Origin of the sequence: Hanstruepera neustonica (assembly GCF_002895005.1) — a bacterium.
In the GTDB taxonomy this organism is placed as follows: Bacteria; Bacteroidota; Bacteroidia; order Flavobacteriales; family Flavobacteriaceae; genus Hanstruepera; species Hanstruepera neustonica.
The window spans coordinates 115,343-173,013 of sequence record NZ_POWF01000004.1; the positions used below are offsets into that span (position 1 = coordinate 115,343).

Annotated in this window: 60 protein-coding genes (1 of these 60 cut by a window edge); 37 read left to right on the top strand and 23 right to left on the bottom strand. The window is 35.8% G+C overall.

Annotated features, from left to right (window positions below):
- Positions 1-97: 97 nt before the first annotated feature.
- The 5 genes from C1T31_RS08645 (at position 98) to C1T31_RS08665 (ending at position 3,092) form a co-directional block, all read left to right on the top strand.
- A complete protein-coding gene (locus C1T31_RS08645; protein WP_103052091.1) occupies positions 98-601 on the top strand; it encodes a Dps family protein in 504 nt (167 codons plus the stop codon).
- A gap of 22 nt (positions 602-623) precedes the next feature.
- Positions 624-1,526 (top strand): mechanosensitive ion channel family protein, encoded by a 903-nt coding sequence (locus tag C1T31_RS08650; RefSeq protein ID WP_103052092.1) that lies wholly within the window; start codon positions 624-626, stop codon positions 1,524-1,526.
- Positions 1,527-1,577: 51 nt separating this feature from the next.
- Positions 1,578-1,742 carry a DUF1328 domain-containing protein gene (locus C1T31_RS08655; RefSeq protein ID WP_103052093.1) on the top strand — a complete coding sequence of 55 codons (165 nt, stop codon included), beginning with the start codon at positions 1,578-1,580 and terminating at the stop codon, positions 1,740-1,742.
- 43 nt (positions 1,743-1,785) lie between these two features.
- Positions 1,786-2,343: a hypothetical protein gene (locus C1T31_RS08660; protein ID WP_103052094.1), complete on the top strand. Its 558-nt coding sequence runs from the start codon at positions 1,786-1,788 to the stop codon at positions 2,341-2,343.
- A gap of 74 nt (positions 2,344-2,417) precedes the next feature.
- On the top strand, positions 2,418-3,092 hold the full coding sequence (locus C1T31_RS08665; protein ID WP_103052095.1) for a DUF2461 domain-containing protein: 675 nt from the start codon (positions 2,418-2,420) through the stop codon (positions 3,090-3,092).
- On the opposite strand, the gene C1T31_RS08670 is transcribed toward C1T31_RS08665, so the two are convergent.
- Positions 3,085-3,531 carry a transcription elongation factor gene (locus C1T31_RS08670; protein ID WP_103052096.1) on the bottom strand — a complete coding sequence of 149 codons (447 nt, stop codon included), beginning with the start codon at positions 3,529-3,531 and terminating at the stop codon, positions 3,085-3,087. The two genes, C1T31_RS08665 and C1T31_RS08670, sit on opposite strands and share 8 nt — an antisense overlap.
- A complete protein-coding gene (locus C1T31_RS08675; protein ID WP_103052097.1) occupies positions 3,532-3,933 on the bottom strand; it encodes a glyoxalase in 402 nt (133 codons plus the stop codon).
- Positions 3,934-4,106: 173 nt separating this feature from the next.
- Between C1T31_RS08675 and C1T31_RS08680 the strand changes: the two genes are divergently transcribed.
- Positions 4,107-4,994 carry a DUF72 domain-containing protein gene (locus C1T31_RS08680; protein ID WP_103052098.1) on the top strand — a complete coding sequence of 296 codons (888 nt, stop codon included), beginning with the start codon at positions 4,107-4,109 and terminating at the stop codon, positions 4,992-4,994.
- A gap of 3 nt (positions 4,995-4,997) precedes the next feature.
- Positions 4,998-5,387, top strand: coding sequence for an acyl-CoA thioesterase (locus C1T31_RS08685; RefSeq protein ID WP_103052099.1), 390 nt, complete (start codon positions 4,998-5,000; stop codon positions 5,385-5,387).
- A 1-nt stretch (position 5,388) separates the two neighbouring features.
- On the opposite strand, the gene C1T31_RS08690 is transcribed toward C1T31_RS08685, so the two are convergent.
- Together C1T31_RS08690 and C1T31_RS08695 are read right to left on the bottom strand one after the other, a co-directional pair.
- Positions 5,389-6,636: a mechanosensitive ion channel family protein gene (locus C1T31_RS08690; RefSeq protein WP_103052100.1), complete on the bottom strand. Its 1,248-nt coding sequence runs from the start codon at positions 6,634-6,636 to the stop codon at positions 5,389-5,391.
- A 6-nt stretch (positions 6,637-6,642) separates the two neighbouring features.
- The gene (locus tag C1T31_RS08695) at positions 6,643-6,918 is read right to left on the bottom strand and encodes a DUF3817 domain-containing protein (RefSeq protein ID WP_103052101.1); all 276 of its coding nucleotides are present in this window, start codon (positions 6,916-6,918) and stop codon (positions 6,643-6,645) included.
- Positions 6,919-7,115: 197 nt separating this feature from the next.
- On the opposite strand from C1T31_RS08695, the gene C1T31_RS08700 reads away from it, so the two are divergent.
- Positions 7,116-8,462 (top strand): T9SS type A sorting domain-containing protein, encoded by a 1,347-nt coding sequence (locus C1T31_RS08700; RefSeq protein ID WP_103052102.1) that lies wholly within the window; start codon positions 7,116-7,118, stop codon positions 8,460-8,462.
- Here the strand turns inward: C1T31_RS08700 and C1T31_RS08705 are convergent.
- The gene (locus tag C1T31_RS08705) at positions 8,459-10,642 is read right to left on the bottom strand and encodes a T9SS type A sorting domain-containing protein (protein WP_103052103.1); all 2,184 of its coding nucleotides are present in this window, start codon (positions 10,640-10,642) and stop codon (positions 8,459-8,461) included. The genes C1T31_RS08700 and C1T31_RS08705 overlap by 4 nt on opposite strands.
- 120 nt (positions 10,643-10,762) lie before the next feature.
- On the opposite strand from C1T31_RS08705, the gene C1T31_RS08710 reads away from it, so the two are divergent.
- The 4 genes from C1T31_RS08710 (at position 10,763) to C1T31_RS08725 (ending at position 16,537) form a co-directional block, all read left to right on the top strand.
- Positions 10,763-13,603 (top strand): M16 family metallopeptidase, encoded by a 2,841-nt coding sequence (locus C1T31_RS08710; RefSeq protein WP_103052104.1) that lies wholly within the window; start codon positions 10,763-10,765, stop codon positions 13,601-13,603.
- Between the two features lie 67 nt (positions 13,604-13,670).
- Positions 13,671-14,351 (top strand): hypothetical protein, encoded by a 681-nt coding sequence (locus tag C1T31_RS08715; protein ID WP_103052105.1) that lies wholly within the window; start codon positions 13,671-13,673, stop codon positions 14,349-14,351.
- Positions 14,352-14,367: 16 nt separating this feature from the next.
- On the top strand, positions 14,368-15,591 hold the full coding sequence (locus tag C1T31_RS08720; RefSeq protein ID WP_103052106.1) for a class I SAM-dependent rRNA methyltransferase: 1,224 nt from the start codon (positions 14,368-14,370) through the stop codon (positions 15,589-15,591).
- A 10-nt stretch (positions 15,592-15,601) separates the two neighbouring features.
- Complete coding sequence (locus C1T31_RS08725; RefSeq protein ID WP_103052207.1) at positions 15,602-16,537, top strand: EamA family transporter; 936 nt, start codon at positions 15,602-15,604, stop codon at positions 16,535-16,537.
- On the opposite strand, the gene C1T31_RS08730 is transcribed toward C1T31_RS08725, so the two are convergent.
- The 4 genes from C1T31_RS08730 to C1T31_RS08745 are packed head-to-tail and all read right to left on the bottom strand — an operon-like array spanning position 16,509 to position 21,610.
- The gene (locus C1T31_RS08730) at positions 16,509-17,936 is read right to left on the bottom strand and encodes a TolC family protein (protein WP_243398916.1); all 1,428 of its coding nucleotides are present in this window, start codon (positions 17,934-17,936) and stop codon (positions 16,509-16,511) included. The genes C1T31_RS08725 and C1T31_RS08730 overlap by 29 nt on opposite strands.
- A complete protein-coding gene (locus C1T31_RS08735; RefSeq protein ID WP_103052107.1) occupies positions 17,911-19,263 on the bottom strand; it encodes an HlyD family secretion protein in 1,353 nt (450 codons plus the stop codon). The genes C1T31_RS08730 and C1T31_RS08735 overlap by 26 nt, the downstream gene beginning before the upstream one ends.
- Before the next feature lie 2 nt (positions 19,264-19,265).
- Positions 19,266-20,933 (bottom strand): peptidase domain-containing ABC transporter, encoded by a 1,668-nt coding sequence (locus tag C1T31_RS08740; protein WP_103052108.1) that lies wholly within the window; start codon positions 20,931-20,933, stop codon positions 19,266-19,268.
- A gap of 5 nt (positions 20,934-20,938) precedes the next feature.
- A complete protein-coding gene (locus tag C1T31_RS08745; protein WP_103052109.1) occupies positions 20,939-21,610 on the bottom strand; it encodes a TetR/AcrR family transcriptional regulator in 672 nt (223 codons plus the stop codon).
- Positions 21,611-21,745: 135 nt separating this feature from the next.
- Here C1T31_RS08745 and C1T31_RS08750 point away from each other — a divergent pair, with 135 nt between their 5' ends.
- From C1T31_RS08750 to arsB, 4 genes are read left to right on the top strand one after another with little or no spacing between them, the layout of a single operon-like run.
- The gene (locus C1T31_RS08750; protein WP_103052110.1) at positions 21,746-22,081 is read left to right on the top strand and encodes an ArsR/SmtB family transcription factor; all 336 of its coding nucleotides are present in this window, start codon (positions 21,746-21,748) and stop codon (positions 22,079-22,081) included.
- A gap of 49 nt (positions 22,082-22,130) precedes the next feature.
- A complete protein-coding gene (locus C1T31_RS08755) occupies positions 22,131-22,598 on the top strand; it encodes a DUF6428 family protein (protein ID WP_103052111.1) in 468 nt (155 codons plus the stop codon).
- 17 nt (positions 22,599-22,615) lie between these two features.
- Positions 22,616-23,233, top strand: a complete 618-nt coding sequence (locus tag C1T31_RS08760) for an arsenate-mycothiol transferase ArsC (protein ID WP_103052112.1) — start codon at positions 22,616-22,618, stop codon at positions 23,231-23,233.
- Position 23,234: 1 nt separating this feature from the next.
- Positions 23,235-24,260 (top strand): ACR3 family arsenite efflux transporter, encoded by a 1,026-nt coding sequence (gene arsB, locus C1T31_RS08765; RefSeq protein WP_103052113.1) that lies wholly within the window; start codon positions 23,235-23,237, stop codon positions 24,258-24,260.
- A 1-nt stretch (position 24,261) separates the two neighbouring features.
- Here the strand turns inward: arsB and C1T31_RS08770 are convergent, their stop codons facing one another.
- A complete protein-coding gene (locus C1T31_RS08770; protein ID WP_165780092.1) occupies positions 24,262-25,182 on the bottom strand; it encodes a peptidoglycan DD-metalloendopeptidase family protein in 921 nt (306 codons plus the stop codon).
- 273 nt (positions 25,183-25,455) lie between these two features.
- Here C1T31_RS08770 and C1T31_RS08775 point away from each other — a divergent pair, with 273 nt between their 5' ends.
- Complete coding sequence (locus C1T31_RS08775) at positions 25,456-26,073, top strand: dioxygenase family protein (RefSeq protein WP_103052114.1); 618 nt, start codon at positions 25,456-25,458, stop codon at positions 26,071-26,073.
- 3 nt (positions 26,074-26,076) lie between these two features.
- On the opposite strand, the gene C1T31_RS08780 is transcribed toward C1T31_RS08775, so the two are convergent.
- A complete protein-coding gene (locus C1T31_RS08780) occupies positions 26,077-27,540 on the bottom strand; it encodes a serine hydrolase (protein WP_103052115.1) in 1,464 nt (487 codons plus the stop codon).
- Between the two features lie 20 nt (positions 27,541-27,560).
- Positions 27,561-28,151, bottom strand: a complete 591-nt coding sequence (locus tag C1T31_RS08785) for a hypothetical protein (RefSeq protein ID WP_123912647.1) — start codon at positions 28,149-28,151, stop codon at positions 27,561-27,563.
- 123 nt (positions 28,152-28,274) lie between these two features.
- Between C1T31_RS08785 and C1T31_RS08790 the strand changes: the two genes are divergently transcribed.
- From C1T31_RS08790 to C1T31_RS08860, 15 genes are all read left to right on the top strand, one after another.
- Positions 28,275-29,138, top strand: a complete 864-nt coding sequence (locus C1T31_RS08790) for a winged helix-turn-helix domain-containing protein (RefSeq protein WP_103052117.1) — start codon at positions 28,275-28,277, stop codon at positions 29,136-29,138.
- A gap of 29 nt (positions 29,139-29,167) precedes the next feature.
- Positions 29,168-29,803, top strand: coding sequence for a YdeI/OmpD-associated family protein (locus C1T31_RS08795; protein WP_103052118.1), 636 nt, complete (start codon positions 29,168-29,170; stop codon positions 29,801-29,803).
- 51 nt (positions 29,804-29,854) lie between these two features.
- On the top strand, positions 29,855-30,442 hold the full coding sequence (locus C1T31_RS08800; RefSeq protein ID WP_103052119.1) for a DUF6134 family protein: 588 nt from the start codon (positions 29,855-29,857) through the stop codon (positions 30,440-30,442).
- 95 nt (positions 30,443-30,537) lie between these two features.
- Positions 30,538-31,596 (top strand): NAD(P)-dependent alcohol dehydrogenase, encoded by a 1,059-nt coding sequence (locus tag C1T31_RS08805; RefSeq protein WP_103052120.1) that lies wholly within the window; start codon positions 30,538-30,540, stop codon positions 31,594-31,596.
- A 101-nt stretch (positions 31,597-31,697) separates the two neighbouring features.
- Positions 31,698-32,375, top strand: coding sequence for a hypothetical protein (locus C1T31_RS08810; RefSeq protein WP_103052121.1), 678 nt, complete (start codon positions 31,698-31,700; stop codon positions 32,373-32,375).
- A gap of 309 nt (positions 32,376-32,684) precedes the next feature.
- Positions 32,685-33,980: a phosphoribosylamine--glycine ligase gene (locus tag C1T31_RS08815; protein ID WP_243398917.1), complete on the top strand. Its 1,296-nt coding sequence runs from the start codon at positions 32,685-32,687 to the stop codon at positions 33,978-33,980.
- A 6-nt stretch (positions 33,981-33,986) separates the two neighbouring features.
- Complete coding sequence (locus C1T31_RS08820; RefSeq protein WP_103052122.1) at positions 33,987-34,433, top strand: GNAT family N-acetyltransferase; 447 nt, start codon at positions 33,987-33,989, stop codon at positions 34,431-34,433.
- A 205-nt stretch (positions 34,434-34,638) separates the two neighbouring features.
- Positions 34,639-35,067: an organic hydroperoxide resistance protein gene (locus tag C1T31_RS08825; RefSeq protein ID WP_103052123.1), complete on the top strand. Its 429-nt coding sequence runs from the start codon at positions 34,639-34,641 to the stop codon at positions 35,065-35,067.
- A gap of 118 nt (positions 35,068-35,185) precedes the next feature.
- Complete coding sequence (locus tag C1T31_RS08830) at positions 35,186-35,989, top strand: hypothetical protein (protein ID WP_103052124.1); 804 nt, start codon at positions 35,186-35,188, stop codon at positions 35,987-35,989.
- A 155-nt stretch (positions 35,990-36,144) separates the two neighbouring features.
- Positions 36,145-37,695, top strand: a complete 1,551-nt coding sequence (locus C1T31_RS08835; protein ID WP_103052125.1) for a patatin-like phospholipase domain-containing protein — start codon at positions 36,145-36,147, stop codon at positions 37,693-37,695.
- A gap of 22 nt (positions 37,696-37,717) precedes the next feature.
- Positions 37,718-38,365 (top strand): hypothetical protein, encoded by a 648-nt coding sequence (locus tag C1T31_RS08840; protein ID WP_103052126.1) that lies wholly within the window; start codon positions 37,718-37,720, stop codon positions 38,363-38,365.
- Between the two features lie 217 nt (positions 38,366-38,582).
- On the top strand, positions 38,583-41,147 hold the full coding sequence (locus C1T31_RS08845; RefSeq protein ID WP_103052127.1) for an AAA family ATPase: 2,565 nt from the start codon (positions 38,583-38,585) through the stop codon (positions 41,145-41,147).
- A gap of 28 nt (positions 41,148-41,175) precedes the next feature.
- A complete protein-coding gene (locus tag C1T31_RS08850) occupies positions 41,176-42,444 on the top strand; it encodes a DUF2130 domain-containing protein (protein ID WP_103052128.1) in 1,269 nt (422 codons plus the stop codon).
- A gap of 126 nt (positions 42,445-42,570) precedes the next feature.
- Entirely contained in the window at positions 42,571-43,365 is a 795-nt protein-coding gene (locus C1T31_RS08855) for a hypothetical protein (protein ID WP_103052129.1), read from the top strand.
- Between the two features lie 403 nt (positions 43,366-43,768).
- Positions 43,769-44,596, top strand: a complete 828-nt coding sequence (locus C1T31_RS08860) for a DUF1853 family protein (RefSeq protein ID WP_165780093.1) — start codon at positions 43,769-43,771, stop codon at positions 44,594-44,596.
- A 3-nt stretch (positions 44,597-44,599) separates the two neighbouring features.
- Here the strand turns inward: C1T31_RS08860 and C1T31_RS08865 are convergent, their stop codons facing one another.
- A complete protein-coding gene (locus C1T31_RS08865) occupies positions 44,600-44,983 on the bottom strand; it encodes a hypothetical protein (protein ID WP_123912648.1) in 384 nt (127 codons plus the stop codon).
- Between the two features lie 117 nt (positions 44,984-45,100).
- On the opposite strand from C1T31_RS08865, the gene C1T31_RS14065 reads away from it, so the two are divergent.
- Together C1T31_RS14065 and C1T31_RS08870 are read left to right on the top strand one after the other, a co-directional pair.
- Positions 45,101-45,316, top strand: a complete 216-nt coding sequence (locus tag C1T31_RS14065) for a hypothetical protein (protein ID WP_165780094.1) — start codon at positions 45,101-45,103, stop codon at positions 45,314-45,316.
- A 7-nt stretch (positions 45,317-45,323) separates the two neighbouring features.
- Complete coding sequence (locus tag C1T31_RS08870) at positions 45,324-45,593, top strand: hypothetical protein (RefSeq protein WP_123912650.1); 270 nt, start codon at positions 45,324-45,326, stop codon at positions 45,591-45,593.
- A gap of 1 nt (position 45,594) precedes the next feature.
- Here the strand turns inward: C1T31_RS08870 and C1T31_RS08875 are convergent, their stop codons facing one another.
- Together C1T31_RS08875 and C1T31_RS08880 are read right to left on the bottom strand one after the other, a co-directional pair.
- Complete coding sequence (locus tag C1T31_RS08875; RefSeq protein ID WP_123912651.1) at positions 45,595-45,966, bottom strand: hypothetical protein; 372 nt, start codon at positions 45,964-45,966, stop codon at positions 45,595-45,597.
- Between the two features lie 89 nt (positions 45,967-46,055).
- Positions 46,056-46,493 carry an SRPBCC family protein gene (locus C1T31_RS08880; protein ID WP_103052134.1) on the bottom strand — a complete coding sequence of 146 codons (438 nt, stop codon included), beginning with the start codon at positions 46,491-46,493 and terminating at the stop codon, positions 46,056-46,058.
- A 153-nt stretch (positions 46,494-46,646) separates the two neighbouring features.
- Between C1T31_RS08880 and C1T31_RS08885 the strand changes: the two genes are divergently transcribed.
- Positions 46,647-47,483, top strand: coding sequence for an OmpA/MotB family protein (locus C1T31_RS08885; RefSeq protein ID WP_103052135.1), 837 nt, complete (start codon positions 46,647-46,649; stop codon positions 47,481-47,483).
- 94 nt (positions 47,484-47,577) lie between these two features.
- Here the strand turns inward: C1T31_RS08885 and C1T31_RS08890 are convergent, their stop codons facing one another.
- From C1T31_RS08890 to C1T31_RS08900, 3 genes are read right to left on the bottom strand one after another with little or no spacing between them, the layout of a single operon-like run.
- A complete protein-coding gene (locus tag C1T31_RS08890) occupies positions 47,578-48,429 on the bottom strand; it encodes a universal stress protein (RefSeq protein ID WP_103052136.1) in 852 nt (283 codons plus the stop codon).
- A gap of 38 nt (positions 48,430-48,467) precedes the next feature.
- Positions 48,468-49,466 (bottom strand): NADP-dependent oxidoreductase, encoded by a 999-nt coding sequence (locus tag C1T31_RS08895; RefSeq protein ID WP_103052137.1) that lies wholly within the window; start codon positions 49,464-49,466, stop codon positions 48,468-48,470.
- A 31-nt stretch (positions 49,467-49,497) separates the two neighbouring features.
- Positions 49,498-51,054: a DEAD/DEAH box helicase gene (locus tag C1T31_RS08900; protein WP_103052138.1), complete on the bottom strand. Its 1,557-nt coding sequence runs from the start codon at positions 51,052-51,054 to the stop codon at positions 49,498-49,500.
- Positions 51,055-51,186: 132 nt separating this feature from the next.
- On the opposite strand from C1T31_RS08900, the gene C1T31_RS08905 reads away from it, so the two are divergent.
- Positions 51,187-51,777 (top strand): pseudouridine synthase, encoded by a 591-nt coding sequence (locus C1T31_RS08905; protein ID WP_103052139.1) that lies wholly within the window; start codon positions 51,187-51,189, stop codon positions 51,775-51,777.
- Here the strand turns inward: C1T31_RS08905 and C1T31_RS08910 are convergent.
- Together C1T31_RS08910 and C1T31_RS08915 are read right to left on the bottom strand one after the other, a co-directional pair.
- Positions 51,767-52,450: a hypothetical protein gene (locus C1T31_RS08910; RefSeq protein WP_103052140.1), complete on the bottom strand. Its 684-nt coding sequence runs from the start codon at positions 52,448-52,450 to the stop codon at positions 51,767-51,769. The genes C1T31_RS08905 and C1T31_RS08910 overlap by 11 nt on opposite strands.
- A gap of 140 nt (positions 52,451-52,590) precedes the next feature.
- On the bottom strand, positions 52,591-53,070 hold the full coding sequence (locus C1T31_RS08915) for an Hsp20/alpha crystallin family protein (protein WP_103052141.1): 480 nt from the start codon (positions 53,068-53,070) through the stop codon (positions 52,591-52,593).
- Between the two features lie 655 nt (positions 53,071-53,725).
- Here C1T31_RS08915 and C1T31_RS08920 point away from each other — a divergent pair.
- A complete protein-coding gene (locus tag C1T31_RS08920; RefSeq protein ID WP_103052142.1) occupies positions 53,726-54,283 on the top strand; it encodes an ExbD/TolR family protein in 558 nt (185 codons plus the stop codon).
- Here the strand turns inward: C1T31_RS08920 and C1T31_RS08925 are convergent.
- The 3 genes from C1T31_RS08925 to C1T31_RS08935 all read right to left on the bottom strand — a co-directional run.
- The gene (locus tag C1T31_RS08925) at positions 54,280-56,433 is read right to left on the bottom strand and encodes a S9 family peptidase (protein WP_103052143.1); all 2,154 of its coding nucleotides are present in this window, start codon (positions 56,431-56,433) and stop codon (positions 54,280-54,282) included. The genes C1T31_RS08920 and C1T31_RS08925 overlap by 4 nt on opposite strands.
- A 52-nt stretch (positions 56,434-56,485) precedes the next feature.
- Positions 56,486-56,893 (bottom strand): 3D domain-containing protein, encoded by a 408-nt coding sequence (locus tag C1T31_RS08930; protein WP_165780095.1) that lies wholly within the window; start codon positions 56,891-56,893, stop codon positions 56,486-56,488.
- Between the two features lie 73 nt (positions 56,894-56,966).
- On the bottom strand, positions 56,967-57,671 hold the 3' portion of the coding sequence (locus C1T31_RS08935) for an alpha-ketoacid dehydrogenase subunit alpha/beta (RefSeq protein WP_243398918.1). The gene runs 1,272 nt beyond the window's last position; only the last 705 of its 1,977 coding nucleotides appear in the window; its start codon lies beyond the right edge, outside the window — the gene reads right to left on this strand; the stop codon is at positions 56,967-56,969.

Genomic DNA, 57,671 nt, shown 5'->3' on the forward strand with positions numbered 1-57,671 from the left:
AACCTTAAAGAGGTTAAAGCTTGTTAAATCACTTGACTTATCTCATCTAGCCCCTAGTTTATAAGCGTAACTATTTATAAATCAGCAAAAAAAAATTATGAGTTATTTAAACATGAAAGATGAAAAGTTAATACCTGTGGTGGTGGAATTAAATACCTTGTTAGCAGATTATCATATTTACTACCAAAAATTACGAAGCAACCACTGGAACATACTCGGTAAGAATTTTTTTGATCTTCACAACAAATTTGAAGAGATGTACAATGATGCTAAAATCAAAATTGATGAAATAGCAGAGCGTATTTTAACCTTGCGTTTTCATCCCATGAGTACATTTAAGGATTATTTTCAAGTGTCAGCCATTACCGAAAAAGAAGGTTTAAAAACAGATGTTGACATGGTGAAGGAAACCCTTAACGATCATAAAATTCTACTTAAACAAATGAGTAAAGTCATTGAAAAGGCCGAATCAGTTTCTGACGAAGGAACCATAGATTTGATTGGTGCCTATATCAGAGAGCTAGAGAAAACAAGTTGGATGTTAGACGCTTGGGCAAAAGATACCAAGGATACTTTGAACACAACACCTATTGAAGCCTAATAATCGCCATTAAATCTTAATTATGAAAGAGCAATTAGCAGAAGCATTCAATAATTTAATTGACAAATTAAAAGGTTGGTTCAATACAATTATAGAATATCTACCAAACTTTGTGCTTGCCATTTTAGTACTTATCACGGCATATTTTATAGCAAAGTATGTGAATAAAGCAACAAAAAAGATTGTCGATAAGAAAGTTCAAGACGAGTCGGTAAGTGGTATGATATCTAGAATTACAGCTGTAATAGTTGTGTTGGCAGGATTGTTTTTGGCTTTAGGGATCATGAATTTAAATCAAGCACTCACATCACTACTAGCTGGTGCTGGTGTAGCTGGTTTGGCAATTGGTTTGGCCTTACAGGGCACATTGTCAAATACAATTTCTGGTATCATTCTATCCTTCAGAAAAAAAATTCAAATTGGCAATTGGGTAGAGACTAACGGTTTTTCAGGTGAAGTTATGGATATTAACATGAAAGACTTCACGCTTAAAGAAGCGGATAACAACATCGTCGTTATACCAAACAAAAAAATACTTGAAAATCCGCTAAAAAACTATTCGCTAACAACCAAAATGCGTGTTTTTATAGAATGTGGAGTCGGGTATGAATCTGATTTGGAAAAAGTAGAATCGCTCACTAAAGAAGTTATTGCCAAAACTTTTGATCAGGTTGAAAAGCCAGAAGATGTAGAATTCTATTACACAGAGTTTGGCAACAGTTCCATTAACTACTTATGTCGGTTTTGGATAGATGCTGAAAGCATGCTGGAAAAACTCCGTGCAAAAACCAAAGCTATTATTGAAATCAAAAAAGCTTATGATAAAGAAGGAATCAATATACCGTTCCCAATTCGAACATTAAAATTTGACAATGAGTTAGCTTTTAACAACCCTGTTGAATTTGAAAAAATCTCTAAAAACTAGAGTTAGATTACGAGTTTGTAATCTTAACCAATAATTAAAAAATTAAATATTATGTTACGTTGGACAATCACTTTTGTAATAATTGCAATCATCGCTGGAGTTTTAGGTTTTGGTGGTATTGCGGGAGCATCGGCAGGAATTGCTAAAATATGTTTCTACATTTTTTTAGTACTCTTTGTGTTGTCATTATTAAAAGGTGGTTTAAGTAAAAAGTAATACGTTTTATAAAACCGAATTATTAACCATTAAAATTAAAACAATGAAAACTATATTATATATATGTGCATTTATGTTAGTAGCAAATCTTAATGCACAAGAAAAATCAAAAAATATGTCAGAGACTACCGAAGTTAAAACGGTTAAGGTCAATAATGGCAAAGAAGTTGTTGAAAAAAAAGTCAAAGTAACAACAAAAAAAGAAAAAGAAGTAGCACTTGATAAAGCCGATGCTGGTAAAGTAAACCAAGACATGGTTGTTGGTAAAAACCAAAAGGTCACAAAAATTATTGAAATAGATAATGATAACGATCCTTTTTACGATTCTGAAATTGAGATAGTAACCTATGTCAAAGAGGGCGAAGAGTATAGCTTTGTTAAAAACACTGAAGGTTTTTCAGTATCAGCCAAAGGCACAAAGAAACCGTATGGTAATGCTGTTCGTTCAAGTCTAGATGATAGATACTATATTTTTAATAACAAAGATTATTCAGGAGTTGGTTATTTTGACAATAATGGAAATTTTGTTGTAGAATACTATAACAATGAAATCAGTTCATTAATAACTACAAAATATGTGACTATAACATCTTCTAAATAGATTGAAACATTAATTAAAAAAGCCTCATTCACTTGAGGCTTTTTTTTAACTTTAAACACATAAATCATGGCATTATGAAAGATACTTTAAAAGAAGCTTTAGGGTTTTTAAATAGATTGGAAAAAAACAATAATAGAGATTGGTTTAATGACCATAAAAAGGAATTTAAATCTATAGAAAAGAATATTAAAAGCCTTTACAATGATGTCTTTGAGACTTTGAAAAAACATGATGATGTAGATAGCTTTAAAATGTTCAGAATATACAGAGATGTTAGGTTTTCAAAAAACAAACAACCCTATAAAACACATTTTGGTGGTTCATTTCACCGCAGAAAACCAGAATTGCGAGGTGGTTATTATTTGCATATAGCACCAAACAATGGGTCTTTTATAGCAACCGGATTTTGGGAGCCCAATAAAGATGATTTATTGCGTATTAGAAGAGAGTTTGAGGTTGACGCCTCTGAAATGCGAGAACTATTGGCAGAAAAATCATTTAAAGATATTTGGGGAGAATTGGAAGGTGATGAATTGAAATCTGCACCGCGAGATTTTGACAAAGATCACCCAAACATTGATCTGATACGTAAAAAGCAATATATTTTCGTAAGAAAGTATAAAGATGCAGACCTATTACCTCCAAATTTTATAGATGATGTTAACAAGTCCTTCAAAGCTATCAAGCCGTATTTCGATTATATGAGTGATGTGCTCACCACAAATATAAATGGCGAATCCATTATTTAATCGCTACAATGGTATGCTTATTACCATTAAATTCAATGGAATCTCCAACAACTTTATTTTTAAGTAATTGCCCAATAGGAGATAGGAGTGATATGCCAAAATAGGTTGTACCTTCTAATTCTATAGCTCCGATACTGGTTGAAATGAAAAAGTTTGATGCATTGGTTTTTACAATGCTGCCTAAAACGACACTGGTATGGTTAGTCTTTGGATTAATTAATTTTAAAGTATCTAAAGTCTTGAGAGCTTCGGTTAAATGCTGGGCATTTTTTTCTAAATCATTGAAAAGCTTTCCATTACCTGAATCATCATCTTCATCATTACTTTTGTCATTATTTTCAATAGATTCTTTAATAGTCTCAATTTCATCCCTATAACTAGCTATACGCTTACTGGCGTAGTTTTGACAAACAGCTAGTAATTGCTCTTTAACTGTCATTTAAGCAACCAGTTCCTGAAAAACTTGAATATTATCAATTAAACGTTCCTTAACAATATTCATCATGCGCTTATTTAAGGCTGATGAATTCGTAATGTAAAAACGATATTCATCTACTGTAAATTGACCAATGACCATCCCCTTTAGAGAGTTTCTGAATTTCATATCTTTTTGAATGGCATTTTCAATGTAGTCAATCTGCTTTTCAACAGTCAAATGGTAAAATACATTTTTGTGCTTATCAGCATAATTTTTAAAAACTTCAACAAATAAATCATTTTGAAATTTTATAATTGGACGAAGTGTCGCATTCTGAAAACGTTCATCGGGACTCATAGTCTCAAAAAAAACTGCCGATGTGATTTCTGGTCGGCATTGCAATAGGTTTGTAGATCGGCTCATGATTTAAGTTTGATTAAAAATATAAATTACATCATCCATTTGCCCTTCATATGATTTAGAATATTAACAGCGTTATCAACAAATAGGTTTTCATCATCATTGCATTGAGCAATGTTATGCCAACTCTTTTTTACTATAATCTTTATAAACTATCTTTGATAAAAACAAGAGATATGAAGTTTGGAAGTGCAGACAACCCAGAATTAATTGATTTCTCATTACCACCTGACCATATTGACACCGCAAAAGTACTTAACCAGGTTAAAGATGATAATCTACCTGAAGTTTATGTGGGTTGTGCTAAATGGAATAAAGCCGATTTAAAGGGGTTTTATCCACGTGGGACCAAAGATGAATTAGGCTATTATTCCAATCAATTTAATGCTATTGAGTTAAATGCAACGTTTTACAGAATTTTTCCAGCGGAGCAATTTGCAACTTGGTATGATAAAACACCTACGGGTTTTAAGTTTTTTCCAAAACTGAACCAAGAGATTAGCCATTGGAAAAGATTGAATGATGTTCAGGCAGTTGTTGAAAACTACTTATACAATGCCTCTAACCTCAAAGAAAAATTAGGAACCGTATTTCTACAGATGCATAATAATTTTGCTCCAAAGGATTTTGATAGAGTGGTGAATTTTGTTGAAAATTGGCCAAATGAGGTTCCGTTAGCTATAGAATTTAGGCATACCAATTGGTATAATGATGAGGTGGTTTCCAATCAACTATACGATTTATTAGAGTCAAACAACATTTCAAATGTCATTGTAGATACTGCCGGTAGACGCGATTTAATGCACATGCGATTGACCAACCCAACGGCATTTGTGCGTTATGTGGGAGCAAATCATCCATCAGATTATACTCGATTGGATGATTGGGTAAAACGATTGGAGGAATGGCAAGACCAAGGCATCAAAGAAATTGATTTTTTCATCCATCAAAATATAGAAAAGGAATCGCCTCTACTTTCAGCTTATTTCATAAAACGATTAAATAAAGCGTTAGGAACTTCACTGAAAATTCCTAATGAGAATCAGCAACAAAAACCATTATAACCTATGAGATTTCACACTAGAAAATGGGTCAAACCCGAAGATTTGAATCCTAACGAGACCCTTTTTGGAGGTCGATTATTAGCTTGGATCGATGAAGAAGTGGCATTATACACGTTAATACAGCTAGAAAATAAGCGTATTGTAACCAAATTTATGTCTGAAATCAATTTCATGAGCTCGGCAAAGCAAGGTGATATCGTTGAATTGGGTATTGAAGTTGTGCGTTTTGGTAAGTCTTCTTTAACACTAAAATGTGAGGCCAGAAATAAAATGACTCGCGAAACCATATTAACAGTAGATAATATTATTATGGTTAATTTAGACGAGAATGGTAAGCCTGCACCACATGGTAAAACCCAGATAGAATTTGTTAAGGATAGATTGGCCGATTGATTTAATTATTTAGAGAATCAATAATGGTATTCAATTCATAAATTTCCAAGTCAAAATAAGGGACGGCTGCAATGGCATGGTCAAAAATATCTGACATGATGTATTCATAATTTTCCCAACGCTTATCACTACTAAAACAATAAATCTCTAGTGGCAAGCCTTGAGGTGTTGGCGCTAATTGTCTTACCATTATAAACATATCCTTGTTTATGGCAGAATGATTTTCAATATAACTTTGCAGGTATTTCCTAAAGACACCTATGTTAGTCAAATTCCTACCATTTATCAATGTTTTTTTGTCAATATGGTTAGCGTTGTTATAGTTGTCAATATCGTTTTGTCTTGTGTTTAAATAATCAGTGATTAACTGAATGTTCTTGAAGTTTTCAATGTCCTTTTTAGTAAGATATTTTACACTTTTGGCCTTTAGAATTATAGAACGTTTAATACGTCTTCCACCTGATGACTGCATACCACGCCAGTTTTTAAAGGAATCTGTTATCAGAGCAAAGGTAGGAATATGTGTAATGGTCATATCAAAATTCTGCACTTGAACCGTAGAAAGGTTTATTTCAATAACATCACCATCGGCTCCATATTTTTCCATGGTAATCCAGTCACCAATTCTAACACTATCATTAACTGCCACTTGAATGCTGGCAACAAAGCCCAGAATGGTATCCTTAAAAATCAATAGTAAAATGGCAGACGCAGCACCTAAAGTTGTAAAGAATTTTATGAATGATAAATTAATAACCACTGCAAGACAGGATGCAATGGCAATAATCCATACGAATAGCATAACAACTTGTATATAACTATCGATGGGTTTATCCTTTAGTCTTGGCAATGTCTTAAAATAGGATTCAAAGGTTTTGAGGATACTTCGTATAATCCATACCGTCAAAATAATACCATATACTTTCAGAATGGTAACTATATAGCTTTCAAAATGTGGAAAGTCATAAAAAACAAAGGGAAAAAGCTTGATAGTTAGAATTAAAGGCACTATGTGAGCTATGTTTCTTGGGGCTTTATGATTAACTAATAAGTCATCAAAATGAGTTTTAGATTTCTCGGAGAACTTGCTAAATGCATTAATTAACAGTTTTCTAGTTACAAAATCTGTAATAAAAATAATGACAAATAACCCAATTAAAAGAACTAATAAATTCAAATATTTGGCTGTATCGGCATTGACATCTATTGAGATTAGATAGTCATAGAATAAACATTGAATATCTTTCATAAAGCATTAAGGTTTCAAAAATTTTTTATCCACACAAAATGTTCCGAATGGTATTATGGATGCCAATAAAACAGTTCGCATTATTTTGGAACTCCATTTTAAATTACTGCCAATAATGATGGCCAAAACAATATATGCTATAAACAAAAGGCCATGTGGCATCCCCAAGAGCTTGACATATTTGGGCTCGTTCATAAAATATTTAACAGGAGTGGCAATAAATAGCAGCAAAATGTAGGATACGCCTTCAAGCAGCGCTATAATTCTAAATAATGGTAACATATGATGTTTTTGGTTTAGCAAAAATACAATTCATAATACTATTTTTTTACACTTTTCACAAATTACATGTTCTGAAATTCAGATTTACAATTTTATGTTTTAAGTAGCTTAACGATAAAAAGTTACAAATAACGATTTTAATCTTTGAGATAGCTATTTAGTAATACTTTTAATCTGTAAATGATATTTATTATAGTTTGGCCTCAACAAAATCTACAATAAATTTTAGAGTAATCGTTACTTTTTGTGCGATAGTTATTTGGTGTTTAAAAACTTCAGCTCAAACAACTTCCATTCCTGATTCAAGTTTTGAACAAGCGTTAATAGATTATGGTGTAGACACCAATGGTCTAAACGGTAATATTCTGAACAGTGATGCGGAAAGTGTGATAACTTTGAATATTTTCAATAAAAACATTATAGACCTTACTGGTATAGAGGCCTTTATTAATCTAAAGTATTTGTACTGCTATTTCAATAATGTCCAAGAATTGAATTTACAAAGCAACCTACAGTTAGAAGTTTTAGATATTGAAAATAATAGTTTGACAAATTTGGACATTTCTGCCAATACGGAACTCAAGGAACTTTACATTAGTAACAACTTGCTGTCCAATCTAGATGTGTCAAACAATTTAGATTTAGAAGTCCTGTCATGTAATTTGAATAATTTGAGTGATTTGGATGTGGATAATAATATGAATCTATCCGTGCTATGGTGTTATTCTAATAATTTGCAAAATATCAATTTGCAACAAAATATATTGTTGGAGTCATTGTTTTGCGGTGATAATAATTTAAGTAGCCTGAATATTGCAAGTAATCCATTATTGCAAACAATATCTTGTAGTCAAAACAATTTATCAGAGTTAATTTTTGATAATTGCCAAGACCTCTCTTATTTAGATGTCAGTGGCAATAATTTCAGTCAAATTGATGTTAGTTCTAATTCATCTTTAACACGTTTTCTTTGTAACAACAATAATTTCCAATCATTAGATGTCTCTCAAAATCCGGAATTAATGCTCTTTTATGCTAGTTTTAATGGAATCCGAGAAATAGACCTAACTAATAACAATGACTTGAAATATGTGCGGCTGGAAAATAATGAATTGGAAAGCATTGATATAAGAAATGGTCAAAACAGTAGTATTTCAGATTTCAATGCAAATAATAATCCAGCATTAACCTGTGTTTATGTTGATAATACGAATGCTAATTATCTTGCCAACTGGGATATTGACAGTTCAGCAAACTTTGTCCAGGATGAAGCAGAATGTAATGCCTTATCTACACAGGATGTGAAGTTGAATGATATGGTTTTTGAAATGTATCCAAATCCAGTCATTGATTATATGAACATCACTGTAACAGATACCAAAAGTACATTGCGTTTGTATACCCTTAAAGGACAATCAGTATTTCAATCCAAACTTTCTTTAGGAACAAATAGTATTGATTTAAGTAATTACAGCACTGGATTTTATCTCGTTGAAATTACGACTTCAAATCAAAAAGTAATTAAGAAAATAATTAAAAGTTAGTTCTTAATTAGCTTCTCAACGGTTAGCACGTCATTATTTTTATTCAACACCTTCAATAGGTACAAACCACTTTCAAGTCCCTCTATCGTTAATGTCACTTGAGGATTATTGGAACTTTCAGAATGAATTAATTTACCATCTAAACCATACAGTTGAAATCTTAAAGATTGGCTCCTATAGTTACGGATATTTAAATCATTAGAAAATGGATTAGGATAAATACGAATACTATTCTCTGTAACGAATTCTTCAGTGCTTAATGTAGCATTAAAATATTGTTCTGCTAGAGTGTAAGCCTCAACGCCAATTTCTGCTCCAATGATTCTTCCAGGAATATCATCAATGGGAGGGTGGATACCGCCCCAAATTCTGGACAAACTGGTTTGGTCTGAAGCATCACGATATGTGGCCCATTGTAATTGAAATGTTTCACTAGGTCCTTCTTCAAATACTAAAAATTCATTTTGAACCACATCAAAGGTTCCCATGCCTCCAGGGAAAAATGCGTCTCCTGTCAGCAAGGTCAATACTTCTGCTGCTGCTCTAGAAAACGTTGAATGACCCGAAACATATCCTGCAAATGGAGGTGTGACGAATGTTGGACGCTGGTAAGGCCACCAATGCTCGCCTAATACCCAATCGACACCGGCAATATCGACATCTGGATCCGCTATAAAATCTGGTCCTTTCCATGCATAAATTTTCACTCTTCCTACGTTTTCATCAGAATCACCAGCTAAAGGATCTCCCGATTCAATGAGTTCTATACGACCTGGTACTAAAGGAATACCATGTGGATCATAATTAGGCAATGACATATCCGAACTTTGGCCTTTTCCCGCCATATAGCGAATAGCCGAAATAGGTCTAATATAATCGTAATATCCTTTAATTCCCCAAGTAGTGACAGCACAATCATGCATAGCACCACCTAAGGCCAAATAACATTTTACGTCCCATTCCAAATTACTTAAAACGGGCCCTTGACCATTTATTCTTTTTTCAACTAAAGGATGATCACTAACATAATTCATAATGGTAAACCAATGTCCTGGTGGCGTTTCAGAGTCTGGTCCGTCGGCCCAAAATTCGGCTAAAACTCTAGCGTAATCACCTCGTTTAACCATTTGAGGGGTGTAAGGCGCATTGGTGTATGGGTTTAAAGCATGTCCTGAACCTGGATCGCCACCTTCCATATAGTCATAAAACAATCGAAACTCCTCAAATGTTTGGGGTAAATCAACAAAATCAACATTTCCCAATCCATTCGGTGAAATATCGATTAATGTGTTATCATCAGGATCTAAATGGGATGACCAAGAAGCCACTAGTGTAAAATACCATTTATAAGGATCATCAAATCCATCTTCGTTTGAATTTTGAATATATGCTGGATCTCCTGGGTTATGATATAGATACGAATCAAATCCATTGTTCAAAATTTCCAATTCATCAGTTGTCAGACTAAAAGGTGCTACTTCACCCCATTCAGGGCTCACAAAATCTGGCGTGTTTAAAGGATATACATTACCACTTTGATCTATAAAAACATCAAATGCCAAAGGTTGCCAACGATTTGGATCAATACCCGTATTGTCTTCATATAATTCCAATACTAAAGGCTCATTTACGGAATTATAATATAAATTGTTATAGCCACTTTGTTCATGAGAACCATCCTGTAATCCAAAAGCAATTATTTCACTTGCTAGATAGTTTCCTAAAGCTGCATATGATCCTGTGCTGTAATCGGTTGATGTAAAATTTTCATCATATCCCAATGAGGCTAAATAAGAACTAAAGGAAGCGAGTGATTCAGTAGAGCCAGGTGAGTTTTGAAATCTATGGCTCAACAACCTAAACATGGCATAGCTAATGACTTCATGTCTTGCGGCATCAACATCAGTTGGTGTATCGATACCAGAAAATGGACAATCAAAACCTCTAAAAGATTTACCTAAAAATACAGTTTCTGCTTGTTCATCAAAAATGGCCCAAGCATCATACATGAGCATCGATGTGTGAAACAAATTTCTGGCATGAACGGTCGGTCTGGCAAAATCAACACGAATGGCATCCAATAATTGCTCATTCCATTCTCGAGCTATAGAATGCTGGGAATGACTTTGAATTGATAAAAAAGTGAATAGAAAAACGAGGAAATACGTAATTTTTTTCATGAACATTTGGTTTGTATAAATGTATAAAAAAATGTTAATAATTGCCTTTTTTTTGTGATTCTATCTATAAATGCCTGAAATTTATAGATTAAGTTTTAATTCAATCAAAATTATTAAACCATGCGTATTTTAAAATTATGTTTACTGGCTTTTTCAATTGTCGTAATTTCCTGTAAGGACGATAAAGAAAATGCACAAGCCGAAGTTGTTGAAAAGGAGTTTGCAATAGATTATGAAAAATTTACTCTGGGCAATGGACTAGAGGTTATACTCCATCAAGACAAAAGTGACCCAATTGTTGCCGTTGCAACCATCATGCATGTGGGCTCCAATCGCGAAAAACCTGGTAAAACGGGTTTCGCTCACTTTTTTGAACATATGAGTTTTAATGACTCCGAAAATGTTCCCGTAGGCGCCAACAGAAAAATGATACCAGAATGGGGAGGAAGCCGAAACGGTGGAACTTCAAATGACTACACGGTGTATTATGAAGTAGTCCCCAAAGACGCTTTTGAGAAAATCATGTGGATTGATTCAGACAGATTTGGTTACATGATTAATACGGTCACTAAAGCAGCACTAGAACGTGAAAAACAAGTGGTAAAAAATGAAAAACGCCAACGTGTGGATAATGCACCATATGGTTATACAGATGAAATAATCAGATCCAATTTATACCCTGAAGGACATCCATACAATTGGACTGTTATTGGTTCATTGCCTGATTTACAAGCTGCTACCATTGATGATGTTAAGGAGTTTTACAATAAATACTATGGTGCATCAAATGCGACATTGGTTATTGCTGGTGATATTGATTTTGAAGAAACCAAAGCTTTAGTAAAACAATGGTTTGGAGAAATTCCTAGTGGTCCTGAAGTTGAAATTCAGAATCCGAAACCGGTTACTTTGCAGGAAACAAAATCATTGTACTTTGAAGATAACTTTGCAAAATTACCAGAACTACGCATGGTTTACCCGACTGTGGAAGAATATAATAATGATAGTTATGCCTTACAGATCTTGGGTCAATTATTGAGTGGTAGCAAAAAGTCACCATTGTATCAAGTGGTTGTTGAAGAGGAAAAATTAGCACCCAATATTGGTACATACCAATCTAGTAGTGAATTAGCTGGCGAATTTATATTTAGAGTTCGCGCCAATGCAGGTGTCGATTTGGATTCCCTTAAAATGGCTATAAACAAAGGTTTGGAACGATTTGAAACCAATGGAGTGAATGAACGTGATTTAAAACGCATTAAGGCGGAATTGGAAACAAATCTGTATCAAGGTATTAGTACCGTTTTAAATAAAGCTTTTCAGTTGGGTATGGATAATGAATTTGGTGGAGATCCAAGTTATATTACCAAAACAGCTAAGTTAACCAATGCTGTTACCGCTTACGATGTAATGCGTGTCTATAATAAATACATCAAAGGTCAAAATTATGTAATGACCAGCGTCGTTCCTAAAGGGCAATTGGATTTAGCTGTTTCAAATGCCGAAGAAGCCAAAGTATGGATTGAAGAGGTAAAGCAAAATGTTGCCAATGAAGAAGTTAGTCAAGGCGAAGAAGCAGAATATGAAAAAACACCATCTAAATACGATAGAAGCGAGCCTCCTTTTGGAGATTTACCAAAGTTTACCATGCCTGAAATCTGGACTGCTGAATTGGAAAATGGCATGAAACTGTATGGTATTGAAAACAATGAGATTCCTTTAGTACAATTTGATATCACCATTCCTGGCGGGCATTTACTGGATCCTGAAAATAAAGCAGGTGTTGCTAATTTGGTTAGTGATTTAATGATGGAAGGCACTGCCAATAAAACACCAGCTGAATTGGAAGAAGCCATAGGTTTATTGGGTGCTAACATTAATATGTACAGTGCTAATGAAGATTTTCATATTACAGGCTCATGTTTAACCAAAAATTTTGATGAGACTATTGCTTTAGTTAAGGAAATCCTTTTGGAGCCTCGTTGGGATGAAACTGAATTTATTAGATTAAAACAAGCTTTGGAAACAGCCTTAAAAGATCGTGAAGCCAATCCAAATGCTATTGTAGGTTTGGTGTATGATAAAATTCTGTACGGTGATAACCATCCGTTTGCAGTACCTGCGAGTGGAACCTTGAATACAGTTCAGGATATCAGTATAGAAGATTTAAAGGCATATTATACCAATTTAGTTCCGGCGAAAGCATCATTCCATATAGCTGGTAGTATCACTCCAGAACAAACAAAATCTGTTTTAGCAACGCTCAATGATTGGAAAGGAGAAGCAGTTGCTATTCCTGAATATACTATAAATGGTAATACGCAAAAGGATCTATTGTTTTTCATTGACGTTCCTGATTCCAAGCAATCCGTATTAAATATTGGTAAGCTAGCACTTTCTGCAACCAATCCCGACGCCAATAACCTAGACTTTGCCAATGAAATTATAGGAGGTGGTTCCAGTGGTCGTTTATTCCAAACATTGCGGATTGAAAAAGGCTACACTTACGGTGCTTATTCGGGTGTTAGTAACAGTTTAGAAATGGCACCTTACACCGTTCGTTCCAGTGTTCGTGCTAATGCCACATTAAAATCTCTAGAGATTATAGAAGACATGTTGGCTACTTACGCTGAAAGTTTTGGTGAGGATGAAGTCACCTTGACTAGAGAAAAATTATTGAAGGCCAATACACGTGCCTACGAAAGTTTGGGAGCTAAATTGAGCATATTACGTAATATTAGTAAATATGGCTATTCTCAAGATTATATTGAAAAAGATCAGGAAGAATTGATAGCTATGACGGTTGAAGATTATAAAAACATCATCCAAAAATATCTAACAGAAGATGATATGATTTATGTGGTTGTTGGTGACAAAGCAACGCAATGGGATGAAGTTCAAAAATTAGGAAAAACAGTAATAGAACTCGATATTTTTGGAAATCGAGTAGTCTCTCAATAAAAGAAAATGAAATAATTTACAATGCACAGCGATATTCTTGCTGTGCATTTTTTATTTTTACATACTTATGAATAAAATAAATCTAATACTGTTATTTGCCTTTATCTTTAGTAAAGGATTGTCTCAAAACAATGGTTTAATTTATCCTGATTTTATTGGAGAAACATTAGAATCCATTCATAATAACTTACAGTGGAAAGTACTTGTAAAAGCAACAGGTGACTTAAACGATGACCACCTTATCGATTATGCGTTAGTTCTTGAATCAAAGGATAGCATTCTTGAAAAAAGATGCCCCAGTTGTAAGCTATCAAAACAAAAGCCAAGAATAATCTTGGTTCTCATTAATGAAAATAATACTGCAAAAGTGATGGTTCAAAATAATAAGTTCATAGCCAGAGGGGATGAAGGTGGTATGTCTCCATATATCGAACCTGAATTATTGATTGAAAATAATTTGTTAACAATTTTCTATCAATTTACACGCTCTAATCAGTCCTATGTTTTTGAATTCAATAAAAGTGATTTTATAATAAAAAGTGCAAAAAGTGTGGGTGTTCATGCAGCAAGTGGAAACTTTAGTTGTGACCTTTATGATTTTAAAGCAAATATTATAACCTGCACAACAGGCCATATATCTAACGATATGGAGAACACAAAATTGATTGAAATAAAAACCAAGCCTAAAAAACTTTCTGAATTTGGAGAAATGTATGAATGGGAGGTTGTAGAAAACAAGTACTTATAATTCAAAAGCAAAAAAATTGTCCAACTCTTTAAACATTCCCGACTATAACAAACCCATTTCCCGATTGGCTGTTAAGCTCAATAGTAATGGCGAGCGCAGTGTTTTACAAGGGCATCCGTGGGTATTTGAAAACAGTATTGTTAAACAGAACAAAGAAGGACATTCAGGAGATATCTGTATTATTTTTAGAAAGCGCGATGATGCTGTTATAGGTATTGGCTTGTTGGATAAGTCATCACCAATTCGTATCAAGATGTTGCATCATGGTGGTCCTCAAAAAATGGACGATACCTTCTTCACTAATGCCATTCAAGATGCTTATTCCAAAAGACGCCATTTATTAAAAACCAATACCAATAGTTATCGGTTGTTATTCGGTGAAAATGATGGTTTTCCAGGTCTGATAGCAGATGTTTATGCTAATGTATTGGTGGTGAAACTCTATTCTGAAATTTGGTATCCTTATTTAAAAGTTATTATATCCAGCTTGATTACTGTTTCCAAAGCAGAAACGGTTGTTTTACGCTTAAGTAGAAATTTGCAACAAGCTGATTCAGATTTTTTAGATGGACAAGTCATTTATGGTACATTAGATCATGAAGTCGTTCAATTTGTTGAGCATGGTGTACATTTTTCGGCTAACGTCATAAAAGGACATAAAACGGGTTATTTTTTAGACCACAGACATAACCGAAAGCTTGTAGGTGAGTTGAGCAAAGGTAAAACGGTATTGGATGTTTTTGCTTATGCAGGTGGTTTTTCGGTTCACACCTTGGCCAATCAAGCTAAAGAAGTTACCAGTTTGGATATTAGTCAGCAGGCTTTGGCAATTGCTTTGGAAAATGGTAAACGTAATGCCTATTCTGGAAAGCACCATATTATATGTGGTGATGCGTTTGAAGAAATGGAAAAACTCATTCGAGAAGAAAGGACTTATGATGTGGTTGTCATAGATCCACCAAGCTTTGCCAAACAGCAATCTGAAATAACATTGGCTAAAAAGAAATATGCACAATTGGCCAAACTAGGAGAGAAGCTTACAGCTAAAAAAGGAATATTGGTTTTAGCATCTTGTTCATCTCGTGTGAGATCAGATTCGTTTTTTGATATTAATCAGCAAGTATTACAGGCGACTAATCGCCCGTTTAAAGTGATTTTAAAAACCGAACATGATGACGATCATCCCATTGGTTTTCCAGAAGGCGCTTATCTGAAATGTGGGTATTATAGATTGGATTAACTATTTAAGCATGAAACAAATTCCAAGATATAAACTACTCATCATTCTGTCCTTCTTTGCTATTTATGTTATATGGGGTTCTACCTATTTATTGAATAAAATTGCTGTATCTGAAATTGCCCCATTGTTATTGGCAGCATATCGATTCATTAGTGCTGGTTTACTCGTAATTATTATTGCCCTAATTCTGAAACTCAATCTTAAAATCAGCAAAAAACAAATGCTCAATTCAGCGATTGCTGGGTTTTTATTTCTGACTTATGGAAATGGAATTTTTGTTTGGGCTCTCAAGTATGTAGATAGTGGGTTTGCAGCATTAGAAGCAGCTACACAACCCTTGTTCGTTATTTTATTAATGCGCATACTGTATGGGGTTAAAATGGCAGTTAAATCCATTCTAGGCGTCTTTTTAGGAATATTGGGTATGTTTTTACTAGTTCATCAAGACGGATTAGATTTAAATAGTCATAGCATCATTGGCATGTTGATGATTTTATCGGCAGTATTAAGTTGGAGCTATGGTAGTATTTTTGTTTCGAAAGCTGATTTGCCGTCCAATTTTTTTGTCAGTACCGCTTACCAAATGATTTTTGGTGGTTTGATGCTCTTTATCTTAAGTTTTGGGCTCAATGAAACATGGACAACGCCAGAATTTTGGAGTTATAAAGTTCAAACGGCTATGGTTCTTTTGGTTATTTTTGGAAGTATCGTTGCTTTTACGGCTTTTAATTATTTACTAAAAGTGGTTTCTACTGAAAAAGTGTCAACTTCAGCATATGTCAATCCAGTTATTGCGCTGATTCTCGGATGGTACTTTTTGAATGAAACGATTACACTGCAATCCATTGTTGCTGCAATTGTACTGTTACTCGGCGTGTACTTTATTAATTCTAGAAAAGCAACGATTCCTAAAAAGATTAAATTGGTAAAACGGCCAAAATATTAAACAGTTTAGCCTTGGTTTCAAAAAACTTATACTCTAAATCTATAGCTTTTAATTTGGCATCAATAAGTTTGGATTCGCGACTGTTAACCAAAAATATAGAACTCTCACCAATGAAGAACTTGCGCTCTTCAGCAGACAGTAAGGTTTCATAATCACTTACAATACTGGTATTGTATTCATTTTGGACAGTAAACGAACTTAACTCTTGATTAATGGCAGAAATTTTATTCTTAAGCGTGACTTTAGTCGCTTCAATTTCAAATTCCGTATCCAACATTTTAAGTTTGGCTAATTTCAAATCGGCACGTTCTTTCCTTAAAAACAATGGCAAACTCACATTCACCCCACTTTTATAATTACTGGTGTTGAATGAATTTATGACTTCAGGAGTTTGAGATAAAAAATTATACTCCAGATTTATTTTTGGTAATAAATTATTGGCAGCCAAACGTCTATTAATATTCAAGCCTTCATATTTATATTCCAATGACAGCATTTTTGGATGTGTTGCGATGTCAAAACTGGCTAGATCAAATTCTGATGTGCTAAAAACAGCATCAATATTCAATAATGTATTGGTATCTGGAATAATATTATCCTGAAGTTCAATAGGTATATTGTTTTCCAACCATAAATAGTTGGAGAGCTCTAAACTGGCTTTAATATAAGTAATTCGCGATTTTTCATAGTTCAAGCGTCTGTCATTTAAAGCAATTCTGGCCTCTGTGGTGTCAATAGCCGCACGCTCGCCAACTTGATAGCTTTTTTTAACACCTTCAAATCGCAGATTGGCATTCTCAACAAAATCCTGATAAACTTGTTTTTGGTTGTAAGCTCGTAGCCAGTTAAAATAGGTAACCGAAGCTTGATATAAAATGTCGTTTACCAATAATTGTCGGTCCATGGCAGCTTGTTGAGTAAACAACTTGGCCTGTTTTAACATGGACATACGCTCATTCATAATCAAACCTCTAGCAATATCAATAGATACACCAACACTGTATAAACCCTCTTCAGGAATCGTAGCTTCTGGATTGAGGTAAACGCCTTCGTTTTCTTCAAAATTACCTTTAAACTCAACACCATACCATGTGGGTATTTTAAAAGTGGCGTTCAATTTATCGTAATATTCTGTGTTTTTGAATTTTTTTCGATCATAATCCACTTCCAATTTTGGGTCAAAGGCGCCACGTGATTTAAGCAGCTTGAGCTCACCTTCATCTACAATTAAATTGGCCTGCTTAACTATAGGGTGAAAGGATTTTACAAATCCCAAATATTCAGATAATGTCATGATGCTATCTGTTGTCTGCTGTGCATTTAACATACTACAACAGGAAATGAACATGACCAATACAAAATATTTCATGGTTTTATTTGCTTTTATCTTCTGATCCATTTTTTTGTGGTGTATAATATTCAGCTGGAAAACTATTTAATTGTCTCCATATTTCATACCAAATAGGCACATCATTTAATAAGGCAATGGTTCTGGCTCCAGAGCCTACTCGTATACCTTTTGGCCATTTATAATCGGTTTCATCTGGTGCTAATAACACGCGATATTTACCATTGGCACTAATAAAGTTTTCAATAGCCACAATTTTGGCACCATAAGTTCCATAAGAGGCATTGGGCCAACCACTAAAGACAATGGCAGGCCAACCATCAAATTGAACCCTTACTTTTTCCCCAATATGGAGTAGCGGTAAATCAATGGGTCTAACATAGGTTTCAACCGCCAGTTCAAATTCAGCAGGCATAATACCAACCAATTCTTCACCTTCTTTAAACGTCACACCAATTCCACCTCTCAAGGCCTTATTGATAAAACCATTTTGTGGGGCCGTTACATAAAGCAAATCATTTCGCTTTTTATAATTAGTGTAGTTATTTTCCAATTTGGTGACTTGTGCTTTAGCATCAAACTGATTGGATTGCGCCGTAAACTTATCACTTTCAGCCTTCGATATTTTATCGGAATATTCAGCATTGGTGCGCGTTATTTCCATTTCTGCATTAAAAACGTCATTGATGCTTGCCAATAATTTATTTTCCTGCGAAATCAATTTAGCCTGATTTTCTTGCAGTTTCAAGCGTTTTTCTTCAACATCCTTTACGGCCTTTAAACCTTCTTCCTGTAAAGTAAGTGTACGATTATATTGCCTTTCAGCAATTTCTAAATTGGTATTAGCAGCCTTAAAATCTATGCTATCACTTTTAACCTTAAGCTTGGCTTGTAACAATTTGTTTTCGGCTTGTTTTAGTTTTAACTGGCGTTCTTGTTGTAAGGCTACTATCTGTCTGTTTAAGGCTTCAACTTTGCCTTCATATGCAGTAACCGATGAAGCTTTGGCGCTAATTTGATCACCCGTACGCTCCACCAAACGCTCATCAAAGTATTCACTTTTGACTTCAGAAATTCTTAATATAGTATCACCTTTTTTGACATAGTCACCTTCTTGTACAAACCATTCTTCAATTCGGCCAGGAATTTGCGATTGGATGGTTTGTGGTCTGTGATTAGGTTTTAAGGTCGTCACTAGTCCTTGACCGGTAATATTTTGAGTCCATGGTAAGAACAATATGACGATTAGAATGATTGAAAAGACGATTAAAAACCGATTTAAAATTTTAAAATAGTTTTTATCCAATACCATTTTACCTGATTGAAAATCAGTTAATGGTATTTTTTTATTTAATTCGTTCTTGGATATATTTAACATGACTACTTGGTGTTACTTTTAATATTTCCGTTTTCTAACTCAATAATCTGATTACAGCATTTTTTCCACTCGTCATTTCTACTAACAACAATCAATGACCAAGGATTTTCTGCAGCTGTCAAAAAATTAATGATCTTGGTCGTTTCGGTTTGACTGAATTGATCTAATGGATCTTCTAGGATGAGCACTTTGGGTTTGTTGACAATGGCTCTGGCTAAAATGATTTTTTTTGAGGTTGTATAAGACATTTGTCTGCCTTCAGGATGTAAAATGGTTTGTAAACCGTGATCCTGCTCCTTTATAAAGTTCGATAACCCGACTTGGTCCAATGCCCAATAAATAGTTTTATCAGAAATGTTTGGATTGCCAAAAGTGATGTTTTCACGTATGGTTCCAATAAAAGGGGTTTCCTCTGAAAGTGACATCCCTAAATGCGACCGATAATGATTTAGATTAATACTTTTTAAAGATTGGTTATTAACAATAACTTTTCCAGTCGTTGGTTTGATAATACCTGATATTAAGCGAAGTAGGGTCGATTTGCCTGAACTACTTTCACCGCGAACCAAAATTCTGCTCTTGGGCTTAATAGTGATATTAATATCATTTAAAATGGGTTGTTCTCTGTTTTTAACACTATAGCTAACCTGATCAATTTCAATAGTTAAATCATCTTCCAACAGAGGCTTTTCACCTTCTTGGGATTCCAATGTTTTATCTACCACTTGCCCTAATTTTTCCAAAGAGGTCAAGGCGTCATAAAAAGATTCCAATCCTAAAATAAGTTTTTCAACCGAAGCAATAACCAAGAGAATAATGATTTCCGCAGCCACAAACTGTCCGATATTCATTTCTTGGTTAAGCACCAGGGCACCACCTATAGTTAAAAGCCCTGCAGTAACAATAACTTTAAAACTAACCATTTGAATGAATTGGGTAACTAAAACCCTAAAGTGACTTTCCCTGGCTTTTAGGTAATCGGATACATAGGTGTCGTTTTTGGTAACTGCCAAGCTCGTGTTTCCAGAAAGTTTAAAACTCACCACAGCTCTGGCGACTTCTTGAATCCAGTGGGCAACCATATACTTGTGTTTAGACTCCTCCAAACTGGTTTCCAAGCCCTTTTTGGCGGTAAACTTAAATACGATATAGACTAATAGTAACAGAAAGAGTCCGAATACAATAAAAAACGGATGATAGAATGACAGCAATATTAAGGCAAATAAAATTTGCAATAAAGCGGCTGGCACATCAATTAGAATCTTAGACAAACTTTTTTGAATAGTAAGCGTGTCAAAAAACCTATTGGCTAATTCTGGCGGATAATAATCACGTAATTCGGTCATTCTAATTTTAGGAAACCGATAACTAAACTCAAAGGAAGCTCTAGTAAATATGCGCTGTTGAATGGTCTCAATAATGCGTAGTTGCATCAATTGTAAAGCTCCAGAAAACACAACGCCTAGAGTCACCAAAATAACCAAAACAATCCAGGATGTGGAGACTTGGGCACCTTGAATTAAATTAATGATAGCCTGAATACCCAATGGCAATGACAGTCCTACAATACCAGAAAAGATAGCATAGTAAAATATTTGAAAAATATCTTTCCGGTCTAATTGCAGAAGTCCCAAAAAACGGTTCCAAGGGGTTAAGTTTTTATTTTTCATAGTATTTATTTTATGGCATTAAGGGTTAATTCAATAAAGAATTTAGAAGGTGAACTCGTTTTACTAATATTGGTCAATGATGAAAAATGATCCTTTAAAAAATGTTGATAAAGAGCACCTTCCGTGATATTACTGGCTAGACTTAACGGGTATTTATAATGCGGGTTGATAGCCAATATAATATCATTTAATCTAGATATGATGCGCTTGTAAGCTACAAAATAACCTTCTTTATTTTCTTGATCCACTTGTTTGGTCAAAAATGACTTTGAGTTTTCATTAATGATTATGCGGTGCAGCACAATCTCATTAATATGGGTATATGTGGTGTCTTCTGTTACGCTGCGCGTCAGTACTTCTATGGCTTTTTGAAGTTTTTCTTTTGGATCAGAAATACTATGGGTTTCAAAAACCAATTGATATTCCAACCACGCCCAATACCATGATGATAAATAGAGTAGGAGTTTATGCTTACTCTCAAAGTATCGGTATATAGAACTTTCATTAGATTTAATTTGACTGCCTAATTTTTTAAAGGTGAAATCATCAAATCCAATCTCATCAATCAATAGAATACTATGCTTAATGATCCGTTTACCCAATTCAGAGGTTTCCGGGTCTTTCAGATATATTTTTTCTGGAACTACAATTTTAATATTTGAAAACAGCCTATCCATATATTTTAATTTTAATTGCAAATATAATAGTATTACTATTAAAAAAGAAATATTAACTTTTATTTAATAAAAAATAATACAAATCATTAGTTAGGAAACTATATTAATCGTAATATTGCAATATATAAATACAGCATGGGTATTACGAAATCTGAAATATTCACAGAAACTCAAAATGAAATTGCTTTACTGGCCAAAGCATTTGGGCATCCAGCTCGAGTGGCTATAATCCAGTACTTATTTAAAATCAATGCCTGTGTGTGTGGCGATTTGGTCAATGAAATTGGTTTGGCGCAACCAACTATCTCGCAACATTTAAAAGAGTTAAAGCAATTGGGTATCATTAAAGGAACAGTTGAGGGAACCAGCGTGTGTTATTGTATAGATCAAACTAAATGGCAAACTATCAAAGAGGTATTGGGGAGTTTTTTGGATATGGACAACTGTAATGCCAACACATCTTGTTGCTAAAAAAATTTAAATGTATTCATCGTTATATTACAATTAAACTATTGAAATTATGAAACTATCAGAAATAAAAAAGCATTTGGGACAATTAGAAACCATTTCGTTTAAACTACCCAATGGGTCTTTGGTGCCCAGTCACTTTCATGTAACAGAAATAGGTAAAATCAATAAGCATTTTATAGACTGTGGTGGCACCGTTAGGGAAGAGGAGGTCATTAACTTCCAACTCTGGAATGCCAATGATTATAACCATCGTTTGCACCCTGAAAAGCTTGTACACATTATTAATTTATCAGAAAAAACCTTAGGGCTAAATGATTCTGACATTGAAGTGGAGTACCAAGGTGAGACTATTCAAAAATTTGCTCTAGAATTTGATGGCATCAATTTCCTTTTGACTTCAAAACACACGGATTGTTTAGCAAAGGATAATTGTGGAATACCAAAAAGTAAACCAAAAGTAAGATTGTCTGAACTGCAAAATGAGCCTTGCTGCTCGCCTGATGGGAATTGCTGTTAAATCCATATAAAATTATCATGTACACAACATTGTTAGATACCATAGGGCATTTAGATACTAAATCTATTTCAAAAGAACGTCAGTTGGTTTTAAAACCTTTAATTGATTTTATTCAATCAAAAGTAAATGCAAATCAAGAGATACGCCTAAACTTTATTTGTACGCATAATTCCAGAAGAAGCCATTTGTCACAAGTTTGGGCGCAAACTATGGCAAATTACTTCAATATTAAAAACGTGTTTTGTTATTCAGGAGGAACAGAGGAAACAGCTCTTTTTCCAATGGTTGCAGAAACATTGATAAATTCAGGGTTTCAAATAAAGACCATTTCAAAAGACGATAATCCTGTTTACAGCATCAAATACTCTGACAACGAACATCCAATTATTGGATTTTCTAAAAAATTAGATGATGCTTTTAATCCAAAATCTGAATTTGCAGCCATTATGACTTGCGATTCAGCCAATGAGGCCTGTCCGTTTGTACCAGGAGCAGAAAAACGTATCCCTATAACTTTTGAAGATCCTAAAGTATTTGACAATACACCACAACAAGCTTCAAAATATAAGGAACGGAGTCTGCAAATAGCAACGGAACTCAAATATATGTTCTCACAAATTAAACAGGTATCGTAATATGAAGAAATTAAGTTTTTTAAATCGAAACCTGACCCTTTGGATTTTCTTGGCTATGATACTAGGTGTAGGTTTAGGTTATTTCATTCCAGCATTACCAAACATTATAAATACGATGGCTTCAGGGTCTACCAATATTCCTATTGCTATCGGGTTGATTGTTATGATGTATCCACCATTGGCAAAAGTTGATTACAGTCTGTTGCCCAAAGTATTTAAAAATGTAAAAATATTATCCATTTCTTTAATACTCAATTGGATCATTGGACCAATTCTCATGTTTGTATTAGCCCTCATTTTTTTAAGTGATTACCCCGAATATATGGTGGGCTTAATCTTAATAGGCTTGGCAAGATGCATCGCTATGGTTTTGGTATGGAATGATCTGGCGGAGGGAAGCAGTGAATATGGTGCAGGATTAGTAGCGCTCAATAGTATTTTTCAAGTATTTGCCTATAGCTTTTACGCATGGCTATTCATTACCAAATTACCACCACTTTTCGGTTATGAAGGTGCCATTGTCGATATTTCTATTGAAACTATTGCTGAAAGTGTGGCTATTTACCTAGGCATTCCTTTTTTATTGGGAATTATGAGTCGTATTATATTGTTAAGTTTAAAAGGTGAACATTGGTATAATAATACGTTTATACCTACCATTTCACCATTAACATTAGTAGCTTTGTTATTTACCATTGTCATTATGTTCTCCTTAAAAGGTGAACTTATTGTAAATATCCCTATGGACGTGTTATTAATTGCCATACCGTTGTTGATTTACTTTACGGTCATGTTCATTATAGGTTTCTTTTTTACGAAAGCACTAGGAGGGGAATATGACAAGACCACAGCTGTCGCTTTTACAGCAGCAGGCAACAATTTTGAATTGGCTATTGCGGTTGCCATTGCTGTGTTCGGACTGAACTCTGGCCAGGCGTTCACTGGAGTTATTGGCCCTTTGGTTGAAGTGCCTGCTCTAATACTTCTGGTTAGAGTAGCTTTTTGGTTTCGAAAAAAATATTATTAATCTATAACGTTTTTTCAATGACAAGTTTTTGCCCGATGCGAAGCGTCGAGTTTTTACGAATATGATTGGTTTGGCACAAGGCCGTAATACTCACATTATTTCGAGCAGAAATCCTGGACAGTGTATCACCTTTGCGCACAACGTATACCTCTGTTGGTCTTTCCAGATAAGCTTCCAATTCCTCTTCAGTCGTTAGCAAATCCAATTTACTTCTTCGCTTGCTGCTATGTAATTCTGGTCGGGTCCATTTTTTAGTGACCCACAATTCGGAAGCATTAACGTCATTATTTTCATCGAACTTCAAAAGATATTCGGGATTGATATGAACACCTTGATAGGTCATTTCTAAATGCAAATGGCTACCACGCGCGTTCCCTGAACGACCTCCTTTTCCTAAAAAATCACCCGCTTTAACGGTATCATTGGCTTTAACACCATAACTGGATAAATGGGCATAAAGAGTTTCTAGACCATTATAATGTCTCACAACCACGGTACGACCGTGTCCTGAAGAATAATTTGCAAAACGTACAATACCATCAAACATGGCATATAAACTATCTCCCGTAATTAAATCAATGTCAATGCCTCTGTGAGCACGACCCCAACGCCAACCAAAACGAGAAGTAATGACTTTGTCTCTTCCTATTGGTGAAAAGTAAACCGAATCTTGAAATGTCAGTTGAAGTGGAAAGTCAACGGGGCTATCATAGTCAATCTTAACATGTTCTGTATCCCAGTTTTCTGCTGTAATATCATAGGTAGCAGCATGCTGATTATAATCAACTTTTACATCCATGGGCTCATAATCCATATCTTCAAACAGGTCCAATATTTTATGAGCTTGCTTCAGTTCTGGGCTACTTTGGGCAAATCCAGATAGCACAAAACCTGCGAACAGTAGGCTAAATAATGATTTCATTTGCTATTAATCCTTTTAATTTAATTGATTGATGATTCTTGGTTGCTTTAATTTTTAGTCGACGAAAATAATAAAAAATTCGATAAAGTGTGTTAAAATACTGTTAGAGTTTATGGTTTTTTAAAATTTTAACAATCTTTTGTCAACACGCATTTTATCGATGATTTTAACTTCTATTTTCTATTTAACGAAAATATTTAGTGTTCATAAGGTTTTTTATCACATAACAAGTTGGATGACATAGTTTTACATGAATTAAAAACCTACTGTACCATGAAAAATCTTATTCGCCTCCTAGTATGCATGCTTGTTTCTCTAGCTTTTCATACGCTTAATGCCCAAGATTCTGCCAATGTTTTAGAAGAAGTTCCATTTGATTACCTAACAAGAAACCCAATCTATGACTACGATGCTGAAATGTTAAGTAATACGGATACGATTCCAGATTTCGAAAGTCAAGAATCCAAATTAAAAATTACGGGTACTGTTTACCAAAGTGATGGTGTCACACCAGCCAAAGATGTCATTCTGTATATCTGGCACCAAGATGCCAATGGTTACTACGATATGAAAACGGATAATCATAAGCGTTATGTCAATCACAGAGGTTGGATAAAAACGGATGCTGATGGTCAATATACTTTTTATACATTTTTCCCTGGCTCATATCCTCATAGTAAAGAAAAGCGCCATATTCATGTAGAAGTTAAAGAAGCTGGTAAAGTGGATTATGCTTTAAATGGATTCCTGTTTGAAGACGATCCATTTTTATCGAAAATCTGCCGTAAACGTCTTGCAAAAAAGGGAATCAATAACATCCTGTCAACACCTAAAAAAGGTGATTTGCACGTGGCTAACCATGACATCATCTTGAAAGCTGATAACCAATAATTTTTATAGTTTCTCCAGTTTTTTAAGCATTTCAACAGCGTTGCGATTATTCGGATTAAGTTCCAAAGACTTTTTATAGTTTTCTATGGCCTCTTGATTTCTTCCTAACGCCATAAGCGCTTCGGCATAGCTGTCATAAGGATTATCCTTATCAGGAAAAGCGTCAATACTCAATTCAAATACGTTGGCTGCAATACGGGCTTGACCTTCTTCTAAATACCGATAGCCTGCAACAATCAGTTCTTGTTCACTCAAATAATAATCGGTATTATCTCGATTCATTTTAAAAAATGAAATGCCCGCTTCAATTCCATTTTGGTCGATGGTTTCCGTTAGAAACTTGGCTAAAGGCATTTTAGGAAAGTCATAAGGCTCATCATACAAGATGCCTGCAATGGCTGTTGTCATACTGTTCAAAAAAGCACGCCGTGTATTGTTCAAAAAAATAATGGTTGTATCACTTGAGGGAATATACGTATATAACGAGCAAAATCCATCAATAGCACCACTATGTCCAACGGTTTCTATTAGTTTTCCCATATTGCCTATAGGTTTTTCCAAAAGCTCCCAACCATATCCATAATAACCGCCATATCCCGAGTCTGGTATCTGCTTGTCAAACATAACCTTTAATTGTTCTTCGGACAGTAAAGTTCCATCATGCAACGACTGATTAAATAGAAATAAATCTTCCACTGTGGCATATAAACCACCAGAGGCATAGGCTGTTGATTTGTTGGAAAGCTCAATATTAAAATAATCTCCAAAGCCTTTATAGTAACCTGAAGCCATATTTTTAATAATAGGTCTATTCCTAAAGTAACCCGAGCTTTCCATTCCAGCTGGATCAAATATCCGTTCTTGTAAGGCTTCCTCATAGGTTAATCCCGTTACAGTTTCGACTAGGTAACCCAAAATATCGTAGCCAGCATTGCTGTATTCAAACTTGTCGCCAGGTTGGAAGTCCATGGGCATAGCAGCAATATCACGAATGATATCTTTCGGTCGGTTACTTTGGCTAGTATTATTAAAATCACGTGATAAACCAGCAGAATGGGTTAGAAGGTGATGTGTGGTAATAAATTCTGCATATTGATTGTCAAAATCTGGTAAATAAGTAGAAATGGGTTCATGTAAATCCAGTTTACTTTCAGCCACCAATTGCATGATCAAAGTAGCCGTAAACGGCTTGGATAGAGAAGCAATTTGAAATTTGGTTTCTGGTGTATTCGGAATTTCCCAAGAACGGTTGGCCAAACCATAACCCTTTTTAAAAACAACCGTTCCTTCATGGGCTACCAATACCGAGCCATTAAAGCCATCATAATCAGCATATAAACCAACTAACGAATCAATCTTATGGGCTTTTGTATCGGATACTGAAATTGAAGATGGTTCCTGACCGCATGATAAGCTCATAGCAATCAAACCAATCGCTATGAGCATCATGAATTGTTTTTTAATCATAAGTAAGTAATTATTTCAGCTTAACAACCAAAGAATTCAAATTTGAGAACACCATCATTCTGCTTGATTATAAAAGGAATCTTTTCGAGGGTACAGGCTGGTTCAATAGTGAATTGAATATAACCATGAACTTCAAATGAGTTTTCGGTATTCAATTGAATTTGTTGCGTGTAGGTGGTATTCTCACGAACCCAGTTTACAGGACCATTAATAAAAGGATGCAAATCTAGTTCTTCTTTGGTTAAGGGATTTTCAATGAGTTTGCCAATAACTTCAAAGGCATCCGTATCATCTATTACCATGGTAAATTTACCAGAGAAATAACCGGTAGCATTGGGTGATACAAAATGCCCACCATCTTTCAAACGCATATCCACAATTAAATTGTAAAGGGAATGACTTTGTGCTTCGGCACGAAACGCTACAGCAAAAAGTTCCCGGTTTAAATCGGGTTGATCAAACAAAGAGTATTCAAGAGGTCCTTTTTTGCAGGTAAGTACTGTTTCACTCTTGGTTTCAGTCATAGCTAAAGCCAAATCCTGTGAAGTCATCGGCTGGTTTTGGCAACTCAACATGGTGAGTAGGCAAAAGGTTAAAATAAATCTAGTCATAATGTTCGTTTTTTTAATTCATCATAAAACTAGGTCTATCAAGTGTTTAAAGTGTCAAAAAAATGTAAAAGAAGTGCAAACAGTTTCAAAAAGTCCTAAAAATGTGTGTAATTTACACCTGTTATGAATAAAAAAGTTATTTATAGTACTGTTGGATTGCTTTTGGCTATCATTTCAGTGATTAATTTACTGCGTCCCGAATCTCATACCGATAATTTTCCTGAAAAGGTTAAAATAGCGTTGCGTGATGCTGGCAATCAATTGCTGTTGGCCAATCAAGATTCTACCTCGCGAATTCTTCCAATAAAGGAATTGGAACCTTTAAAATATGAATTGTCTTTTGAAAGACCCCTTAAAATAGAGCCCGACAGCCTCGTTAGCATATTGGATAACAGTTTAAAAAAAACGGAACTCCCCAATGAGTATCTTACCGAGGTGTTGCAATGTATCGATAATGAAGTGGCTTATAGCTTTGATATGAAGAAAAGCGTTGATACTGATGTGATTCCTTGTCGTGGTCGCGACTTACCCAGCAATTGCTATACCATTACAGTGCTTTTTACAGCTGCACAAATGGCTGAAAGTAACAGCTATTTATGGTACTTATTGTTGGTATTGGGTTTTATATTGATAGCATTCGGCTTCTTCAATAACAAAACAACCACTATAAAAGGGCAGTCCACAGGTGAACACTTGGAACTTGGAAGCTTTTATTTTTATCCAGAGCAGAACAAACTGGTCAAGCAAGCCACTGAAATCAACCTATCCAAAAAGGAATGTGAAATATTAGCATTGTTTGTTGAGCGTCCCAATCAAATCATTAAACGCGATGAGCTCACCAAAACGGTTTGGGAAGATAATGGTGTGTTTGTGGGACGCAGTTTAGATACCTATATTTCCAAACTCCGTAAGAAACTTAAGAGCGATAAGTCTATTAAGTTAACCAATGTACATGGTGTAGGCTATAAGCTGGAAGTCAACCAGTAATTTGTTTATATTTACCTAAAAACCACCTAATGGATCCACGCGTTGACGATTACATAAATCAACAAGAGCATTGGCAAGACGAGCTCCGTTTGTTGCGCCAAATAGCATTAGACTGCGAACTTTCTGAAACTATTAAATGGAAACAACCTTGCTATATGCATAATGGCAAAAACGTGCTATTGTTGGGTGCATTCAAAGCCCATGCTTTTATGAGCTTTCTCAAAGGGGCATTGATTGATGATGTTCATAATATCTTAACCAAACCGGGTGAAAATACCCGTAGCGGTCGCATAGCCGCATTTACTAAAGTTACAGATATCAAGAAACAAACTCCTGCGCTTAAAGACTATATTTTTCAGGCAATAGAATTGGAAAACAAGGGAATGAGCATTCCTGCGGCATCAGAATCTGTGGAAATCCCAGACGAGCTGGAAGCTGTTTTTGATTCAGATTCAGATTTTAAAGAAGCCTTCTTGGCCTTAACACCGGGTCGACAAAGAGGCTATGTACTTAACTTTACAGCGCCCAAACAATCCAAAACCCGTACAACACGAATTAATAAGTATCGCGACCGTATTTTAAAGGGCAAAGGCATTCATGATTGTGTTTGCGGGCATTCCAAGAAAATGCCTAATTGCGATGGTTCCCATAAGTTTTTGAATTGAGTCCACCTATTTACAGGACTTTCTTATATTTATGATTCGAAACAAAAACAGATGAAAACCTTACTGTGCTTGCTGCTAGTTTCAAGCGTATGGATTGCGAACAGCCAGACCACAACCCGTAATTTTGAGGTGTTGCACGACAGTCGCCATTTGGGCACACTGCATGCCACCAAAACGGTTACGGGAGATCAGGTGGTGTATACCAGTCACACAGAAATTGCCTATCAGCTCATGGTTAATATTGAAGTAACCTATGACTATGACGTCACCTTTGTAAAAGGTGAACTCCAAGAAGCCAAAGCCCATATCACAGTGCGTGGAAACGATAAAACCAAAGTCAATACTGTAAAAAAGGGTAGTGGTTATGAATTTTATTCCGAAGGTGAGTTAGTCAAAACCATTAAAGGCTCTATTACCCATAGCATCATCCAGTTGTTGTTTGATGAGCCTATAGGTGTCACCCGTATTTATGCTGAAGAACACGGCGAATACCATGAATTACGGGAACTAGCCGATCACACCTATCTTAAAACAGCACCCAGCGGCAAAAAGAATACCTATTTCTATAGAAATGGGGAACTTTATAAATCGGATGTCAATGCGGGTATCATTAAGTTTTCCATAGTCAAAAAAGACTAACAGTTTCATAACATAAATCATCATTTTTTTCTGTACCTTTAGGATTCTAGGTTTCAAAATGGAACCAGCTGTGCAACCAAAAACGATTAATCCTAATGAATACTAAAAGTGTCAAGGCTTACGGAACGGAGTCTCCCGAAGCCGATTTAAAACAATTACACATAGACCGTCGTACGGTTTTACCAAAAGACGTTGAAATTGATATCCTATACTGTGGTGTATGTCACTCCGATTTACACTTCGCCCGAAACGATTGGGGCATGACCGAATATCCAGTAGTACCTGGCCACGAAATCGTGGGTCGTGTGACCCAAGTAGGTGGTGAGGTATCCAAATACAAAGTAGGCGACTTGGTAGCTGTGGGCTGTCTGGTAGATTCCTGTCGTACCTGTAGTAACTGCGAAGCCGATTTAGAACAATACTGTACTGGTGGCTGGGTAGGCACCTACGGTGGTTACGACAAACATTTGGACACTAACACCCATGGAGGCTATTCCGAAACCATTGTGGTTGATGAGGAATTTGTCCTTCGCGTCCCTGAAAATTTAGATAAAGCGGGTATTGCACCCGTACTCTGTGCTGGTATCACCACATGGTCACCCTTGCGTTACAGGAATGTGGGTAAGGACAGCAAAGTGGCTGTAGTGGGTCTTGGTGGTTTGGGCCACATGGCTATCAAATTGGCATCAGCTTTAGGTGCTCATGTAACCTTGTTTTCACGTTCTACCAATAAAATAGATGACGCCAAACAACTAGGTGCTAATGAGGTGATTATCTCAACAGATGAATCTGCCATGGAAGCTGCCGCAGGACGCTTTGATGTCATTTTAGATACGGTGCCCTATGCACATGATTTTAATCCATACATTGCAACCTTGAATACCAATGGAACCTTGGTAGTATTAGGCTATTTAGGACCTTTAGAGCCACCTGTGGTTACCGTACCCATGATTATGGGCCGTAAATCTGTAGCAGGTTCTCTCATTGGTGGTATTGCTGAAACCCAAGAATTGTTAGACTTCTGTGGTAAGCATAATATTGTGTCTGATATTGAGGTTATCAATATGCAGGATATCAACAACGCCTATGAGCGCATGCTTAAAAGTGATGTCAAGTACAGGTTTGTAATTGATATGAAGTCGCTAAAGGGTTAGCGCATAGTCATTTGGAAAAAAAAGCATAAAAAAGTTAAAAACTTTTCAGGAGTTTTTAGGTATTGGTTGTTATATAACTATACAACCAATAAATAGACAACATGAAAAAGTTACTTTTAATGCTTGGGGCAGTAGCATTGTTCAACTGCTCATCCGATGACAACATCATTCAAAACCCACCTGTAGACCAAACCCGTTACAATCCTGATCTCACTATTGTAGAGAATCTAGACAATGGGGTAGCGGTATTGGATATTACGGCCGAACTAGGCGTAGAAGCCTTATACGGTATTGAGTATGGTGGTGGTTATATTTTCCATGTGGATGAAGCCGATGGTAAACTCATGGTGGCCACCGATTATTCCTCCATAGGGCAAACCTCTTGGGGCGATCATTTCGATTTAACCAACAGTGCCGAAATAGGAGCCGGGCGTGACAATACCCAACAGATTGTAGATGGCAACCTAGCCGATAACAGCGGTGTACCCAACGGATTGGAGTTTGGCAGTGATGACTATGCCTTTAAGATTGTCTGGGATTTAGAATATGCCGGTTATGATGATTGGTTTGTACCTAGCAAAGGTGCTATGGAGGCTATTTTTGATAATGTACACATGCGTGGCATGGGTAATTTTGATGAAGCCCAGTTCTACTGGACATCAACTAAAGAGGGGTATCAGCCGTATGTCATGACTTTTAACCCCAACACCTTTAATGGCGATTGCTTTTTAGGCACTTGTTTTGCCTCTAATGCGGTGGTGATTGTAAGGACGTTTTAGAATATACGACCATTGAAAAAGAAATAGTTAGTAAGTTAGTCTGAAATGGTGTTCAAGCAATGTGTTTGAGCACCATTTTTTGTACTGGAAACCTACCAGCAGCAAGACTTAAGGGACATTAAAATATTTATATAACGGTGTTTTTTGAATGGGTTTTTTATATACTTTTGATATAGAAAATAAATCATATAAGGACCTAGTCCATAAGGGAATGATAACCGTATATACGTTTTAATTTTAACTACAATATAAAACCTTTGGGCTACCGATACCTTTTTAAATATTAGTGATGATAACATCTGTTTCAAATTGAAAAAAACAGCACCCGGAAAACTAAAAATCCTTTTGGTTTCCAAATATGGCGAAACATTAGATATCGCAAACGCTATGCAGGCAGAAGGGCATAGCCTTAAAATGTATATTGAAGAAAAAGGCTGCAAGGAAATTGGCTTTGGCTTTTGTACCAAAGTAACCGATTGGCAAAAGCATACCGATTGGGCCGACCTCATTATTTTCGACTATACGGGATATGGTGAGATATGTGAACAACTACGCAACCAAGGCAAACGGGTTATCGGTGGATCGAAGTACACCGACTTGCTAGAAATGGACCGCAACTTTGGCCATCAACAGCTCAAGCTTCACAAAATAAAGGTATTGCCATCCTATGAGTTTGCAAACTTTCAAGAAGCTATTCGGTTTATTGAAAAGCATCCGGACGCCTATGTTATTAAACCCTCTGGGGAAACCCAGGAGTTTAAACAATTGCTATTTGTAGGCAGTGATGATGAAGGCTTGGATGTCATTCGCGTGCTCAAGGCCTATGAAAAATCATGGGGAAATGATTTTGGGGACTTTCAGTTACAGAAAAAGGTCAAAGGGGTAGAAATATCCATTGCGGCTTTCTTTAATGGCAAACAGTTTATCAAACCCGTCAACATCACCTTCGAACATAAAAAGTTATTCCCAAAGGAATTAGGGGTTTCTACGGGTGAAATGGGAACTAGCATGTTCTGGACCCACGATTCGCCTTTGTTTGACGCCACACTTAAGAAGTTTGAAGCCTCATTGGCTAAAGCCAACTTTATTGGGCATATCGATATCAACTGTATTGTGAATGGTAATGGTATTTATCCGCTAGAGTTCACCTCCCGATTCGGATACCCACAAATTATGATTCAGCGGGCAGGTATTACGGAGCCTATGGGCGATTTCTTCTACAAGCTGGCTTCCGGGCAACACTTTGACATCAAGGTAAAAAAAGGCTTTCAAGTGGGTGTGTTTATTGTGGTGCCACCATTTCCGTATGAGGACAAGAAAACCTTTAAATTGTTCTCTAAAGATGCCGTGGTTATTTTTAAAAAGAACAACAAAGAAGGCATCCATCCCATGCATCTCAAAAACATCAATAACGAGTGGCTCATCACGGGAGATACGGGTATTGCCCTGTTGGTGAGTGGCACGGGACTGACCATGAAAGATGCCCAACGCAACATGTACAATCGTGTGCAAAACGTTATTGTGAATAACAGCTACTACCGTACCGATATTGGCGATCGTTGGCTGGAAGATTCTGATAAATTATGGTCCTGGGGACTGCTGTAACGAACCATGATAACATTTAAACGGCTTACAGATGCCAAACGGTTCTTTGAATTATTACCTTTAGATTGGCAAGACAACATACTCCCACAATGGCCACAAATACAGGAAAGATCTACTATTTATGTGTTAGCGTCTGAAGAGGATATACTGGCTGGTGGTATCGTGTTTTCGGAAATCATTCCCGAAATGGAAGCCTATAAAACTGAAGCCCAGTATTGGTTTTCTCAACATTATGCCTACATAGGCTATGTGTGGGTGCCTTTGGAAAAACGCCATAATAACTATGGTACCCTGTGGCTTAAAAACCTGTTGGCATTAGATACGCAGCAAGGCTACTGGCTCACTACCGAAGAACCCCAGTTACAGTACTTTTATGAGAAGGCTGGTTTTCAGTGGGTTAAAACTCTGCGTTATGATGGGGTGGAAGAGAACCTCTTTGTATCAAGAATCTGAAATCAAAGATACCTTGTCATTCCGCACTTGATGCGGAATCTATGTAAGGTAGTATCTGATGGATCCTGCGTCAAGCGCAGGATGACAAGATTATTGTCCATTCTTAGGAACAGTAATAAAGCAATTTAAGACAACTTTAAGACAAATCCCTTTACTAACAAACCAGAGCTTATTATCTTTAGCTTATAACCATAAATAAAAAAACATGAAAACATTATATGAAGCTACCACCGAAGCGGTTGGTGGGCGTAAAGGCCACGTAAAATCTGAAAACAGTCCGATTGACTTTAGCTTGTCTGTGCCTAAATCTATGGGTGGTGATGGCGGTAATGGTGCCAACCCGGAACAATTGTTTGGTGCAGCTTATGGCGCCTGTTTTGGAGGAGCCATACAAGCTATTGCCCAACAGCAAGGTCTGGATATTGATGAGGAGTCTTTAAGTGTAACAGCTATTATTGGATTCTGTAAGGACGAGGATGGCTTTTGCCTGGAAGCCACGCTGGACTGCTATATCCCAGGTGTGGATTTGGAAACCGGTGAGGATCTGGTTGAAAAAGCCCATGAAATCTGCCCCTTTAGTAAAGCAACCCGTGATAATATTACGGTGACCTTAAACTTGTTATTGGACGAGTAAGGCTTTATAGCTTTTTGAAGATAATATGGTGTCTAAATTTTAGGTTTAGGCACCTTTTTTTATTCTCAAAAGTTTCAAAAGGCTATATTTGTCACACTAGCAAACCAAATAATTAAGCATGACAGATAACGCTATTCTACCTGAAACCGAAAACCTATCAGAAGACATTAAACTCTATTCAATCCGTGCCATAGGAGGTGCCACTTTTTTAGGAGGGCCATTGGCAGGTGGCTTTATGATTAGCGAAAACTTTAGAGCCATTAATAAACCAGTTCAAGGGCGCAATGCCTTATTGATGGCTATTTTGGTAGCTATAGCGGTGTTTTCAATGGTGTTTTTTGTTCCAGAAACCATTTTGGATAAGATACCTAATGTCATAATTCCCAGCTTATATACAGTCATCGGATTGGGAATAGTGGAATGGCAAATGGGCGACCTGCTCAAGAACCATAAAGCTGCCAATAAGCCATTTTACTCTGGGTGGCGTGCCGCCGGTATTGGGCTCATATCCCTAATAATTACCTTTGCTATTCTGCTTGCTGGTATTTTTTTATTGGGTAATGATGCTGTTTACGAGGAATATGATACACAAATGGAACCATATTTCGAGAACGAAAACAATACTTTAGGGTTTTATGATCGTTTAGAAACGGCTAGTGTCAATGAATTATTATATGAATTGGACTCCAATGCTATTCCCAAGTGGATAGAGAATGTGGCTATTATAAAAAAAGTAAACACCCTAGAAGATTTACCACCAGAACTCGTAAAGCAAAACACAGTGCTATTGGAATATGCCGAACTACGTGTCGAAACCTTTAAGCTCTTTAGAAAAGCTATTGAAGAAAACACGACGTATTATGATAATGAACTGGAACAACTACATCTAAAAATAGAAAACACGATTAATACGTTGGAATAGCAGTCACGTTTTGGATAGAGCCCATCAGGCCTTCATATCCTGTATAGTCTCTACTGAAGCGTCGGGAGTTTCAACATCTAAAAATACGTACATGTACGTATTTGTTATTAGCAAAGAATGTTTTAGCTTGTAGCTACTAATCAACCTAATAATACATGTCAAACATCAAATCCTTATTTCTAGTAGGTTTCCTATTAGCACTAAGTTCATGTACCGTTTACAAAAAAGTAGATTTACCAAGTCAAAATACTATACAGGGTTATCAAGGTGACAATCCAGAGGAAGCCAAACAAGTAGCCCAAGAAAATGCCAAAAGACTAGAAGTCTACAATGCCGAAAAACCATTTATCAAAAACAGCGATAATCTAGAGTGGGGTCTGGCCATGTCTGGTGGAGGTGTCCGTTCGGCAACCTATAACTTTGGTGCACTTAAAGCACTCTATGATATGGGGTGGTTGCAAAAAATGCAAATAATATCCAGTGTATCGGGTGGCGGCTATCAGTCATATGCACTATACACCAACTTTTATATGCATAATTCAGATTCCGTTAAACCCTTTGGCTATTTTACATTTAGTGATGATTATTTCCTTCAAAATGTCTGTAAGCAACAAGGCTTGGCAAATTTTGTCAATAACTGGAAATATGTTCAAGCTATTGTAAGCCCTCCCAAAGGGGCCTTCAATATTTATAAAAATCAAATTCAACGTTCTTATGGCAACGAAGCACCTAGCACTTTAAAAATAACAGACCTTAACCAAGAAATCAAAAGGGGAGAAGCTCCCTATTTCATAATCAACACAACACTTACCAGTACAAAAGAATCAGATTGGGCAAGTAGTTTGGTAGAGTTTACGCCAGCATTCTATGGCAATCCTGAATTGGGCTTTTACTCTTATAATGCGAATAATCCTATTTACTGGAGTGAAGCCACAACTATTTCCGCCGCAGCACTTAAGTTTAAGCTCTTGCACAAAGTACCATATTTAGGCAATGCCATAACTTTAGACTATCTCGCTTTATCAGATGGAGGTCATTCTGAGAACTTGGCAGCCATAGCCCTCATTCGTCGTCGTGTTAAAAATATTGTAATAATAGATGCCGAACATAACGACAACTACAGTTTCGATGGGTACAAAATCTTAAAAACCAAATTGCAAAATGAGTTAAACCTAAACCTGAATATTAAAACCATTGATGACTATCTCATGCAACGTGAGGTAGATTCTACTAGCATTCTTAAAACAGCAGTACATTATGGCACAATTAGTAAAATACCTATGTCAACAGAACAACAGGATGGTCTAGAAATCAATATCTATTACATTAAAATGAGTATGCCACAAAACATGTTAGCACAACGGCGAAACTTACATATGATTGAAGATGGAAGAGAATTAAACAACCTATTTAAAAACACCACCTGTAAACAATATAAACCAAATGGTAATTGTAAAACAAATCATGATTGTAGCGCATGGCAGGAAACGAAATCCATTAATTTAAATAACCTAGCTCTCTTTTGGATAGAGACCTATGCCACTTTTTTAAACAATAAAAAGAAATGGAAACGACTAGGCTATACTTTTCCACATACTACCACAGCAGACCAAAGTTTTTACCGAGATCAATTGGCTGCCTTCATAGGACTGGGATATTTGCAAGGGTTAGAATTAAAAAAGTCATTTGGTCTAGTACCTGATTAAGTGAAATCGAGTTAATGTATGTATGAGTACTTTAATTGTTTTAGGGTCTGCTCATTCTGAAGGAGGAGCATGTACATCCGAAGAATTATATAATATTATTCAGGAAATAAAACCTGAAGTCGTTTTTTGCGAGGTTTCACCTGAAAAGCTACCTCAGTTTTTAAAAAGAACTGATGTTAGTTCAACTGAAATGGAGGCTATTAAAAGATTAATTAATGAAGAATCTATTAATGTTGTTCCTGTTGACGTGAATGAAGATCCATTCGACCAACGCCTTGAGGCAATGTTTTCATTATTCAAACGAAAAATGAAAGTATACATTAATGCGCATAATATGAGTTTAAATGAGACATATTTAAAAGGGTTCAAATTTTTAAATAGTGTCGACAGCGACAAAATATTCAGAGATAAAAATGATATGGAGCGGTATTTCATTGAAACAGTAAATAATCAAGAGTTATCAAATTTTTATAGCGATTGGTTAAAATGGAATGATAAACGAGAAAACCAATGGATTAATCTTGTTCATAACTACTTTAAAATAAATAAACCTAAAGTTGGAGTTTTTCTTGTTGGGGCAGGTCACAGATTTCGATTGATAGATAAGATTGAAAATGTAAAAAATAGAAATAAACTTTTAGTGAGCTGGGATTTTTTTCATTTCAAGTGAAGCATGTTACATGTAGGTAGGCACATTATGTTTGAAGAATGATCATTATAATGTTAAAAACTTTGATTACTTTACGGTTTTCCCTCACATACTTTCCTACAAAATTTAGTATATTTATTGTCTCCCTAAAATAATTTAATCAAAGATTTTTTTTTGAACTATCCATTTATGTGATTCTTTTTAGAATCATTTATTAAATCATTGAATTTTTAAAAATATGTCAAAGGCAAACACACAGAGAGAATTAATAGACTACTTATGGGAATGGGCTGAATCTAAAGGCATTTGGGCAAAACTCCTAGTGCAAAAAATAACAACAACACAGGCTCCTTTGGTACAATCTGAAAAACAAGAAATTTTTAATTACTATATACAGGGAATAGGGTTTCAATTTGACCCTCCATTACCATCGATAAACATAAACAAACCCACTTTTACACCACCAACCAAGGAAGTTTCACTTACAAAATTATCTGAAATTAAAGGGGTTAATATGTTGGCTGAAGACCAAGTAATGGATTTTAGCCCGAATATAACTGTAATATATGGAAATAATGGTGTTGGAAAAACAGGCTACAGCCGTGTTCTAAAGGCTCAAGGCTATAGTTTTGATAGTAATATTGACATTCTTTCTAATGTTCATGAAACACAAGTTGGACAACAAGCAAAAATAGAATTTACATCAGATGGAAAACCATACAGCATTTATTGGAAAGGTGAAATTCTTTCATCAGATTTAAATGCCGTTTCGGTTTTCAATAGTGATTGTGTGAATATATCACTATCAAATACTCGTGAATTATTAGTTACTCCAAAAGGATTTTATCTTTTTTCTTTAATAACAAATGAGTTAGGAGCATTAAGTACAATGCATACACAACAGTATACTATATATCCAATAAGTCTGCCTTGGGTTGATCAGCTTCATGAAGGAAGTCCGCAGAAAACGTATATTGACTCTTTAGCCCATAATTCTGATAAGCAAAAACTTGAGGAACTTTCTTTGTTTACTGATGAGAATCAGGTTAATCTAATGAATAAAGAAGAAGAGCTAAAAAGGCTTAATAAATCAACACTTGAAGCTCAAATAAAGAATATCGACCTTATTCTGTCTGAATTATCAAGAATAATTACACTTGTAAAATACACACAATCCAACCTAACTAAAAATGATTGGGATAATATAATTAATTATAATGCTGCATTAAAAGTATTAAGAGCTAAAACCCAGAAAGGTATTGCAGAGTTGGCAGAAGTAAATGGTTTGCAGCAATTTAACACTATAGAGTTTAAAGAGTTTTTGAAGTCTGCTGATTCATATATTAAACTAATTGCTAAAGAAAATTATCCCAATAATGAAGATGATACATGTGTTTATTGCAAACAGGATTTGAAAGATGAAAAAGCAAGAAACTTGGTTGAAAGCTACAGTAAAATATTGAATGACACTACAGAAGACGAAATTGCTAAATTTGAAAAACTTAAGAATATTATCGTTGAAAGAGTTAATTTATTGGCTGATACAATTGTGTTTCACCAACCGGCTTTTGGTTTAAAAGAAGATAATTCAATTATACAACCTAAAGAAATTGTCGAACTTAATTCAAAAGTTAAATTGTATAAAGGTCATATAGTCAATAACACAGTTAATACAGATATTGATTTTGAAATAAACTACGTTTCGACAATTAAATTTTTAGAGAATAAACAAACAGAGTTTATCTCTTCCAAAACATTATTGATTAAAGCATTAACAAATTTAGAGACGTTTGAGTCAAAGCTGAAAAAAGAAATAGCTGAATTAAAGGATAGAAAACTCTTGTTCGCACATAAAAAGGAAGTAATTACTTGTATATCAAATTTATTTGCTAAAAAATTACTGGATGACAATAAAATTCAATTTAATACAGCTTCATTAAGTGCAAAAACAACTCAAGCTCGTGAAGAACTTGTGGCACAAGACTTTCAAGATAAGTTTGCAGCTGAATTGACGGCATTTAGAAAGCAACATCTCGGTGTGAGTATTGGTTTTTTTTCTCAACAAGGAAGTTCAAGAATAAGACAAAATATTGGACAATATGACATTAATAAAGTGTTAAGTGAAGGAGAACAAAAAACTATAGCTCTTTGTGAATTTTTAACCGAGTTACAACTTGACACAACAGTAGCTCCCGTTGTTTTTGACGACCCAGTAAATTCTTTAGACCACAATATTATGCAGGATGTGGCAAAGAGATTAGTTGATTTGTCTAAAGAAAGACAAGTTATTGTATTTACTCATAATGTACTTTTTTACAATGCGTTTTTTTCTTTAGAAGGACACGTTTTATATAAAAGCAACACTAATTTTAAGTTTTACAAAGTAAATACTAATGGTGTCAATACTGGTATTTTGTCTGATGGTACACCAATAAATAAATTGAGAGCATATACCAGTAAACTTAATTCTATATGTAATAATGGATTAGATGGTCGTAATGAAAACGATGTAGCAGCTGAAGGCTATGACTATTTGCGAACAGGATTAGAACTATTAGTCTCGAATTCAATTTTTCAAGAAATAGTTGGGAGATATAGAAATAACATTATGATGACAAAATTTCCAGCAGTAAAAGGCGATATGATAGAAAAGCATAAAGCTGAAATTGACGGAATGTTTTCGCGTGCGAGTGGATTTATAAGAGCCCATAGTCATCCAGAAGAACATCACGCGCCACCAACAATGAATGATTTAATAGCCGATTACGAACGATTTAAGGTTATAGAAAATGATTTCAAATAAAAGAAACTAATTAATAATTATATTAATAATGAAAAATGAAACTCAAATAAAATGTCCTAATTGTGGAACTTCAATTGATGTTCAGGATATTTTGGCTCATCAATTAGAGGAAGAAATAAAACAAAAATATCAATCTCAAATTGCTGAAGAAAAAAAGAAATATGAAGCAGAACAAAAAAAGTTAAATGAAGATAAACTTGAGTTTGAAAAAAAGAAAAAACAAGAAAATGAGCTATTTCAAGAACGATTAGAAAATCAGTTAAAAGAAGAAAAGAAAGAAATAGAATTAAAACTAAAACTTAAATTAAAAGAAGAACAATCTGAACAATTTGATGCCTTACAAAAAGAATTGAATGAAAAGTCAGATCAAGTAAAAGAATTGAATCGTTCTAAAGCAGAGATTGAAAAGTTAAAGCGTGAAAAAAATGAACTAAAAGAAGCCGCTGAAGCAGAAGCACAAAAGAAGCTAAATGAAATACTAATTGCTGAAAAGGAGAAGATTAAAAAATCTGAAGAAGAAAAGAATGAATTACGTTTCAAAGAAATGCAAAAGCAACTGGAAGACCAGAAAAAGCTTACTGAAGAGATGAAACGTAAGCAGGAGCAAGGTTCTATGCAACTTCAAGGAGAAGTTCAAGAACTAGCAATAGAGGAGTGGTTAGCATCAAAGTTTCCCATAGACACTATTGAAGAAATAAAAAAAGGTGCTAGAGGAGGAGATTGTATCCAAATTGTGCACACAAGAACTGAACAAAACTGTGGATCAATTTACTACGAAAGTAAAAGAACAAAAGATTTTCAACCCAGTTGGATTGAAAAATTTAAAGCAGATATAAGAGATAGAGGAGCAAATATAGGTGTTTTGGTAACAGAAGTAATGCCATCTGATATGGATAGAATGGGATTAAAAGATGGTATTTGGATATGCAATTATGAAGAATTTAAAGGACTATGTGTAGTTTTAAGAGAAGGTATTATACAGGTAAACAATGCTGTTATAACTCAAGAAAATAAAGGAGATAAAATGGATTTACTTTATGACTATCTAACTAGTAGTACATTCAGAATGCAAATAGAAGCTATTGTTGAAGGGTTTACTCAAATGAAATCAGATTTAGATAGTGAAAAACGTTCAATGCAAAGAATTTGGAAACAAAGAGAAAAGCAAATTGAAAAGGTTGTAACAAACACAATTGATATGTATGGTTCAATAAAAGGAATAGCTGGAAATGCTATACAATCAGTAAAAGCATTAGAGTTGCCTGGAATCGGTGATGAGTTAGAATTAGATTTGTAGCGTAATAGAAATCGCTAAAACATTTATGCTTATATTGATTGATCTTGGAATCCCAAAATTTCTCAAATGCCCAACCAAACAATCAAAAAAATGCTTATATTTATATTATAACCTACTTATAATCAAATGCCTAAACAAACAGGGTTCATAAAAATAAAGGGTACCTTAAACGGGGTGTGTTACTACCCACTCAAAGGAGCGTACATTTACCGTACAGCGGTGGGCCCTTCCAAAGAGCGCATCTACAACGATCCCGCATTCAAACCCGTCAAGGCAAACTTATTGGAGTTCGGTGGAGCTTCCAAACTAGCAAAAGCCATTTGTACAGGCTTGAAGCAAAATGTAGCCGCGTTTAAAGACAGCTACATGACAAGCAGGTTATCGGGTTGTTGCCGTAAAATCATTCAAAAGGGTAGTGGGGAGCCAGGGCAACGGGAGGCAAACCTCTTCAATCAGCCAGAATTACTAATAGGCTTTCAACTCAATAAAACAAAAGTATTCAGCCAAATATATACCGTAAAACCCATAATAACAAGCAATACAGCACGTTCTGTAGTCAATATCAGTATTCCAAAAAGTGACAAATACCACCTCAAACAAGCACCCAAAACAGCCACACATTTCAGGCTAACTGCTGCCTTAAGTATCGTATCCAATTACAAATGGTCAGATACCGTACAAGGCTATCAACCACAACATCCAAATAGTAATGGTTTAGGTGTCACTAGCCAATCTAGTCCATTATTATGTAAAATAGAGCATCAAAACATCTATTTACAGCTCATCAATCCCATAAGCACAGGCATACCGGCAAATACGGCCATTACGGTCTGGTTGGGCATCCAATACGGCAACATGGTCCAAAATGAGTTTAGTCCCTTTAAAACCGCACAGGCTATGGCGTGTGTCGCAGTGCTTTAGCCATATTCTAGTCATAAAAACCACATAGCATCGTCATAGCTACTAGGAGGTTCACCCGTGCTTACGTCGTATCAAAGCCGTAGTTACTTCGGGTCAGCTTCAGGTAAACGCCATATCAGTTTCGGGTAAATCTTATATAAGTATGCAATCTCCCATAATTTTCAAATCCGTGAGATATGCTTAAAATATTTTTTTGTGAGTATTTTATCGAATACGTGATTTTTAGAATCTAGGCATAAATAGGAATTACTTTGACAAATTGGACTATTCATAAGATAGTATGAATTATCTATTTGTTCTATAATTTATATTATGTAAAATAGAACTTTTTCAGAACACACCTATTCCGTGAGTATAACACATTCGTGAGAATCATCTAGAAATGGTATCTTTAATCCATTCTATGGATACGCTCACCTCACAGCAACAACAATTGCAATTACAATATCAGGGTTTTATTCAAACGCAGCCATTATGGTTTGGTCAGCTAAATAATAACTTACAGCAATTTGGTTTGATGGCTTTACAGGATTCGGTACCATTGCATCCACAAGATGCGCCCAAACGTTTGGGCAACCGTGTAGAATATTTTGTGTTCCAGAGTTTGGCACAGCAAGCACATATTAAAATTCTGGAGACTAACTTGCAAATACAGCAAGATAAACAAACCTTGGGTGAATTGGATGCCTTACTCTTGGTAAATAACCAACCCATTCATTTGGAGATAATCTATAAGTTCTATGTGTACGATCCGTTGGTTGGTACCACCGATCTGGAACATTGGATTGGACCTAACCGAAAAGATAGTCTGGTCTATAAACTGGATAAATTACGGAACAAGCAACTACCCTTGCTACAGGCCCCAGAAACACAGCCTTATTTAGAACGCCACAGGTTGGATTCAGCATCTATAAAGCAAGAAGTGTTGTTTCTGGCACAGTTGTTTGTACCGAGAGCTACGGCTACTGCTGTACCATTCGAGCAACTGAATGCCAAAGCCGTTATGGGAACCTATGTGCGTTTACCGGATTTAGAAACCTATACCACCTGTAGTTTATACATACCCAACAAACTGGATTGGCTGGTGTTGGCACATAATACGGTGAGCTGGCAACCCTATACCCTGATTAAATCCCAGTTGGAAGCACTCCTGCAAACCAAACGGGCACCATTAATATGGATGCGCCATCCTGATGGTCAATTGGAACGCCTATTTGTGGTCTGGTGGTAAACCTTACAGGGCTGTAATCACCCGATTATCAATACGAATGGGTTGCAAACGTTGTTTCAGTTTGACATAAGCATCTAACTGATTAACATTTAAGAATTGCTGCATCTCCATGATTTCCTGGTTACGCACTTCATACAAGGCTTCTAACAGCGCCCTGCCGTTCATGGTTTCCTGCATGTAGTTTCGTCGGTTCAAAAAGTCTTGTATCTTCATTTCGAATACAAAGTATTGATCATCAGACAAGGCTAATGCACTATTATATGCTTGAGCCAGATCTTTGGCTTCATTGGTTATGGGCACTTCCATGGGAATAAACATGAAACTACGCTCCTGCCCAAATGACTGAAATGATAAAATTGTAATGAGTGTTATGAGTATTGTTTTCATGGCTAAAAGTTTTACCTTAAGTTACCATATTTTAGCCTCATTTGCAAGAAATTTAGAATATTTTAACAGTGTAACTTATTGAATAACAATAGCTTATAATATATATAAATAATGTTTATGGATATACATCAGTCTATAAATGCTTGCGTTTTTATAGTGATAACCATAGAAATTCCCACTGGCTGTGAAGCGACTTCCATAAAACCATCGACGAACGGTAAGTTGTGGTTATTCAACGAAAAAAACGGGAATATATCAGAATTTTTAGTACCTGATTCCCCTTCCATGGTATCTTCATATTCTATTAACGAGGTCCCCAAACCTATTAAATAACAGACTTATGGAAACGAATCTTTCCCTTTTCAATCAGATTAACAGTTTGTCTTATTGGTTCTTATTAGAGAGCAACTATAAAAGTTCGGTGATATTGGATGCCGAAAAAGACACCTATTTTGTGACCATAAAAAAAGGTAGCAAACCATTGTATACCCACATTATCAATCATTTCAGTAAAAAGAACAAGAATTTCTTAAAGTTTGAATTGATTGCTGTGGTTAACAGTTTACTACACATTAAAGAAACGGTTACCCAACGCCAAATGAGTGCCTAGGTTATTTCTTGGGTTTTTCTACCACATCCAGTGGTTGGATACTGGGTCTTATCCGTTTGTACACGTTTAATTGTGGTTGCGTAAGGATGTTTTGCATCTCAACATACTCCTGCTCACGCAAGACTGCTAGGGCTTCGAGCTTTTCACGGCCTTCTAGCCTATTTTCAATTTTCTCTTTGCGAATCAGGAATTCCTCAACCTTGATTTCAAAAGGTACCAATTGATCGCTGGTTAGTCCCAGCTGGGCATCATATTCTTTAGTAAGTGTTTTAGCTTGTTCATCTAATGCCAAATCAGGTTTTTGCAACATCGGGTCCTGCCCCATGACCTGAAAGGTGATTAGACAAATAGCCATATAAATAAGTGATTTCATTGTTATAATATGTTTTGGTTATACCATAACATACAGACTAAACGGCTTGTTGTCAAGGAGTTTAACAGGATTTAACAGTTGAAAATGGTCTAAAGCTTTTCGAGATAGTCTTTTAATGTCTTGAGCGCTTGTGGCCAGGCTTCCTTAACAGCTTCGTAATACCAATCCCAATCGGCTCCCTTTTGATAGCCTTCCTGACAGAGGTATAACACCGTATGGTTTTCATTGTGTTTGGCAATAACCGTTAGGGTCATATTACCCAAAATAGGTTTTTCGGGATTCATGTAAGTGAAATTATCTACCACCAATTGCATATTAGGATTGTAGGTTTTAATAGTACCTACCGATACATATCCAAAGCCTTTATCGGTAACCTGCCAGGTCAGGGCATACATACCATCGACTTCGCGATCAATATAAGCACGATCGACCTGCCACCATCCTTTTAGCATATCGGGATTGGTAAATGCCTTAATAACCATTTCGGGCTTACAGGCAATACTGATGGTTGCTTCTACTTTTCTCATTTAGCATTTACGGGTTGGTAGTATAAATATAACTAAAGTTGTGATGCGGTAGTACAATTGTTAAAAAAAATATAAAAGTGGTCGTTCAACGTCTAAAAGATGTTTTTCAGCGTAGATACTCATATAACCATAAATAAAAACTAATAAACAATTATGAAGAAAATTTCAATCCTTGTAGTAACCGGACTGTTTGTAATGTCATGTGTATCGAAAAAGAAATATGTTGCCCTACAGCAGGAAAATGGTGAAATTAAAAGCGAACTGACCAAGACTAAAGTTGAGAAAGAAGACCTAGAGGCTAAATTTGCTGAAATTCAAGCCCGTATTGATACTTACAATGCCAAAATCAATTCCCTTACTGAAGAAAATGACGCCCAATTAGTAACTGTTGGAGATGACCTGGTAATCTCTAATGATGTACGTAATAAAATGAATGAAACTCTTAAGAATGTAGATCCAGCGGCATTGGCTGAAGCTAAAACTTTAAAGGATTCTATGAACCTGGCTGTTGGTTACAACTTACGCAAATCCATGGATACCAGTGATATGAACGAAGATGAAGATATTGCCATTAATATTGATGAGACTGTGGTCATGATTTCTATTTCAGATAAAATGTTATTTAAGTCTGGTAGCTATTATGTGAGTAACAAAGCAGATGGTATTTTACAGAAGTTAGCAGATGTCATTAATTCTGAAGAAAGTTTGGAAGTGATGGTTGAAGGTCACACCGATAATAAAACCATGGTGCCAGGTGCTGCTGTAAAAGACAATTGGGATTTGAGTGTTTTGCGTGCGACTTCAGTTGTTAAGAAATTACAAGAAGATTTTAATGTAGCTCCTGAAAAACTGATTGCTGCCGGTAGAAGTTTTTACCAACCATTGGTTGACAACGATACCAAAGAAAACCGTTCTAAAAACAGACGCACACGTATTGTGATCTTACCAAACATCAATAAGTTTTTTGCGATGATGGAAAGTAATCAATAATAACAACATCATATTATTAATTAATCCCTCAATAAAAAACGCTCTAACCATTTTAGTTAGAGCGTTTTTTTATGTTTGATACTATTTGGTTATTCTAAAATCTTCTTTGGTCAAAGACAATTAAGGGCACATCTAAATTATGACTGATGGCCTTACTGTGGCTGCGGGTTGTGAGCTTTTGAAAAAAGGTTCGTTTTTTGGTAATCAATGCCAACATCCCCAGTTTTCGACTCTCGCTAAATACATGAATACCCATTTCAACCGATACATCGGTTAGGGTGAAATAATTCAATGACAATGGTTTTAAAGCATTTTCCAACAGTCTCTTTTTAATATCCAATCCAGAAACATCTCCTGAACTTTTATTAACCACGTTCACCACCGATATACTAGCCTTGTTGGTTTGTGCAATTTCTTTTAAAAGATTCATACCATCACCATATTTCTCAATGGTAAAATCGGTGGCAAAGCCTATCTCTTTGAGATTACTGGCATCGGCTGTTTCGGGTACCGCAATAATGGGGCAGGATAATTTTAAAATCAGCTGCGCAGCATTACTACCAAAAGTAGCCTTTTGAATGGCACTGGCGCCTTTGTTTCCTATGACAACCAAATCAACTTTTAAATCTTCAGTGATAGCCATAACCGATTCTAACAAGGATCCATTAACTAATTTGGTTTTAAAAGTATGTTTATCACTACTAGCCGATTTCTGAGCCTGCTTTAAGGCATTGGCCAAATCGCTATCGGTTGATTTTGTTCTGGATTCATGAATGGCTTGATAAGCGCGTTTGGAAGTCACACCTGTTGAGGGTGCCGATGCCTGTAACTCCAGTGCGTGCATGATATAGAATGTACATGCCTCATTCTTAAAAAGTTGCGAGGCATACTGGGCTGCTTTTGCGGCATTACTGGAAAAATCCGTTGGTAATAATATGGTCTTCATGGATGATTTTTGCTTAAAATTACTAATTATAATTAAAACTAGTCTATGACTTTCAACAATAGTTTACCCAATTTCTCACCTGTAAACAATCGTTTAAAGGTTTCCTGAAAATTCTCGATGCCCTCAAAGACGCTTTCGTTACTTTGTAATTTACCAGCCAGCATCCAACCAGCCATTTCTTGCATGGCCTGTGGATATTTTTCAGCATAGTCCATTACCACCATACCTTGCATGGTTGCCCGATTGACCAACAACGCCATATAATTACGAGGGCCTTTCATGTTTTCTAAATTATTGTACTGGGAAATGGCGCCGCATATAACAATGCGTGCATGCCTACGTAAACGGGATAATGCGGCTTCCAGGATCTCCCCTCCTACGTTATCAAAATAGACATCCAAGCCTTTTGGACAAGTTTCCTTGATAGCCTCAAAGACATTTTGGGATTTATAATCTATGGCTGCATCAAATCCTAATGTGTTTACAAGGTAATCGCACTTCTGCTTCCCTCCTGCTATACCAACCACATGACAGCCTTTAATTTTGGCTATTTGCCCCACTACACTACCTACAGCTCCAGCGGCTCCAGAGACTACGACGACATCGCCTTCCTGAACTTTACCTACTTCCATTAATCCAAAATAGGCGGTCATACCAGGCATACCCAGTACACCCAGGAATTTGGTCATGGGTACCTGACTGTCATCAACTGGATAGCTGTTTTCCCCATTGGAAACGGCATATTGTTGTACACCATGCCAGCCTGTTACCGTTTGTCCCACTTGAAACTTCGGATGTTTAGACTCAATCACTTTGCCGATGGCTCCTGCACGCATGACATCGCCAATTTGTACAGGTTCGATATAAGATTTGGAATCGTTCATCCAGCCTCGCATGGCAGGATCTAATGAGATATAATGATTTTGGATGAGGAACTCCCCTTCATGAATTTCGGGTATGGGAGACTCTTTAAGAATCCAAGTATGGTCATCTGGCATTCCTTTGGGTCGCTGTTTTAGGATAAGTTGTTTGTTCATACCCTAAATTTACAATTAAAAAACGAGATGGTTACTCGGCTGGTCTACCATGTATTTCCGAGAAGACATCATCAAAATTACTGCGTAGGTAAGCACGTAGCTTTTTACGATAATCATCCTTAAGCCACTCCACAAAATTGAAGGTACTCTTACTGATACACTTGGTGTAACGCTGAATACGATAATCGATATCATCTCCCAATAGTTTCGCTAAATCGAGTGCGTCATATACGTCTTCACTGTTTTCAATGCATATTTTGGCGTGATGCGCAATGGAACGTTCCAAAACAACTTTTGAAGATTCACCAGCACGCACGGCATCGACATAGGTCTTTTTGATATCGAAATACACATCTTCAGAATTGGCAAATGACAGTCGTAAATCTTCCGGCATTTCATAGCGGAAGTTTTCCTCGATTTCTTCATCACCCAAAATACCATCCAAATAGAAATTAGGGGTTCTAAAAATGCGGTGCCAATCTAGATCAGCTCCCCAAGGCCCAAAACGGTGTAAATTATTTCCTAAATCAATGACCGTGAATGAGTTTTTGTTCTTAAGAATTCTGGAACCACGACCAATCATTTGATAATATAAGGTCAATGATTTGGTAGCTCTGTTTAAGATAATAGATTCAACTGTGGGTTCGTCAAAACCAGTGGTTAAGATACTTACCGATGTTAAGATCGCATCCGGCGTATCCTTGAACCACTTTAATATTTTCTTACGCTCTTTTTTTGAGTTGGTATTATCTAAATGCGCAATAGGATAACCGGCTCTTCTAAAGGTATCATAAACATGCAACGAGGTGTTGATACCATTATTAAAAATAAGGGTCTTTTTACCTTTGGAACGCTCTTCATAGGCCATGATAAGCTTTGAAAGCATATCATTATTGGTATAAAGATCTTCGGAAGACTTTACGGTATAATCGCCATTGGCACCAACCACCAAAGATGTTAACCCGACATTGTAAGAGTAAATATCGGCACTAGCCAAAAACTCATTCTTAATAAGTGATTCAATGCTTTCACCAACAATCAGTTCATCATAATTATCCTTCATAGGTAATTTGATGTTGGAACTCAATGGTGTTGCCGTAACCCCAAGAATGAATGACTTTTCAAAAAACTTAAAGAGTTTGGTAAAGGAGTTATAATGCGCCTCATCAATAATAACCAGACCTATATCTGAAATATCCAGTTTATCTTCATTCAGACGGTTATTGAGGGTTTCGACCATAGCCACAAAGCAGCTGTACTGACCTTGGTCATCTAAATTGGCTTTACTATTGACCACTTTATTTTCTACACCAAACTCCGTAAGCATAGCCGATGTTTGACGGCACAACTCAATACGGTGCGTCATGACCAACACCTTTTTTTGGTGATGCTTGAGATACTGCCTGACGATTTCTGAGAAAATAACAGTTTTCCCACCTCCAGTTGGTAATTGATATAGTAAATGATAATCTTCAGGAGCTTCCTCAAAGCTCTTGAATATCTTGTTAATGGCACCTTTTTGATAACTATAGAGGTCCTTCCCTACCTTTCTATCTTCTAACTCTAATGTTGAAATAGTTTGACTCATAAAATTTTCCAATGTGCAAAAATAAGGTCTTTTCTAGGTTTTTGAAGTATATTTTAAAATTAAAATTCAGACTTTTTCAACAGGTCATCGTTTAAAACTTAATTTTGTACACTTGTTGACATTTATTATTTTATGTTGAGCCAAAAAAATAGTATCCACAGACATTTCAAACTCTATAAACCCTATGGTTACATTAGTCAATTCGTGATTAATGGTCGTCAAAAACGTCAAAAAAAGCTATTGGGTGAATTGTATGATTTTCCTGAAGGCACGATGGCTATTGGTCGGTTGGATGAAAAATCGGAAGGATTATTATTACTCACCACTGACGGTAAAACCAGTACCCTTATTACCAGTGGAGGTATTGAAAAAGAATACTATGTGCAGGTGGATGGTAGCTTATCATCTGACAGTATGGAAACAATGAGACAAGGGGTTACCATAGGCTTTGATGGTAAGAAATATCAAACCCAACCCTGTATAGTCGAGTTATTACCTGAAATACCTGACTTGCCAGAACGTTCCAAAAAAATACGGGATTCCAGACATGGCCCAACTACTTGGATAAAAATTGTGATTACTGAAGGTAAATTTAGACAGGTGCGTAAAATGACATCAGCCGTTGGGCATCCAACTTTGCGTTTGGTGCGTGTTCGCATTGGAAATATCCATCTAGGTGATTTGGCAGTAGGTATGGTTGAAGAACTGGTGTCTATTCCTTAACCACAATAATGGTGGCTTTTACGCCTGTACGTAATGCCCAATATTCCTGTGCAATCACATTACCGCCTTCATCTAACACCAACAGTTCTGCAGTGTTTGGTGCGCTTTCTCCCATATTTAATGCCTGAAAATCCAGTTTATTGAAGCCTTCTTTTAACTCCATTTCAAAACCACTCAATCTAGAGCCCAGTAAAACTTGTCCGCGCAGCACCACATCATCCGCAATAATTCTAATGAGATCACCATCTGTAGCGCCATAATCTCGATAGGCAATGGTTATTTTCTTTCCATTGGTTTTAAAATCACCTAAATATTGATCTTCTGTATCTCCTAAAACCTCACCTTCAATGACTTTTTCAAATCCTTTTTCTTGCCTTTCAAATCGTTCCTTATACTGTTCGGCAGGATTTCCAAATTTTTCTTTTGGAAACATAGAGAATTCATTGTTGGTGGTCGATCTGGTCTTGGGAACAGACATCCCATTTATTTTGTTGGAATTTGGGTTGCTTAAGCCTTTGCTATCAATAGGTTTAATATCCAAAGCCCCTGAATTAGCATCATTATTGGTTTCGGCCGGAATAATGGTTGATGGATTGGAGCTATCATCTATCTGGGCAACTACTGGGTTACCCAATAAACTTAATAAACAGATGATAAAAAATAGGTGTCTCATTTTAAGGAGCAGGCTATTGGTTTGCGTTTTGTAATTACAAAAACCATACCTTTTAATTTTTGAATCAAATATAAATGAAAAAAGAGAAACGCTGAGCGCTTCTCTTTTTTTTAAGAATAAATTATCATTCCCAAATTGACTTAAGAAATGTCAATTCGTTTAGCTGGTTTTCTTTTGGCTTCTTCACGTTTTGGAATGTGGACACTTAAGATACCATCTTCATAGCCTGCTTTGATGTTTTCTGATTCTACTGTATCAGGCAATGTGAAGGTTCTTTTGAAAGAAGAATAGCCAAACTCTCGTCTGGTGTAGTTTTCTTCATCCACTTCATTTTTTGTTTTGGTATGAGCTGAAATGGTTAAAATATCATTATCCACTTCTACTTCAAAATCACCTTTTTTCAAACCTGGTACGGCCACATCTAAATGATAGTTTTCGTTGTCTTCTTTTATATTAACTGCTGGCAAGGTCATACCTGTATTGAAATTAGATAATAAACCAGTTCCTAAATCGGTGTCGAAAAAGTTGTCTAACCAAGATGAAAAACTTGGTAAACCAGTGACATTCTCTTTTTTTGCTAGTCTGTTGCCATTTTTTGGCATTGTTACTAAATTATTCATGTTGTTCAAAATTTATTAGTTAAACTTCTATTATATGTTCAATATGCTATGAACAAATTAAATGCCAAGTGGTTTTTAATCTATTTTTCTGCCAAAATTTCTCCCCTACTCGTCATTTTGTCATTTTTTTGTTCCAAATCAAACACTTGATAGTAAGCTGTTTAAATGTTAAAAAATGTTAAATCATTACTTTGTATTACATAGTACTGTAACAAATCTATTTTATGGTCGTCTATATAGTACATCAATCAATTAAAAGAATTAAAATTATGAGAACTTTAGACAACAATCAATTAACAGGAACATTCAGTACTACAAGAAGTAATACTTGGAACAGTAAAAGACGTTACAGATCGTAAAATCTGAAAAAATCAATTAATCAATCAAAAAAACGAATTATGGAGGCAGTACATAAAATATCGAGAGACCATAGCGAATTCTTAAAGAAACCTTTTAAAAGAAGTTGTGAATCCGTATCATTCTCTAGCTGCCACAATACACTTTGGAAAGGTATAAAGCGATATTTACATTAGTTTGAATTAGTTAAAAAATCAAGGCCAACGTGTTTCCGTTGGCCTTTTTTTATGTTCAATTTTTATTGGTATTGTTTTTGTGTTATAGCTAATACGCTCAATATCAATTTAATTCTATACTCATGAAAAACTATCGCAATTCCGAAAAAGTGAATGCTGGTTCTATGGCCGACATTGCATTCTTATTACTCATTTTCTTTTTGGTCACGACTACCATAGCTACCGATATAGGTATTAACAGGCAACTTCCGGATAAGTGTCCGGATCATATGGACTGTACTAAAACCATTGCTGAACAAAATATTTTAAGAATTGTATTGAACAGTAATCAGGATATTTTATTGAACGATGAATTAACCGCTCTTGACCAATTGAAAGAAAATATCATAAAACATATTGATAATAATGGTGATAAAACCTGCACCTATTGTCAGGGAGCATCTGTTGATTACCATTCAGACAACCCCAAAAAGGCCTTTGTAAATATTCAACATAGCCGAGATACCTCCTACGAATTGTTTGTTTCCGTTCAAGATGAAATATCTAAAGCTTATAATGATTTAAGAACTCAATATGCTCAAAGCCTATTTCGAAAACCGCTATCAGAATTAACATACAGCGAATTGAAACAGGTGCAAGATGCTTATCCGATTCAAATGGGAGAACAAGTAAGCAACTAGTCCTCTATGCCTTCTAAATGAAATAGAAATGCATAATAAAGAGCTGTTCGCTTATATCTCTCGAAACGTCCGGAAGCACCACCATGACCTGTTTCCATGTTGCAGTCCATGATTAAGAGATTATCATCTGTTTTTAAATCTCTTAGTTTGGCGACCCATTTTGCGGGTTCCCAATATTGTACTTGGCTATCCCAATAGCCTGTTGTTACGAGCATATTAGGATAATCTTGAGCTGTAACGTTGTCATAAGGTGAATAAGATTTTATGTAATCATAATAGACTTTATCATTTGGGTTGCCCCATTCATCATACTCAAAAGTTGTTAATGGGATACTTTCGTCCAGCATGGTAGTTACCACATCCACAAAAGGTACAGCCGCTATGACACCATTCCATAAACTTGGTTCCATATTTACCACTGCTCCCATGAGTAAACCACCAGCACTGCCACCCATAGCATATAAGTGTTCAGGACTGGAATAGCCTTTGTCAACCAAATATTTTCCAGCATCAATAAAGTCGGTAAACGTATTTTTCTTATTCAATAATTTACCATTTTCATACCATTGGCGTCCCATTTCCTGACCACCACGAACATGGGCAATGGCATAAACGAATCCGCGATCCAGCAAGCTTAAACGATCTGATCTAAAGCTTGGGTCGGAACTATTTCCATACGAACCATATCCATACAATAATAACGGTGTATCCGAACCAATAGCAATGCCTTTTTTATAAACCATGGAGATGGGAATTTTTGTTCCATCGGTAGCCGTAGATTCCAACCGCTCTGACGTATAATCATTGGCATTAAATCCTCCAAGTACAGCTTCTTGTTTTAATAACACCTGCTCTTTAGTATCCATATTATACTCATAAGTGCTAAAAGGTGTCGTTAATGACGAATAGCCATATCGTAATATATTAGTGTCAAAATCCAAATTGGATGTTGGAAAGGCTGTATATGCAGGGTCTTTAAATTCCATATAAAAGTCTTCACCTTCCCATGGCATAATGCGAATGGTCCGCAATCCATTAAGACGCTCATTAATCACCAAATGATTTTTAAACAAATCAAAATTTTCCAATAAAACGGTTTCCCGATGCGGAATGACATCTTCCCAATTGTCTTTAGTGGGTGATTTGATGGGCGTTTTTACTAATTTGAAATTTGTAGCATGGTCATTAGTGCGTATATAAAAGTCATCACCAAAATGATCGGCATAGTACAATAAATCAGATTCTCGAGGTTGTAAAACTTGCCAATTGCCATCAGGTTTGTTCGCATCTAAAAAACGATATTCCGATGACAGTGTTTGAAAGCTGCCAATGAAAATAAATGCTTTGGAATTTGTTTTAAATACACCAGTGCGGTAGGTATCGTCTTTTTCTTCATATACCATAACATCATCAGTTTGATCTGTACCCAAAACATGTTTGTAAACCTTATTTTGACGTAGTGTTTGTGGATCTTTAGTCGAGTAAAACACCGTTTTGTTATCATTGGCCCAAGTAGCACTACCACCCGTATTACTTAATTTATCAGATAACAACTCCCCTGTTTCCAAATTCTTAAAGTAAATGGTGTACTGACGCCTGGAAATAGTATCTATTCCAAAAGCCATTAATTTATTATCTGGACTAACATCCCTACTGCCAATTCCAAAATATGAGAACCCTTTTGCCATTTCTGGGCCATTTAAAATAACTTCCTCACTAGCATTGTCTTCCAACTTTTTTCGGCAATACAAAGCATATTCACCACCTTCTTCAAATCGTGTATAATAGGAATAACCATTGTCGTTTACAGGAACCGATTGATCATCTTTTTTTATTCTGCCTACCATTTCATTGAATAACCTATCTTGAAAAGCATCGGTATGTTGCATGACTTCATTTAAATAGTTGTTCTCCTCATTGAGATAATTTACAACATCCTGTGTCTGTTCATCTGGGTTTTCAGCACTCTTTTGCTCATCAGTCAAACGCATCCAAAAATAGTTATCCAATCGCGTATCATCATGAATAACATGATTCACAGGAAATTTTTTGGCTACTGGAGCCTTAATAGTTTCTGATGATTCTTTCTTTGAATTGGATTGACAGCCAATAATAAGAAGCAATAGGATTGATAAAGGACGTAATTTCATGGTTTGGTTTGTTATGATTAAACAATAAAGTAACGAAAAAAAAAGAACTTTTTTAGTCTACGGATTCTTCCGATTCTAGAACGCCATAAGCAATCTCAACTTTTTTTCTTCCCCAATTTTTGGCAGCTTTAACATCTGTACCCATATAAATATCAATACGTTTTTTCCAACGATAATGCATTTTATCTTTTACATAATACAGCCCTTCCATGCCCTCGATAGCCACTGGCGTGTTATGCTTTAATCCTAAAGATAATAAATCGCGAGAAACAGCTATGTATTTCATGCCAGGTTTAAGGCTATCTCCAAAGGCTGTAATATGAGGATTACTGTTGGTTTGATAGGCTAATGAATTATAGGCAGTGGCAGTAACCTGAAGGGTTTTCCATGTGTAATTATCTTCTGGATTGTCTTTACAAGCTAGAAATAGTATTAAGAACAGTATAATAAAACGATACATGTCAAATGGCTAATTGACCTAAATATACGTTTCTTTTTAATGCCATGAAAGATTTTAACTTAAGGCCAATAAACTAATAGGCCAACAAATCCTTCAGTGCTGCTTCAAATTGTCCTTTTGCTAAATATTGTTGTTCAAGCTGACCAATAAATGGAATAGGCGTCTCCATACTGGCAACCCGTTTTACGGGAGCATCCAGTTGTTCAAAGCAATTTTCCATGATTATTGCTGCAATATCAGATGCTATACCACCAAATAATGAGTCTTCCTGTAATATAATTGCACGTCCAGTCTTTCTAACAGATTCAAAAATAGCATCAACATCCAAAGGTTGTAATGTTCGCAAATCAATCAAATCGGCTTTAATGTCAGCATTGTTATCCAATGTTTCTATGGCCCAGTGCACAGCCGCACCATAGGAAATGATGGTTACGTCGTCACCTTCGCGTAACAGAGAGGCTTTCCCAAAAGGTAAAGTGTAATAGTCCTTAGGGACTTTTTGACGAACGCTACGATATAAGGCTTTATGCTCAAAAAACAATACGGGATTTGGGTCATTAATGGCTGTAGCCAATAAACCTTTGGCATCAAAGGGGAAAGCCGGGTATACTACCTTTAATCCGGGAGTTTTAGTAAACCAGGCCTCATTGGTTTGCGAATGGAATGGACCAGCTGCAACACCAGCTCCACAAGGCATCCTCACCACAACATCAGCCTCTTGGGACCAACGATAATGCGATTTAGCTAAATAATTGACAATGGGATTAAATCCAGAAGA

Excerpts from the sequence above, each read along its gene's own strand:
- C1T31_RS08645 (WP_103052091.1), top strand. The coding sequence starts at position 98 with ATGAGTTATTTAAACATGAAAGATGAAAAGTTAATACCTGTGGTGGTG.
- C1T31_RS08650 (WP_103052092.1), top strand. The coding sequence starts at position 624 with ATGAAAGAGCAATTAGCAGAAGCATTCAATAATTTAATTGACAAATTA.
- C1T31_RS08655 (WP_103052093.1), top strand. The coding sequence starts at position 1,578 with ATGTTACGTTGGACAATCACTTTTGTAATAATTGCAATCATCGCTGGA.
- C1T31_RS08660 (WP_103052094.1), top strand. The coding sequence starts at position 1,786 with ATGAAAACTATATTATATATATGTGCATTTATGTTAGTAGCAAATCTT.
- C1T31_RS08665 (WP_103052095.1), top strand. The coding sequence starts at position 2,418 with ATGAAAGATACTTTAAAAGAAGCTTTAGGGTTTTTAAATAGATTGGAA.
- C1T31_RS08670 (WP_103052096.1), bottom strand. The coding sequence starts at position 3,531 with ATGACAGTTAAAGAGCAATTACTAGCTGTTTGTCAAAACTACGCCAGT.
- C1T31_RS08675 (WP_103052097.1), bottom strand. The coding sequence starts at position 3,933 with ATGAGCCGATCTACAAACCTATTGCAATGCCGACCAGAAATCACATCG.
- C1T31_RS08680 (WP_103052098.1), top strand. The coding sequence starts at position 4,107 with ATGAAGTTTGGAAGTGCAGACAACCCAGAATTAATTGATTTCTCATTA.
- C1T31_RS08685 (WP_103052099.1), top strand. The coding sequence starts at position 4,998 with ATGAGATTTCACACTAGAAAATGGGTCAAACCCGAAGATTTGAATCCT.
- C1T31_RS08690 (WP_103052100.1), bottom strand. The coding sequence starts at position 6,636 with ATGAAAGATATTCAATGTTTATTCTATGACTATCTAATCTCAATAGAT.
- C1T31_RS08695 (WP_103052101.1), bottom strand. The coding sequence starts at position 6,918 with ATGTTACCATTATTTAGAATTATAGCGCTGCTTGAAGGCGTATCCTAC.
- C1T31_RS08705 (WP_103052103.1), bottom strand. The coding sequence starts at position 10,642 with ATGAAAAAAATTACGTATTTCCTCGTTTTTCTATTCACTTTTTTATCA.
- C1T31_RS08710 (WP_103052104.1), top strand. The coding sequence starts at position 10,763 with ATGCGTATTTTAAAATTATGTTTACTGGCTTTTTCAATTGTCGTAATT.
- C1T31_RS08715 (WP_103052105.1), top strand. The coding sequence starts at position 13,671 with ATGAATAAAATAAATCTAATACTGTTATTTGCCTTTATCTTTAGTAAA.
- C1T31_RS08725 (WP_103052207.1), top strand. The coding sequence starts at position 15,602 with ATGAAACAAATTCCAAGATATAAACTACTCATCATTCTGTCCTTCTTT.
- C1T31_RS08730 (WP_243398916.1), bottom strand. The coding sequence starts at position 17,936 with ATGGATCAGAAGATAAAAGCAAATAAAACCATGAAATATTTTGTATTG.
- C1T31_RS08735 (WP_103052107.1), bottom strand. The coding sequence starts at position 19,263 with ATGTTAAATATATCCAAGAACGAATTAAATAAAAAAATACCATTAACT.
- C1T31_RS08740 (WP_103052108.1), bottom strand. The coding sequence starts at position 20,933 with ATGAAAAATAAAAACTTAACCCCTTGGAACCGTTTTTTGGGACTTCTG.
- C1T31_RS08745 (WP_103052109.1), bottom strand. The coding sequence starts at position 21,610 with ATGGATAGGCTGTTTTCAAATATTAAAATTGTAGTTCCAGAAAAAATA.
- C1T31_RS08750 (WP_103052110.1), top strand. The coding sequence starts at position 21,746 with ATGGGTATTACGAAATCTGAAATATTCACAGAAACTCAAAATGAAATT.
- C1T31_RS08755 (WP_103052111.1), top strand. The coding sequence starts at position 22,131 with ATGAAACTATCAGAAATAAAAAAGCATTTGGGACAATTAGAAACCATT.
- C1T31_RS08760 (WP_103052112.1), top strand. The coding sequence starts at position 22,616 with ATGTACACAACATTGTTAGATACCATAGGGCATTTAGATACTAAATCT.
- arsB (WP_103052113.1), top strand. The coding sequence starts at position 23,235 with ATGAAGAAATTAAGTTTTTTAAATCGAAACCTGACCCTTTGGATTTTC.
- C1T31_RS08770 (WP_165780092.1), bottom strand. The coding sequence starts at position 25,182 with ATGAAATCATTATTTAGCCTACTGTTCGCAGGTTTTGTGCTATCTGGA.
- C1T31_RS08775 (WP_103052114.1), top strand. The coding sequence starts at position 25,456 with ATGAAAAATCTTATTCGCCTCCTAGTATGCATGCTTGTTTCTCTAGCT.
- C1T31_RS08780 (WP_103052115.1), bottom strand. The coding sequence starts at position 27,540 with ATGATTAAAAAACAATTCATGATGCTCATAGCGATTGGTTTGATTGCT.
- C1T31_RS08785 (WP_123912647.1), bottom strand. The coding sequence starts at position 28,151 with ATGACTAGATTTATTTTAACCTTTTGCCTACTCACCATGTTGAGTTGC.
- C1T31_RS08790 (WP_103052117.1), top strand. The coding sequence starts at position 28,275 with ATGAATAAAAAAGTTATTTATAGTACTGTTGGATTGCTTTTGGCTATC.
- C1T31_RS08795 (WP_103052118.1), top strand. The coding sequence starts at position 29,168 with ATGGATCCACGCGTTGACGATTACATAAATCAACAAGAGCATTGGCAA.
- C1T31_RS08800 (WP_103052119.1), top strand. The coding sequence starts at position 29,855 with ATGAAAACCTTACTGTGCTTGCTGCTAGTTTCAAGCGTATGGATTGCG.
- C1T31_RS08805 (WP_103052120.1), top strand. The coding sequence starts at position 30,538 with ATGAATACTAAAAGTGTCAAGGCTTACGGAACGGAGTCTCCCGAAGCC.
- C1T31_RS08810 (WP_103052121.1), top strand. The coding sequence starts at position 31,698 with ATGAAAAAGTTACTTTTAATGCTTGGGGCAGTAGCATTGTTCAACTGC.
- C1T31_RS08820 (WP_103052122.1), top strand. The coding sequence starts at position 33,987 with ATGATAACATTTAAACGGCTTACAGATGCCAAACGGTTCTTTGAATTA.
- C1T31_RS08825 (WP_103052123.1), top strand. The coding sequence starts at position 34,639 with ATGAAAACATTATATGAAGCTACCACCGAAGCGGTTGGTGGGCGTAAA.
- C1T31_RS08830 (WP_103052124.1), top strand. The coding sequence starts at position 35,186 with ATGACAGATAACGCTATTCTACCTGAAACCGAAAACCTATCAGAAGAC.
- C1T31_RS08835 (WP_103052125.1), top strand. The coding sequence starts at position 36,145 with ATGTCAAACATCAAATCCTTATTTCTAGTAGGTTTCCTATTAGCACTA.
- C1T31_RS08840 (WP_103052126.1), top strand. The coding sequence starts at position 37,718 with ATGAGTACTTTAATTGTTTTAGGGTCTGCTCATTCTGAAGGAGGAGCA.
- C1T31_RS08845 (WP_103052127.1), top strand. The coding sequence starts at position 38,583 with ATGTCAAAGGCAAACACACAGAGAGAATTAATAGACTACTTATGGGAA.
- C1T31_RS08850 (WP_103052128.1), top strand. The coding sequence starts at position 41,176 with ATGAAAAATGAAACTCAAATAAAATGTCCTAATTGTGGAACTTCAATT.
- C1T31_RS08855 (WP_103052129.1), top strand. The coding sequence starts at position 42,571 with ATGCCTAAACAAACAGGGTTCATAAAAATAAAGGGTACCTTAAACGGG.
- C1T31_RS08860 (WP_165780093.1), top strand. The coding sequence starts at position 43,769 with ATGGATACGCTCACCTCACAGCAACAACAATTGCAATTACAATATCAG.
- C1T31_RS08865 (WP_123912648.1), bottom strand. The coding sequence starts at position 44,983 with ATGAAAACAATACTCATAACACTCATTACAATTTTATCATTTCAGTCA.
- C1T31_RS14065 (WP_165780094.1), top strand. The coding sequence starts at position 45,101 with ATGGATATACATCAGTCTATAAATGCTTGCGTTTTTATAGTGATAACC.
- C1T31_RS08870 (WP_123912650.1), top strand. The coding sequence starts at position 45,324 with ATGGAAACGAATCTTTCCCTTTTCAATCAGATTAACAGTTTGTCTTAT.
- C1T31_RS08875 (WP_123912651.1), bottom strand. The coding sequence starts at position 45,966 with ATGAAATCACTTATTTATATGGCTATTTGTCTAATCACCTTTCAGGTC.
- C1T31_RS08880 (WP_103052134.1), bottom strand. The coding sequence starts at position 46,493 with ATGAGAAAAGTAGAAGCAACCATCAGTATTGCCTGTAAGCCCGAAATG.
- C1T31_RS08885 (WP_103052135.1), top strand. The coding sequence starts at position 46,647 with ATGAAGAAAATTTCAATCCTTGTAGTAACCGGACTGTTTGTAATGTCA.
- C1T31_RS08890 (WP_103052136.1), bottom strand. The coding sequence starts at position 48,429 with ATGAAGACCATATTATTACCAACGGATTTTTCCAGTAATGCCGCAAAA.
- C1T31_RS08895 (WP_103052137.1), bottom strand. The coding sequence starts at position 49,466 with ATGAACAAACAACTTATCCTAAAACAGCGACCCAAAGGAATGCCAGAT.
- C1T31_RS08900 (WP_103052138.1), bottom strand. The coding sequence starts at position 51,054 with ATGAGTCAAACTATTTCAACATTAGAGTTAGAAGATAGAAAGGTAGGG.
- C1T31_RS08905 (WP_103052139.1), top strand. The coding sequence starts at position 51,187 with ATGTTGAGCCAAAAAAATAGTATCCACAGACATTTCAAACTCTATAAA.
- C1T31_RS08910 (WP_103052140.1), bottom strand. The coding sequence starts at position 52,450 with ATGAGACACCTATTTTTTATCATCTGTTTATTAAGTTTATTGGGTAAC.
- C1T31_RS08915 (WP_103052141.1), bottom strand. The coding sequence starts at position 53,070 with ATGAATAATTTAGTAACAATGCCAAAAAATGGCAACAGACTAGCAAAA.
- C1T31_RS08920 (WP_103052142.1), top strand. The coding sequence starts at position 53,726 with ATGAAAAACTATCGCAATTCCGAAAAAGTGAATGCTGGTTCTATGGCC.
- C1T31_RS08925 (WP_103052143.1), bottom strand. The coding sequence starts at position 56,433 with ATGAAATTACGTCCTTTATCAATCCTATTGCTTCTTATTATTGGCTGT.
- C1T31_RS08930 (WP_165780095.1), bottom strand. The coding sequence starts at position 56,893 with ATGTATCGTTTTATTATACTGTTCTTAATACTATTTCTAGCTTGTAAA.